This window comes from Nocardioides sp. SYSU D00038 (genome assembly GCF_016924665.1).
Taxonomy (GTDB): domain Bacteria; phylum Actinomycetota; class Actinomycetes; order Propionibacteriales; family Nocardioidaceae; genus Nocardioides.
Genome location: NZ_JAFFJT010000010.1, coordinates 167,337 through 211,046 on the forward strand (window position 1 = coordinate 167,337; position 43,710 = coordinate 211,046).

Annotated in this window: 44 protein-coding genes (1 of these 44 cut by a window edge); 23 read left to right on the plus strand and 21 right to left on the minus strand. The window is 73.9% G+C overall.

Translation table 11 applies throughout. The features are described 5' to 3' along the window. On the plus strand, positions 1-1,053 hold the 3' portion of the coding sequence (locus tag JT721_RS06075; protein WP_205472039.1) for a GNAT family N-acetyltransferase. It extends 54 nt beyond the left edge of the window; 1,053 of the gene's 1,107 nt are visible here — the last part of the coding sequence; its start codon lies off the left edge, out of view; its stop codon occupies positions 1,051-1,053. A 168-nt stretch (positions 1,054-1,221) separates the two neighbouring features. On the opposite strand, the gene JT721_RS06080 is transcribed toward JT721_RS06075, so the two are convergent. From JT721_RS06080 to JT721_RS06100, 5 genes are all read right to left on the minus strand, one after another. After that, the gene (locus tag JT721_RS06080) at positions 1,222-2,199 is read right to left on the minus strand and encodes an ATP-binding cassette domain-containing protein (RefSeq protein WP_205472040.1); all 978 of its coding nucleotides are present in this window, start codon (positions 2,197-2,199) and stop codon (positions 1,222-1,224) included. Positions 2,200-2,213: 14 nt separating this feature from the next. Beyond that, positions 2,214-3,173 (minus strand): ABC transporter substrate-binding protein, encoded by a 960-nt coding sequence (locus JT721_RS06085; RefSeq protein ID WP_205472041.1) that lies wholly within the window; start codon positions 3,171-3,173, stop codon positions 2,214-2,216. Positions 3,174-3,319: 146 nt separating this feature from the next. Next, positions 3,320-4,036, minus strand: a complete 717-nt coding sequence (locus JT721_RS06090; protein ID WP_205472042.1) for an ABC transporter permease — start codon at positions 4,034-4,036, stop codon at positions 3,320-3,322. Next, entirely contained in the window at positions 4,026-4,709 is a 684-nt protein-coding gene (locus JT721_RS06095) for an ABC transporter permease (protein ID WP_205472102.1), read from the minus strand. Before JT721_RS06095 ends, JT721_RS06090 begins: the two co-directional genes overlap by 11 nt. A gap of 716 nt (positions 4,710-5,425) precedes the next feature. Then, positions 5,426-6,529, minus strand: coding sequence for a glycosyltransferase family 2 protein (locus tag JT721_RS06100; protein ID WP_205472043.1), 1,104 nt, complete (start codon positions 6,527-6,529; stop codon positions 5,426-5,428). Between the two features lie 61 nt (positions 6,530-6,590). On the opposite strand from JT721_RS06100, the gene JT721_RS06105 reads away from it, so the two are divergent. The 11 genes from JT721_RS06105 to JT721_RS06155 all read left to right on the plus strand — a co-directional run bounded on the left by JT721_RS06105 (position 6,591) and on the right by JT721_RS06155 (position 18,227). After that, the gene (locus JT721_RS06105) at positions 6,591-7,658 is read left to right on the plus strand and encodes a sulfotransferase family protein (RefSeq protein ID WP_205472044.1); all 1,068 of its coding nucleotides are present in this window, start codon (positions 6,591-6,593) and stop codon (positions 7,656-7,658) included. Beyond that, complete coding sequence (locus JT721_RS06110; protein ID WP_205472045.1) at positions 7,655-8,578, plus strand: hypothetical protein; 924 nt, start codon at positions 7,655-7,657, stop codon at positions 8,576-8,578. The genes JT721_RS06105 and JT721_RS06110 overlap by 4 nt, the downstream gene beginning before the upstream one ends. Before the next feature lie 159 nt (positions 8,579-8,737). Then, on the plus strand, positions 8,738-9,640 hold the full coding sequence (locus JT721_RS06115) for a Rossmann-like and DUF2520 domain-containing protein (RefSeq protein ID WP_205472046.1): 903 nt from the start codon (positions 8,738-8,740) through the stop codon (positions 9,638-9,640). Next, a complete protein-coding gene (gene panC, locus JT721_RS06120) occupies positions 9,637-10,527 on the plus strand; it encodes a pantoate--beta-alanine ligase (RefSeq protein WP_205472047.1) in 891 nt (296 codons plus the stop codon). Before JT721_RS06115 ends, panC begins: the two co-directional genes overlap by 4 nt. After that, entirely contained in the window at positions 10,527-10,946 is a 420-nt protein-coding gene (gene panD, locus JT721_RS06125) for an aspartate 1-decarboxylase (RefSeq protein ID WP_205472048.1), read from the plus strand. Before panC ends, panD begins: the two co-directional genes overlap by 1 nt. A gap of 9 nt (positions 10,947-10,955) precedes the next feature. Next, a complete protein-coding gene (locus JT721_RS06130) occupies positions 10,956-12,641 on the plus strand; it encodes an L-aspartate oxidase (protein ID WP_205472049.1) in 1,686 nt (561 codons plus the stop codon). Next, positions 12,638-13,552 (plus strand): carboxylating nicotinate-nucleotide diphosphorylase, encoded by a 915-nt coding sequence (gene nadC / locus JT721_RS06135; protein WP_307827912.1) that lies wholly within the window; start codon positions 12,638-12,640, stop codon positions 13,550-13,552. The genes JT721_RS06130 and nadC overlap by 4 nt, the downstream gene beginning before the upstream one ends. Then, positions 13,549-14,322 (plus strand): type III pantothenate kinase, encoded by a 774-nt coding sequence (locus JT721_RS06140; protein WP_205472050.1) that lies wholly within the window; start codon positions 13,549-13,551, stop codon positions 14,320-14,322. The genes nadC and JT721_RS06140 overlap by 4 nt, the downstream gene beginning before the upstream one ends. Before the next feature lie 154 nt (positions 14,323-14,476). After that, positions 14,477-14,821, plus strand: a complete 345-nt coding sequence (locus tag JT721_RS06145; RefSeq protein ID WP_205472051.1) for an Lsr2 family protein — start codon at positions 14,477-14,479, stop codon at positions 14,819-14,821. 198 nt (positions 14,822-15,019) lie between these two features. Continuing rightward, entirely contained in the window at positions 15,020-15,505 is a 486-nt protein-coding gene (locus JT721_RS06150) for a peptidase inhibitor family I36 protein (protein WP_205472052.1), read from the plus strand. A 136-nt stretch (positions 15,506-15,641) separates the two neighbouring features. Beyond that, positions 15,642-18,227, plus strand: coding sequence for an ATP-dependent Clp protease ATP-binding subunit (locus tag JT721_RS06155; protein ID WP_205472053.1), 2,586 nt, complete (start codon positions 15,642-15,644; stop codon positions 18,225-18,227). Between the two features lie 67 nt (positions 18,228-18,294). Here the strand turns inward: JT721_RS06155 and JT721_RS06160 are convergent, their stop codons facing one another. Continuing rightward, on the minus strand, positions 18,295-19,167 hold the full coding sequence (locus JT721_RS06160; RefSeq protein ID WP_240340213.1) for an A/G-specific adenine glycosylase: 873 nt from the start codon (positions 19,165-19,167) through the stop codon (positions 18,295-18,297). Positions 19,168-19,228: 61 nt separating this feature from the next. On the opposite strand from JT721_RS06160, the gene JT721_RS06165 reads away from it, so the two are divergent. Further along, complete coding sequence (locus JT721_RS06165) at positions 19,229-20,077, plus strand: hypothetical protein (protein WP_205472055.1); 849 nt, start codon at positions 19,229-19,231, stop codon at positions 20,075-20,077. A gap of 143 nt (positions 20,078-20,220) precedes the next feature. Here the strand turns inward: JT721_RS06165 and disA are convergent, their stop codons facing one another. Then, positions 20,221-21,303: a DNA integrity scanning diadenylate cyclase DisA gene (gene disA / locus JT721_RS06170; protein ID WP_307827913.1), complete on the minus strand. Its 1,083-nt coding sequence runs from the start codon at positions 21,301-21,303 to the stop codon at positions 20,221-20,223. A gap of 98 nt (positions 21,304-21,401) precedes the next feature. Continuing rightward, positions 21,402-22,817 carry a DNA repair protein RadA gene (radA, locus tag JT721_RS06175; protein ID WP_205472057.1) on the minus strand — a complete coding sequence of 472 codons (1,416 nt, stop codon included), beginning with the start codon at positions 22,815-22,817 and terminating at the stop codon, positions 21,402-21,404. A 138-nt stretch (positions 22,818-22,955) separates the two neighbouring features. Between radA and JT721_RS06180 the strand changes: the two genes are divergently transcribed. Continuing rightward, positions 22,956-23,990 (plus strand): LacI family DNA-binding transcriptional regulator, encoded by a 1,035-nt coding sequence (locus tag JT721_RS06180; RefSeq protein ID WP_205472058.1) that lies wholly within the window; start codon positions 22,956-22,958, stop codon positions 23,988-23,990. A 110-nt stretch (positions 23,991-24,100) separates the two neighbouring features. On the opposite strand, the gene JT721_RS06185 is transcribed toward JT721_RS06180, so the two are convergent. The 3 genes from JT721_RS06185 to JT721_RS06195 all read right to left on the minus strand — a co-directional run bounded on the left by JT721_RS06185 (position 24,101) and on the right by JT721_RS06195 (position 26,310). Continuing rightward, positions 24,101-24,868 (minus strand): class I SAM-dependent methyltransferase, encoded by a 768-nt coding sequence (locus JT721_RS06185; RefSeq protein ID WP_307827914.1) that lies wholly within the window; start codon positions 24,866-24,868, stop codon positions 24,101-24,103. Then, the gene (locus JT721_RS06190; RefSeq protein ID WP_205472059.1) at positions 24,793-25,431 is read right to left on the minus strand and encodes a VOC family protein; all 639 of its coding nucleotides are present in this window, start codon (positions 25,429-25,431) and stop codon (positions 24,793-24,795) included. Before JT721_RS06190 ends, JT721_RS06185 begins: the two co-directional genes overlap by 76 nt. 102 nt (positions 25,432-25,533) lie before the next feature. Further along, entirely contained in the window at positions 25,534-26,310 is a 777-nt protein-coding gene (locus tag JT721_RS06195) for a hypothetical protein (RefSeq protein ID WP_205472060.1), read from the minus strand. A 40-nt stretch (positions 26,311-26,350) separates the two neighbouring features. On the opposite strand from JT721_RS06195, the gene JT721_RS06200 reads away from it, so the two are divergent. Together JT721_RS06200 and JT721_RS06205 are read left to right on the plus strand one after the other, a co-directional pair. Further along, positions 26,351-27,292 carry a Ppx/GppA phosphatase family protein gene (locus JT721_RS06200; RefSeq protein WP_205472061.1) on the plus strand — a complete coding sequence of 314 codons (942 nt, stop codon included), beginning with the start codon at positions 26,351-26,353 and terminating at the stop codon, positions 27,290-27,292. After that, positions 27,289-28,077, plus strand: coding sequence for a sugar phosphate isomerase/epimerase (locus JT721_RS06205; RefSeq protein ID WP_205472062.1), 789 nt, complete (start codon positions 27,289-27,291; stop codon positions 28,075-28,077). Before JT721_RS06200 ends, JT721_RS06205 begins: the two co-directional genes overlap by 4 nt. Before the next feature lie 95 nt (positions 28,078-28,172). Here JT721_RS06205 and tsaD read toward each other — a convergent pair whose 3' ends face one another. Continuing rightward, entirely contained in the window at positions 28,173-29,252 is a 1,080-nt protein-coding gene (tsaD, locus tag JT721_RS06210) for a tRNA (adenosine(37)-N6)-threonylcarbamoyltransferase complex transferase subunit TsaD (protein ID WP_205472063.1), read from the minus strand. A gap of 10 nt (positions 29,253-29,262) precedes the next feature. On the opposite strand from tsaD, the gene proC reads away from it, so the two are divergent. Further along, positions 29,263-30,060 carry a pyrroline-5-carboxylate reductase gene (proC, locus tag JT721_RS06215; RefSeq protein WP_205472064.1) on the plus strand — a complete coding sequence of 266 codons (798 nt, stop codon included), beginning with the start codon at positions 29,263-29,265 and terminating at the stop codon, positions 30,058-30,060. A 13-nt stretch (positions 30,061-30,073) separates the two neighbouring features. Here the strand turns inward: proC and JT721_RS06220 are convergent, their stop codons facing one another. Genes JT721_RS06220 through JT721_RS06230 form a run of 3 tightly spaced genes read right to left on the minus strand, consistent with a single transcriptional unit; the run spans position 30,074 to position 31,561 of the window. Beyond that, positions 30,074-30,751, minus strand: coding sequence for a TetR family transcriptional regulator (locus JT721_RS06220; RefSeq protein ID WP_307827915.1), 678 nt, complete (start codon positions 30,749-30,751; stop codon positions 30,074-30,076). Continuing rightward, positions 30,717-31,130 (minus strand): DCC1-like thiol-disulfide oxidoreductase family protein, encoded by a 414-nt coding sequence (locus JT721_RS06225; RefSeq protein WP_205472065.1) that lies wholly within the window; start codon positions 31,128-31,130, stop codon positions 30,717-30,719. Before JT721_RS06225 ends, JT721_RS06220 begins: the two co-directional genes overlap by 35 nt. Positions 31,131-31,138: 8 nt before the next feature. Then, entirely contained in the window at positions 31,139-31,561 is a 423-nt protein-coding gene (locus JT721_RS06230) for a hypothetical protein (protein ID WP_205472066.1), read from the minus strand. A 128-nt stretch (positions 31,562-31,689) separates the two neighbouring features. Here JT721_RS06230 and JT721_RS06235 point away from each other — a divergent pair, with 128 nt between their 5' ends. Then, positions 31,690-32,205, plus strand: coding sequence for a SigE family RNA polymerase sigma factor (locus JT721_RS06235; protein WP_205472067.1), 516 nt, complete (start codon positions 31,690-31,692; stop codon positions 32,203-32,205). Then, positions 32,202-33,488 carry a hypothetical protein gene (locus JT721_RS06240; RefSeq protein ID WP_205472068.1) on the plus strand — a complete coding sequence of 429 codons (1,287 nt, stop codon included), beginning with the start codon at positions 32,202-32,204 and terminating at the stop codon, positions 33,486-33,488. The genes JT721_RS06235 and JT721_RS06240 overlap by 4 nt, the downstream gene beginning before the upstream one ends. Position 33,489: 1 nt before the next feature. On the opposite strand, the gene JT721_RS06245 is transcribed toward JT721_RS06240, so the two are convergent. The 3 genes from JT721_RS06245 to trpS all read right to left on the minus strand — a co-directional run bounded on the left by JT721_RS06245 (position 33,490) and on the right by trpS (position 37,309). After that, the gene (locus tag JT721_RS06245; RefSeq protein WP_205472069.1) at positions 33,490-34,977 is read right to left on the minus strand and encodes a hypothetical protein; all 1,488 of its coding nucleotides are present in this window, start codon (positions 34,975-34,977) and stop codon (positions 33,490-33,492) included. After that, a complete protein-coding gene (locus JT721_RS06250) occupies positions 34,974-36,221 on the minus strand; it encodes a metallophosphoesterase (protein WP_205472070.1) in 1,248 nt (415 codons plus the stop codon). The genes JT721_RS06245 and JT721_RS06250 overlap by 4 nt, the downstream gene beginning before the upstream one ends. An 89-nt stretch (positions 36,222-36,310) precedes the next feature. Next, positions 36,311-37,309 (minus strand): tryptophan--tRNA ligase, encoded by a 999-nt coding sequence (gene trpS, locus JT721_RS06255; protein ID WP_205472071.1) that lies wholly within the window; start codon positions 37,307-37,309, stop codon positions 36,311-36,313. A 379-nt stretch (positions 37,310-37,688) separates the two neighbouring features. Here trpS and JT721_RS06260 point away from each other — a divergent pair, with 379 nt between their 5' ends. The 4 genes from JT721_RS06260 (at position 37,689) to JT721_RS06275 (ending at position 40,482) form a co-directional block, all read left to right on the plus strand. Next, on the plus strand, positions 37,689-37,898 hold the full coding sequence (locus JT721_RS06260; RefSeq protein WP_205472072.1) for a helix-turn-helix domain-containing protein: 210 nt from the start codon (positions 37,689-37,691) through the stop codon (positions 37,896-37,898). A gap of 183 nt (positions 37,899-38,081) precedes the next feature. After that, complete coding sequence (locus JT721_RS06265) at positions 38,082-38,183, plus strand: 30S ribosomal protein bS22 (protein ID WP_008356322.1); 102 nt, start codon at positions 38,082-38,084, stop codon at positions 38,181-38,183. 39 nt (positions 38,184-38,222) lie between these two features. Next, a complete protein-coding gene (locus JT721_RS06270; RefSeq protein ID WP_205472073.1) occupies positions 38,223-39,263 on the plus strand; it encodes an NAD-dependent epimerase/dehydratase family protein in 1,041 nt (346 codons plus the stop codon). Further along, a complete protein-coding gene (locus tag JT721_RS06275) occupies positions 39,256-40,482 on the plus strand; it encodes a 1-acyl-sn-glycerol-3-phosphate acyltransferase (protein WP_205472074.1) in 1,227 nt (408 codons plus the stop codon). The genes JT721_RS06270 and JT721_RS06275 overlap by 8 nt, the downstream gene beginning before the upstream one ends. A 44-nt stretch (positions 40,483-40,526) precedes the next feature. Here the strand turns inward: JT721_RS06275 and JT721_RS06280 are convergent, their stop codons facing one another. The 3 genes from JT721_RS06280 to JT721_RS06290 all read right to left on the minus strand — a co-directional run bounded on the left by JT721_RS06280 (position 40,527) and on the right by JT721_RS06290 (position 43,642). Then, positions 40,527-41,723: a DUF5667 domain-containing protein gene (locus tag JT721_RS06280; protein ID WP_205472075.1), complete on the minus strand. Its 1,197-nt coding sequence runs from the start codon at positions 41,721-41,723 to the stop codon at positions 40,527-40,529. A 73-nt stretch (positions 41,724-41,796) separates the two neighbouring features. Further along, positions 41,797-42,591, minus strand: coding sequence for a sigma-70 family RNA polymerase sigma factor (locus JT721_RS06285; RefSeq protein WP_205472076.1), 795 nt, complete (start codon positions 42,589-42,591; stop codon positions 41,797-41,799). Between the two features lie 175 nt (positions 42,592-42,766). Continuing rightward, positions 42,767-43,642 (minus strand): HAD family phosphatase, encoded by an 876-nt coding sequence (locus JT721_RS06290; RefSeq protein WP_205472077.1) that lies wholly within the window; start codon positions 43,640-43,642, stop codon positions 42,767-42,769. Positions 43,643-43,710 lie beyond the last annotated feature (68 nt).

The following is a 43,710-nucleotide window of genomic DNA, read 5'->3' on the forward strand; positions in this document are numbered from 1 at the left end:
CCCGCGGTGCTGCCCGCGGGGTGGGGCGTCGGCACGCCCGACCCGGCCGACCGGTTCCAGGTCGCCCGGCTGACCCGGCTGCTGCGCGAGCACGAGCGGCACGGCCGTGGCTGGCCCGGCGCCGGCGTCGAGGACGTGCTGGTCGAGGTCTCCGAGGCCGGGCTGCGCACCCGCGAGAACGTCGTCGTGCTCGACGCCGAGGGCGAGATCCGCGCCTGGGGCAGCGTCCACGACCGCGCCGGCGGGCGGATGCTGTTCGTCCACGTCGTCGAGCGCGGCCTCGCCGACGAGACGGCTCGGGCCTGCTCCGACGTGCTGTTCGAGTGGGCGGAGGGCCAGGCTCGCGCGGTGGGCGCGGCCCGGGGGCTCGACGTGCAGCAGATCGACACCGGCGCCTTCGCCGGCGACGAGCGCCAGCACGCCTGGCTCGCCGCGGCGGGCTTCGAACGGGTGCGGACCTGGTGGCAGATGAGCCGCCCGGTGAGCGCCGACGAGGCTGCGCTGGTGCCCGACCCGCGGCACTGGACCCGCGACGGCGTGGTCTTCCGGCTGGTCGAGCACGACGGCCACGGGCTGCCCGACACCGACGACCTGCGCGAGGTCCACGAGGTACTCGAGGACGCCTTCGTCGACCACTTCAACCACTTCGAGGAGACCTTCGAGGAGTTCCTCCACCGGCTGCGCGAGACCCCCGGTCACCGCTGGGACCACTGGTGGCTGGCCGAGCTGGTCGAGGACGAGCACCGCCGTGCGGTCGGCTGCCTGGTCGGCGAGGCCGTCGAGAGCACGACCGGGCCCGACGGCAGCTACGTCGCCTACCTCGGCGTGCTCGAGGCGGCGCGGGGCCGCGGCGTCGCCAAGGGACTGCTCAGCACGGTCATCGCCGACGCGGCGGCCCGGGGCCGCGACCGGGTGGGTCTCGAGGTCGACGCCGACTCCTCCACCGGCGCCGACGGGCTGTACACGTCGATGGGCTGGGAGACGAGGTACGTCACCGAGTCGTGGCACCGCGACGTGCCGGTGCCGCCGGGTGCGGCGGCCGGCGACGGGTGAATCGACCAGAACCACGCGATTGAGCTGTTCGGGACCTTTGCCAGCGCGGGCACGGCCGCCCGAATCGACCACAACTACGCAATTGCGTGGTTACGGCACATTCACCCGCCCCGCACACCCGGCAATCGACCAGAACTACGCAATTGCGTGGTTCTGGCACAAACCGCGTCACCCCCCCAGCGAGGCACGCAGCGCATGGTGGATCCCGTTGGGGGTCAGCACGCCGACGAACCGGGCGCCGTCGGTGACCCCCACGACCGCACGATCGTCGCGCAGCAGCACGGTGAGCGCCTCCTCGAGCGTGGCCGAGACGTCCACGGTGGCGGCGAGGTCGCCGGTGGCGATCCCGTCGAGCGGCTCGAGGTGGGCGGGGTCGATCCGGGTCACGGTGAGCCGGCGCAGCCCGCGGGTCGAGCCGACGAAGTCGGCCACGAACTCGTCGGCCGGGTGCGCCAGGATCTCGGCCGGGGTGCCGTACTGAGCCAGCCGGCCGCCGGTGGCGAACACCGCCACCCGGTCGCCCATCCGCACCGCCTCGTCGATGTCGTGGGTCACCAGCACCACCGTCTTGCCGAGCTCGCGCTGCAGCCGCAGGAACTCGTCCTGCAGCCGCACCCGCACCACCGGGTCGACGGCGCCGAACGGCTCGTCCATCAGCAGCACCGGCGGGTTCGCCGCCAGCGCCCGCGCCACGCCCACCCGCTGCCGCTGGCCGCCCGAGAGCTGGTGGGGGTAGCGGTCGCCGAACGTCGCCGGGTCGAGCCCCACCAGGTCGAGCAGCTCGTGGGCCCGGGCCCGGGCGGTGGCCCTCGACTCGCCGTAGAGCAGCGGCACCGTCATCACGTTGGTGGTGATCCGCTGGTGGGGGAAGAGACCGACCTGCTGGATGACGTAGCCGATGCCTCGCCGCAGCGAGTTGGGATCCTGGGTCGTCACGTCGACACCGTCGATCTCGATCGTGCCGGTGGTGGGCTCGATCAGGCGGTTGATCATCTTCAGGGTCGTGGACTTGCCGCAGCCCGACGGCCCGACCAGGCAGACCAGCTCGCCGGGGCCGACGTCGAGGTCGAGCGCGCGTACGGCGACCGTGCCGTCGTCGTAGGTCTTGCCGACCCCCGCGAGCCGGATCATCGAGGTCGTCGCCATGGCGGGAGGCCTCCTCAGAGGAGGCCCTTGTCCTCCAGGAACGCCGCCGCGACGTCGGCCGGCTTCTTGCGCTCGAGGTCGACCTGGAGGTTCATGTCGGCCAGGTCCTCGGTGGTGAGCGCCTCGGAGAGCTCGTTGAACAGGTCCTCGAGGTCGGGGTTGTCGGCCAGGAACTCCGCGTTGATCGCCGGGGTGAGGTTCTGGGCGGGCTGGATGCCCTTGTCGTCCTCGAGCAGCACCAGGCCGAGCTGCTCCAGGCTGGCGTCGGTGGTGCCGGTCTCGCCGAGCTGGACCTCGCCGTTGGCGACGGCGTCCTTGACCTGGCTGCTGCCGAAGTCGAGCGGCACGATCTCGGTGATGTCGAGCCCGTAGACGTTGGTCAGCCCGCCCTCGCAGTCGGATCGACCCTCGCAGTCCTCGGGGGCGCCCAGCTTGATCGGCTGCCCGAGGGCGGCCAGGTCGGACAGCGTCTCGAGGTCGTTCTGGTCGGCGTACTCCTGGGTGACGAAGAAGGCGTTCTGGTCGGTGGCGTCCGACGGCGGGAGGATCGCGATGCCCTCCTCCTCGGCCAGCGGCTCCAGCGCGGCCAGGGTGGCGTCGGGGTCGTTGCTCGACACCGGCTCGGCGTCGGGACCGTTCTTGGCGGTGTGGAGGAAGTCGGTGAGCCCCGCGAGGTAGTCGGGCACGATGTCGACGCCGCCGCTCGCCAGCTCGGGCAGGTAGACGTCGCGGGTCGTGACGAGCTTGGTCTCGACGGTGTAACCGTCGTCCTCGAGCAGCTGCTCGTAGATCGCGGCCATCACCTGCATCTCGGTGAAGTCCTGGCCGCCGACCACGACCGTGCCCTTGTCGTCACTGCCCGAGCCGCCCGAGCCGCCGTCGCCGCCCGACTCGAGGTCGTCGCCGCCGCAGCCGGCCGCGGCGAGGAGGACGGCGGCGGCCGCCGTCGTGGTGAGGGTGCGCAGGATCCGCATGAGCAACCACCTTCTGTGTCCCGCGGCGCCGAGGCTCCGCGCGTGTCCGATGGGTACCCCGTGGCACCCGCAGTCGTCACCCTAACCACCTCCACCGACACCGTGTTCCCGCAAAGATGACGAAGCGGTGACGTGCGGGTCGGCGGTCAGGCGGTCGGCAGCGGACGGCCCCGGGTCGCGCGACCGGCGCGCCGCATCGGGTCGACCGCCCGCTCCACCAGCACGGCGAGCCCCTCGAGCACGAGGGCGCCGGCGGCGACCAGCACCGCACCGGACACCACCTCGGCCGTGCTCTGGTTGGCGAAGCCCCGGGTGATCACGCGGCCCAGGCCGGGCCCGGCGACCAGCGCGGCGATCGTCGCCGTCGCCCACACCTGCACCAGCGCGAGGCGCACGCCGGTCATCACCACCGGGATCGCCAGCGGCAGCTCCACGGTGGTGAAGACCTTCCGGCCGCTCATCCCCATCCCGCGTGCGGCCTCGACCACGTCGCGGTCGACCTCGGTCATGCCGACGTAGGCGTTCGTGATCAGCGGCGGCAGGGCGAAGAGCACCAGCGCCACCAGCGTCGCGAGCCCGGCGCGGCCGTACGGCCCGAGCTCGCCGGACCCGACCGGGCCCAGCGAGAGCACCAGCAGCACGGCGAAGACCGGCACCGCACGCCCGATGTTGGAGACGTTGACCGCGAGGAAGCCGCCGCGGCGCAGGTGTCCCAGCCACAGCGCGATCGGCAGGCCCAGCAGCATCGCCGCGGCCAGCGCGGTCACGGTCAGCAGCAGCTGCTGGACGGCGAACGCGCCGATGCCGGTCTCCCCCGACCAGTTCGCCCCGTCGGTGAGGTAGTCGAGGACGTCACCCAGCACGGCGCGTCCAGGGGGTGAGGAACCGCTGGGCGACGACCAGCACCACGTCGAGCACGAGCGCCAGTGCCACGCACAGCAGGCTGGCGGCGAGGATCTGCGCCTTGAACTGGTTGCCGACCGCGCGCAGCAGCAGGTTGCCCAGGCCGCCGTACGACACGATCGAGCCGACGGTCACCAGTGCCACCGTCGAGACCGTGGCGACCCGCAGCCCGGCCCAGATCACCGGCAGCGCCAGCGGGAGCTCGACCCGCGTGAGCAGCCGGAGCGGTGCGTAGCCCATGCCGACCGCCGACTCGCGCACCTCGTCCGGCACCGCGCGCAGGCCAGCCAGCACGTTGCGCACCAGGATCGTCAGGGAGTACAGCGCCAGCCCGATCACCACGGTGGTCGGCGACAGCCCCGTGAACGGCAGCAGCAGCGAGAACAGCGCCAGCGACGGGATCGTGTAGATGATCGTGGTGCCGCCGACCACGAGCGACTCCAGCCGCGGGCTGCGGCGCGCGAGCAGCGCCAGCGGTACGGCGACCGCCAGCCCGGCCAGCACCGAGACGACCGTGATCCACAGGTGCTGCACGGTGGCGTCGACCAGCTCGGGCCGGTAGTCGCTCCAGTAGCGCCCGCACAGCCAGCTGTTGTCGACGTAGCACTGCGCCACCTCGTCGGCCCGGGGCATCACGGTCGTGACGCTACCGCGCAGGCCGCTGGTCGAGCAGCGAGCACCAGCGAGCGTCGTCGAGACCGGGTGAGCCGACCCCCCGCCGTCGGTGGCGACTCCGGGGACGGGGCTCGGGCGGGGGCTGACTGTGGGTGGGGTGATCCGCGGGGGTGGGTGACTGTGGTGTGGACGGGTGCGGGGTGCCGCGCGTGGTGGGCACTGCGGCTGCTGGGCGCCGGACGTCGTTCGGCACTCGTTGCCGTGTCGCCGGACGCTGCCCTGCCGTCCCCCGGCCACCGCTTCGGCGCCACGCCGCCGTCTACGTGCCGAACGCCGCTCGTCGCTCCGCCGCCTCCGTGCCCTGTGGCGCGGCAGCCCGGCTGGCGCTGGTCGAGGTGCGAAGGCCGCCAGGCCTGAGCCTCGAGACCCGGTGAGACGGAAGCCCTCCCGTCCCTAGCGCAGGGCATTCGGCCGGCGGGGGTTTCGAGGCTCGCTTCGCTCGCACCTCAACCAGCGGTGGGTGGCGTTGGTCGAGGTGCGAAGGCCGCTTAGGCCTGAGCCTCGAGACCCGGTGAGCCGGGAGCCCTCCCGTCCCCACCGGAGGGCGTTCGGCCGGCGGGGGTTTCGAGGCTCGCTCCGCTCGCACCTCAACCAGCGCGGGGCACCGGAGGGCGCTCGGCCGGCGGGGGTTTCGAGACAGTTGCTAGCGCAACTTCCTCAACCAGCGCAGCGGGTCAGCGCTCGTCGTCGCGGAGCAGGAGGGCCGCGGGGTCGATGGTGCGGACGTCGAGGCCGGGGACGTCGACGCGGCGGCCCGCCGGGGTGTCGACGCGGGGGAGGCCGCCGAGCTCGTGCAGCCGCTCGACGACGAGGGTGGCCTCGGGCCGGCGGTCGTGCTCGACCAGCCAGCCGACCAGCCGGTGTGCCGGCACCAGGCCGGAGCGGACCAGGCCGCGGCCGGCCCACAGCTCGCGCACGCCGGCGACCAGGAGCTCCCACCACGCGTCGTCGCAGCCGGGGATCTCGTCGAAGTAGCGGTGCAGGTCGCCGGCGAGCACCCGGTCCCGGAAGACCGCGGTGACCTTGGCGGAGCCGTAGTCGAGCACCGAGGCGAGGGCCATCCGCTTGGTCTCCCAGCGGTCCTCGAGGTCGCGCAGCGAGGAGCGCTGCTGGGTGATCGAGCTGCCGTCGTCGCGGATCCGCCAGTGGTAGACGACCTCCGGCGCGACCGTGAACCGCCGGGCGCGGAGGTAGGCGCGGGTCGTGGTCGGCTGGTCCTCGTAGCGGACCCCCTCCGGCCAGGCCAGCCCCGCGCCGCGCCAGAAGTCGGTGACGAACAGCTTGTTCCACGCGAACACGTCGCCGAGCAGCTCGGGCTCGGTGTCGATCACGACGTCGATACGGGTGCGGTGCAGCCGCCGCATCCAGCGCGGCTCCTCGAGGTCGCCGCCGACCAGCCGGGCGATCGAGCCGACGACGAAGTCCGACCCGGCGCGGCGCTGGTGGCCCACCAGCGTGGCGTAGGCGTCGGGCGGCACCACGTCGTCGGAGTCGGCGAACGTCACCAGGTCGCCGGTGACGTGCCGCAGCCCCTCGTTGCGGGCCGCCCCGAGGCCGCGGTTGCCGGTGTGGACGACGCGCACCCGCGGGTCGCGTGCGGCGTACGCCTCCGCGATCGCGCCGGAGTCGTCGGGGCTGCCGTCGTCGACCACCACGACCTCGAGCCGGTCGTGGGTCTGGCCGAGGATGCTGTCGAGGCAGGCGGGCAGGTACGCCGCGACGTCGTACGCCGGCACCACGACGCTCACGAGCGGGGCGCGGCGGCGGGCCAACCTCATGCGCAGACCGTAGCGAGCGCGATGCGGGGCCGCGGCCCCGCCACCGTTAGTCTGTCGAGTCGTGAGCGAGCGCCCCAGCGACCCCAACGCGTCCGACTATCCCCGTCGGGTGCTGTTCGTCGCCGGCGCCGGGCGCAGCGGCACCAGCACCCTGGCCGGTCTGATGCAGATCCTCGGCCTGCACGTGCCGCGACCCGAGGTCGTGGCCGACGAGACCAACCCCAAGGGCTTCGGCGAGCCCCGCTGGGTGGTCGACAACCACGACCGGCTGCTCAAGGAGGCCGGCGTCCAGGTCAGCGACTCGCGGCCCGAGGCGTGGTTCGAGACCGGCCGGGTCTCGACCCGCGAGCCCGAGCGGATCCGCGCGGCGGAGTGGCTCGACGGCCACTTCGAGGTCTCCCGCGAGCTGGTGGTCAAGGACCCTCGGTTGAGCTGGTTCCTGGGCCTGTGGCGGGTCGCCGCGGTACGCACCGGCGCCACCCCGGTCTTCGCGACCATGCTCCGACCGCCCGCCGAGGTGGTGGGCAGCAAGCAGACCTACTACGCCAACAAGCTCGGCGCCGCCCACCTCACCGCCTCGTGGCTCAACATGCTGCTGCACACCGAGCGGGCCACCCGGGAGTCGGTGGCCGACGGCGGCCGGGTCTTCGTGCGCTACGGCGACCTGCTCACCGACTGGACGCGCACCACGATGCACGTCGGCGAGACGCTCCAGCTCCAGCACGTGCTGCACGCCGACTCCGAGGCGATCCGCGACGGCCACCGGTTCGTCGACCCCAGCCTGCGCCGGATGAGCCAGTCGCTCGACGACCTCGGGCTGCCGCGCCGGCTGCACGAACTCACCGCCCAGACCTGGGCCGAGCTCAACCGGCTCGCCGACCCCGGCGGCGACGTCCCCGAGGTGCACGCGACCCTCGACCAGCTCCGCGAGGCCTACGTCGACCTCTACGAGGAGTCGGCCGCGATCTCGCGCTCGTCGGTCGTCGCGGTGGAGCAGCAGCTGAAGAAGGCCCAGCGGGCAGCCCTCCCGCAGCGGCGCGGCGCCGACCGGGTGCCGCACGGGCTGCGGGCGATGGTGCCGGGCCCGGTGCGGCGCGGCCTGCGCCGCCTGGCCGGGCGCACCCGGTGAGCGCCCCCGGGCAGCGCGCCGCCGGGTTGACCAACCTCGAGGGGCACACCGAGTTCGACATCACCTGGCCCTGGACCCGCGCCGAGGGGCTGCGCCCGGGCACCACCGCGGTGCTACGGGTCAAGGACGAGGCCCGGTCGCTGCCGTTCGTGCTGCCGCCGCTGCTGCGCGCCTGCGACCACGTGCTGGTCGTCGACAACGGCTCGACCGACGGCACCCCGGAGGTCGCCGCCGACGCCGCCGCCCGGGCCGGGCTCGCCGACAAGCTGCAGCAGGCGTCGTACCCCTTCAAGGTCGCGCGCGCCGGCGCCGAGCACCTCGCGACCGACGAGCTGAGCGTCCACTCGCTGCCGTACTTTTACAACTGGTGCTTCAGCCAGGTCACCACCCGCTACTCCTGGAAGTGGGACGGCGACATGGTGCTCACCACCGAGGGGGAGGTCTCGATCCAGGACCTCGGTTGGCAGGTCGGCGACGTGCAGTCGATCATCCGGGTGCCGCGGCACGGGCTCTACCTCGAGTCCGACACCAAGGGCTACCTCGACCTCGGCCTGCGCAACGCCGAGGAGTGGGGCTTCCCGGTCGGCCCGGACTTCGTGTTCACCAAGGCCTACGAGTGGGAGATCCGCACGACGCCGGAGCCGGTGCGCTCGATCGGGCTGCCGCACGGGCTGTGCGTGGAGCTGAAGTACCTCGACGGCGACGAGTTCGCCCACTGGACCGATCCGTCGTCGTTCGCGACGTCGTTCCGCAACAAGCGCAAGCGCCGCGAGTGGGCGGTCTACAACGCGCTGCTCGAGGGCCGGGTGCCCGAGGGCGTCCACGAGATCACCGCCCCGCCCGGGGTCCACGTCGTCGACCACGTCACCCACGACTGGCTGCCCCGCGCCCCGCGCCCGCTCCAGGTGGGACTGCCCTAGCCACCCGCCGGTGTCGGGTACGTCACGTGGCGAACCACTGACGCGACGGGAAGGGCCCGGCGTAGGGTCGGTGTTGCACGGATGTCACAACCAGGCCGTCTGGTACCCACACCGGCCCCGCGAGGGGTGGTCGGAGGGACTGGAACGAAAGGTTCGAGCATGTCCCACCGCCCTGCCCTGCGGGTCGGCGTCATCGGCGCCGGTCGCGTCGGCGCCGTCCTCTCCGCCGCCCTCCGCACCGCCGGCCACGAGGTCGTCGCCGCCGCCGGTGAGTCCGACGCCTCCCGGGGCCGGATCGCCGCCCTGCTGCCCGGCGTCGCCCACGACAAGCCCACCGCGGTGGCCCGGGCCAGCGAGCTGCTGCTGCTCACGGTGCCCGACGACATGCTGCCCAACGTCGTCTCGATGCTCGCCGCCAGCGGCGCGCTCCACGACGGCCAGTACGTCGTGCACACCTCCGGGAGGCACGGCCTGGCCGTCCTGGCGCCCGCCGTCGAGGTGGGCGCCCGGGTGGTCGCCCTGCACCCCGCGATGACCTTCACCGGCACCGCCACCGACCTCGAGCGGCTGTCCGGCTGCGTCTTCGGGCTGACCGCGGGCGAGGGCGAGCGCGCGCTGGCCGAGGGCCTGGTCGCCGACCTCGGCGGTCGCCCGATGTGGGTGCCCGAGGAGATGCGCACGCTCTACCACGCCGGGCTGGCCCACGGTGCCAACCACCTCGTCACGCTGGTGACCGAGGCGATGGAGATCCTCTCCGCCGCCGGTGCGGACGACCCCGCTGGCACCCTGCGCCCGCTGCTGACGGCCGCCCTCGACAACGCCCTCGAGCAGGGTGACGCGGCGCTGACCGGCCCGATCGTGCGCGGCGACGTCGGCACGGTGGCGGCCCACCTCGACGACGTGCGCGCCAACGCGCCGCAGACGCTGGCGTCGTACGTGCAGATGGCCCGGGCCACCCTCGATCGCGCGGTCACCGACGGCCGGCTGCTGCCGATCCGGGCGCTCCGGATCGTGGCGCTGCTCGACGCCGCGGTCGCCCCCGAGGTCTCCCAGCCCCGATGACCACCCCACCGGTCCTCGTGCACAGCCGCGAGGAGCTCTCACACCTGCTCGCGCCGGCCCGCGCTGCCGGCCGCCGGGTCGGCCTGGTGCCGACCATGGGCGCGCTCCACGAGGGGCACGCCAGCCTGATGGCCCTCGCGCGCAAGCACGTCGACGACGGGCCGGTCGTGGTGTCGGTGTTCGTCAACCCGCTCCAGTTCGGCGCGGGGGAGGACCTCGACCGCTACCCCCGCACCCTGGCCGCCGACCTGGAGGTCTGCGCCGCCGAGGGCGTCGACGTGGTCTTCGCGCCGTCGGTAGACGAGGTCTACCCCGGCGGCGACCCCCAGGTGACCGTCGAGCCCGGACCGCTCGCCACCGAGCTCGAGGGTCGCACCCGCCCGGGCCACTTCCGCGGCGTGCTGACCGTGGTGGCCAAGCTGTTCGGCCTGGTCCGCCCCGACGTCGCGGTCTTCGGCGAGAAGGACTACCAGCAGCTGGTGCTGATCCGGCGGATGGTCGCCGACCTGTGCCAGGGCGTCGAGGTCGTCGGCGCGGAGACCCGGCGCGAGGACGACGGCCTGGCGCTCTCGAGCCGCAACCGCTACCTCGAGGCCGAGCAGCGCCACGAGGCCACCGTGCTGAGCCGGGCGCTGCGGGCCGCCCGCGAGGAGGCGAGGTACGGCGCCGCCGCGGCCCTCGACGCCGCGCGTGCCGAGCTCCGCACCGCCGGGGAGGTCGACCTCGACTACCTCGAGCTCCGCACGCCCGACCTCGAGCAGCTGCCCGCCGACGTGCCGCCCGGCACCGAGGCCCGGATCCTCGTCGCCGCCCGGCTCGGCGCCACCCGCCTGATCGACAACCTGCCGCTCGTGCTCTCCGCCCCTACCACCGAAGTGAGTCAGTGATGCTGCGCACCATGATGAAGAGCAAGATCCACCGGGCCACCGTGACCCAGGCGGACCTGCACTACGTGGGCTCGGTCACCGTCGACGAGGACCTCCTCGACGCCGCCGACCTGCTGCCCGGCGAGCTCGTCCACATCGTCGACGTCACCAACGGCGCCCGCCTGGAGACCTACACGATCGCGGGCGAGCGCGGGTCCGGCGTGATCGGCATCAACGGCGCCGCGGCCCGGCTGGTCCACCCCGGCGACGTCGTCATCCTCATCGGCTACGGCCAGATGGAGACCGCCGAGGCCCGCGAGCACCAGCCGCACGTGGTGTTCGTCGACGCCGACAACAGGATCCTCGCGACCGGGTTCGACCCCGCCGAGACCTTCGACGGCCACGGACTGGTCCGCGGCGACACCACCGCGGCCCGCTAGCCTGCTCGGATGCCGTTCCCGCCCGCACCACGGGTGCCCGGTCGCCTCAGCGCGTCGGACCCCGGCTGGACCACGCGCGCCGACGTCGTCGTGATCGGCTCCGGCATCGCCGGGCTGACCGCGGCCCTGCGGCTGCGCGACGCCCCCGACGTCGGCACCGTCCTGGTCGTCACCAAGGACGTGCTCAACGCCGGGTCGACCCAGTGGGCGCAGGGCGGGATCGCCGCCGCGCTGGGGCCGGGCGACACGCCGGCCGAGCACGAGGTCGACACCCTGGTGGCCGGCGCCGGTGCCTGCGATCTCGAGGCGGTGCGGGTGCTGGTCACCGAGGGCCCCGACGCCGTGCGCGAGCTGATCGCGCTCGGCACCAACTTCGACCACAGCCCCGACGGCGAGCTGTCGCTCACCCGCGAGGGGGGCCACCACCGCGACCGGATCGCCCACGCCGGCGGCGACGCCACCGGCGCCGAGATCCAGCGGGCGTTGATCGCCGCGATCGAGGTCTCGCCCGAGATCGAGGTCGTGCAGCACGCGCTGGCCGTCGACCTGCTGCTCGACGCCGGCGGCGGGGTCGCCGGCGTCACCCTCCACGTGATGGGCGAGGGGCAGCGCGACGGCGTCGGCGCCGTCCACTGCCGCGCCGTCGTCCTGGCCTCGGGCGGCCTCGGGCAGGTCTTCTCCCAGACCACCAACCCCGCCGTCGCGACCGGCGACGGCATGGCGCTGGCGCTGCGGGCCGGTGCGACGCTGCGCGACCTGGAGTTCGTGCAGTTCCACCCCACGGTGATGTACCTCGGCCCGGAGTCGCGGGGCCAGCAGCCGCTGATCTCCGAGGCCGTCCGCGGCGAGGGCGCGTTCCTCGTCGACTCCGACGGTCGGCGGTTCATGCAGGGCGAGCACCCGCTGGCCGACCTCGCCCCCCGCGACGTCGTGGCCAAGGCGATCATGCGCCGGATGCTCGAGACCGGCGAGCCGCACATGTGGCTCGACGCACGGCACCTGGGCGCGGCGTTCTGGGAGCGTCGGTTCCCCACCATCCTGGCGACCTGCCGATCCCACGGCGTCGACCCGGTCACCGAGCTGATCCCGGTCGCGCCGGCCTGCCACTACGCCTCGGGCGGGGTGCGCACCGACCTGTGGGGACGCTCCGACGTCCCCGGCCTCTACGCCACCGGCGAGGCCGCCTGCTCGGGCGTCCACGGGGCCAACCGGCTGGCCTCCAACTCGCTGCTCGAGGGCCTGGTGTTCTCCCGGCGGATCGCCGCGGTGCTGCCCGGTGAGCTGCGGCCCTGGTCGGAGCCGGTCGCCGACCGGCGCCGCGCCGGCCTGGTGCCGGGTTCGGCCCGACGCGAGCTGCAGGAGGTGATGACCGGCAAGGTCGGCGTGCTGCGCACCGCCACCGGGCTCGCCGAGGCCGTCGAGGAGCTGACCGCGCTGGCCGGCCGGACCGCCGACGTGGTCGACCTGGAGTCGTGGGAGACCACCAACCTGCTCACCGTGGCCTCGGCGCTGGCGCGGGCCGCCGCGCTGCGCGAGGAGACCCGCGGGTCGCACTGGCGCGAGGACTTCCCCGAGCGCGACGACGTCCGGTTCGCCGGTCACGTCGACGTGGTCTCCGACGACGGCGCCCCGACCCTCCGGCTGGTGCCGGCCCCGGCGACCGACCCCTCCTACCCCACGGTGGTGCCGACGTGATCGCCCGTGTCGCCCACGACGACCTGCCGGTGACGCTCACCGCCGAGCTGACCGCGGCCGGTCTCGACACCGAGCGGGTGCACGCGATGGTGGCCGACGCCTTCGCCGAGGACCTGCCCGGCGACGGCGTCGACGTCACGAGCGCCGCGGTGCCGACCACCGGTCGCGGCGCCGGCGGTTTCGTCGCGCGCGAGCCCGGCGTGGTGGCCGGCCTGGCGATCGCCGAGCTCGCCTTCGTCTACGCCCTCGACGACGACGTCGAGGTCACCGCGCGGGTGCCCGACGGCACCCGGGTCGCCGCCGGCGACACCGTGCTGCGCGTCGAGGGGCCGCTCGAGGGGCTGCTCACTGCCGAGCGCACCGCGCTCAACTTCGCCTCCCACCTCTCCGGCGTCGCCACCGCCACCTCCCACTGGGTCGCCGCGCTCGAGGGCACCCGGGCCCGGGTGCTCGACACCCGCAAGACGCTGCCGGGCTGGCGCGCGCTGCAGAAGTACGCCGTGCGCTGCGGCGGCGGGGTGAACCACCGGTTCAGCCTGGCGGACCGGGCGATGGTCAAGGACAACCACGTGGTCGCGGCCGGCGGCGTGGTGCCGGCGTTCGAGGCGGTGCGGGCGGCGTACCCCGACCTGCGGGTGGAGGTCGAGGTCACCGACCTCGACCAGCTCCGCGAGCTGCTCGAGGCGGGCTGCACCGAGATCCTGCTCGACAACATGCCGAGCGCGACGATGGCCGAGGCGGTCGAGATCACCGCCGGCCGCGCCACCCTCGAGGCGTCGGGCGGCCTCACCCTGGAGCGGGCCCGCGAGGTGGCCGCCACCGGCGTCGACTTCATCTCCGTGGGTGCACTGACCCACTCGGTCACGGTCTTCGACCTCGGGTTCGACCTCGACGAGGACCCCCGGCCGTGACGCTCCTCGCCGCCGACATCGGCAACAGCCACACGATCCTCGGCCTGGTGGCCGACGGCGAAATGGGCGCCGACTGGCGGGTGGCGACCGACGAGCGACGCACCTCCGACGACTGGCTGGTGCTGCTCCGCGGCCTGCTCGGACCGGCCCTCGACGACGTCACCGGTGTCGCGGTCTGCGCGACGGTGCCGGCGGTGCTGCAGGAGTGGCGCGACATGCTGACCCGCCACTTCGGGGAGGTGCCCCACCTCGTGGTCGAGCCGGGCATCCGCACCGGCGTCCCGGTGCTGATGGACAACCCCCGCGAGGTTGGCTCCGACCGGATCATCAACGCCCTGGCCGCGGCCACCCTGCACGGCGGTCCGGCGGTGGTGGTCGACTTCGGCGGCACCGCCACCACGTACGACGTGGTGAGCGCGCAGGGCCAGTACGTCGGCGGCGCGATCACGCCCGGCATCGAGATCTCGCTCGAGGCGCTCGGCCGCCGCGGCGCCCAGCTGCGCAAGGTCGAGCTGGCCAGGCCGCGCTCGGTGATCGCCAAGAACACCGTCGAGGCGCTCCAGTCCGGCGTCCTCTTCGGCGTCGCGGCCCAGGTCGAGGGCATGGTCGCCCGGATGGTCGCCGAGCTGGGCGTGCCGGCCGAGGAGGTCGCGGTGATCTCCACCGGCTACCTCGCGCCGCTGGTCGCCGGCGAGTGCACCTGCTTCACCGTCGACGCACCGTGGCTGACCCTGCAGGGGCTCGAGCTGGTATTCCGGCGCAACACCTGACCACAATTCCCTTTTTGGGCACGGATGTTTAGCAGGTCGATATCGTGGCCGTTTCCGGCCGGTTATCGCGAATTGGCGTGCGGCACCCTTTGTCGGCGATAATCTCCGGCAGTCAGCAATTCGTCTCCCGACGCCAGAAAAGAGATCGCTCCCCATGGCACAGAAGGTGCACATCGTCCTCGAGGACGACATCGACGGCTCCGACGCCAGCGAGACCGTGACGTTCGCGCTGGACGGCACGACCTACGAGATCGACCTCAACGACAAGAACGCCGCGGCCCTGCGCGACGCGCTCGCCCTCTACGTCTCCCACGGCCGCAAGGTCACCGGGGGCGGCCGCCGCGGCGGTGGCCGCCGGTCGTCGGGCTCGAGCGCCGGCGCCTCCGGCGGGGCCAGCCCCAAGGAGATCCGCGAGTGGGCCCGCGAGAACGGCTTCGAGGTCCCCGACCGCGGCCGGGTCTCCGCCGAGGTCCGGCAGGCCTACGAGGCCGCGCACTGATCGCGACTCCCCTGACTCACGCCCGCTGACCCGCGCCGGCTGACCCACGCCCGCCGGGCCGCCCCGCACCAGGGGCGGCCCGGCGTCGTCGTACCGGGGGGATGTCGGTGGCACGGGCACGGGCATGGACGGGGACCGTGCGGGGTAGGAGGTCGCAGACCGGCCCGTCGTCGCGGGCCCCCGAGCCGGAGGTTCCCCATGATCCCTACGTCCGCCCGCGCGGTGCTGGTCGCATCCGCGACCGCGCTCGTCGCGTCCCTGACCGTCGCCACCCCCGCCAGCGCCAAGATCGACGAGGGCCGCAAGGGCTACTTCACGATGTGGCAGGACGACGGCTACGAGGGGCACTCGGAGGCGCGCAAGGGCTACGACACGAACCTCCACAACGACTCCTGCGCCGGCTGCGACTTCGGCCCCGGCGGCGACTTCGGCGACGACATGTCGAGCTTCGTCAACAAGACGCCGTACTGGGTCAAGATCTACGTCAACAAGGAGTACGACTGGGACGACCACGCGCCGTACTACAGCTGGTACTGCGTGCGTCCCTACAGCCACGACGCCGACCTGGGCAACAACAAGGTCAAGGGTCAGCTCGAGGACGAGATCTCGAGCATCGACGTCACCCCCGAGAAGACCAAGCCGATCCTGTGCCGCGACTACCAGGTGATCGGCCACAAGAACTAACGGCCCGGGCCCCGGCCGGAGCCGGTCGGGGTCGTGTTCGCTCTCAGCGGACCACCCTGGCCGGGGTGGGGGGAACGCGTAGGCTGTTCGTGGGGTTGGACTACCCGTACCCCCTGAAGTCTGAGGAGCCTTGCCCATGTTCGAGCGGTTCACCGACCGAGCCCGACGCGTCGTCGTGCTGGCCCAGGAAGAGGCCCGCATGCTGTCGCACAACTACATCGGCACCGAGCACATCCTGCTCGGTCTCATCCACGAGGGTGAGGGCGTGGCGGCCAAGGCGCTCGAGAGCCTCGACATCTCGCTCGAGGCCGTGCGCGCCCAGGTCGAGGAGATCATCGGCCAGGGCCAGCAGGCCCCCAGCGGCCACATCCCCTTCACGCCGCGCGCCAAGAAGGTGCTCGAGCTGTCCCTGCGCGAGGCGCTCCAGCTCGGCCACTCCTACATCGGCACCGAGCACATCCTGCTCGGCCTGATCCGCGAGGGCGAGGGCGTCGCCGCCCAGGTGCTGCAGAAGCTCGGCGCCGACCTCAACCGGGTCCGCCAGCAGGTCATCCAGCTGCTCTCCGGGTTCCAGGGCAAGGAGTCCTCGGCGGCCGCCGCGGCCCAGTCCGGAGCCTCCGGCGACACCCCGTCGTCGTCGCTGGTGCTCGACCAGTTCGGCCGCAACCTGACCCAGGACGCCCGCGAGGGCAAGCTCGACCCGGTCATCGGCCGCGAGCAGGAGATCGAGCGGGTCATGCAGATCCTCTCGCGCCGCACGAAGAACAACCCCGTCCTCATCGGCGAGCCCGGCGTCGGCAAGACCACGATCGTCGAGGGCCTGGCCCAGGACATCGTCAAGGGCAACGTGCCCGAGACGCTCAAGGACAAGCAGATCTACACGCTCGACCTCGGGGCGCTGGTCGCCGGTTCGCGCTACCGCGGTGACTTCGAGGAGCGCCTGAAGAAGGTGCTCAAGGAGATCCGCACCCGCGGCGACATCGTGCTCTTCATCGACGAGATCCACACCCTCGTCGGTGCGGGCGCGGCCGAGGGCGCGATCGACGCCGCCAGCATCCTCAAGCCGATGCTGGCCCGCGGCGAGCTGCAGACCATCGGCGCGACCACCCTCGACGAGTACCGCAAGTACCTCGAGAAGGACGCCGCGCTCGAGCGCCGGTTCCAGCCGATCCAGGTCGCCGAGCCGTCGATCGCCCACACCATCGAGATGCTCAAGGGCCTGCGCGACCGCTACGAAGCCCACCACCGGGTGACGATCACCGACGAGGCACTGGTCTCGGCGGCGACGCTGGCCGACCGCTACATCTCCGACCGGTTCCTGCCCGACAAGGCCATCGACCTGATCGACGAGGCCGGTTCGCGGCTGCGGATCCGCCGGATGACGGCGCCCGCCGACCTGCGCGAGTACGACGAGAAGATCGCCGAGGTGCGGCAGCGCAAGGAGGCCGCGATCGACGGCCAGGACTTCGAGGCCGCCGCGCGCCTGCGCGACGAGGAGAAGCAGCTGATCCTCAAGAAGTCCGACCGCGAGAAGCAGTGGCGGGCGGGCGACATGGACGAGGTCGCGGAGGTCGACGAGGAGCTGATCGCCGAGGTCCTGGCGGTCGCGACCGGCATCCCGATCGTCAAGCTGTCCGAGGAGGAGTCGACCCGGCTGCTCAAGATGGAGGACGAGCTCCACAAGCGCGTCATCGGCCAGGACGAGGCGGTCAAGGCGCTGTCGCGGGCCATCCGCCGTACCCGCGCCGGGCTCAAGGACCCCAAGCGCCCCGGCGGGTCGTTCATCTTCGCCGGCCCCTCGGGCGTCGGCAAGACCTGGCTGTCGAAGACGCTGGCGGAGTTCCTCTTCGGCGACGAGGACGCGCTCATCCAGCTCGACATGTCGGAGTTCGGCGAGAAGCACACCGTCTCGCGGCTGTTCGGCTCGCCTCCCGGCTACGTCGGCTACGAGGAGGGCGGCCAGCTCACCGAGAAGGTGCGGCGCAAGCCGTTCTCGGTGGTGCTCTTCGACGAGGTCGAGAAGGCGCACCCCGACATCTTCAACAGCCTGCTGCAGATCCTCGAGGAGGGTCGTCTCACCGACTCGCAGGGCCGGGTGGTCGACTTCAAGAACACCGTCATCATCATGACCACCAACCTCGGCACCCGCGACATCGCCAAGGGCATCAACCTCGGCTTCCAGCAGTCCGGTGACGCGGCCGGCTCCTACGAGCGGATGAAGGGCAAGGTGTCGGAGGAGCTCAAGCAGCACTTCCGGCCCGAGTTCCTCAACCGCGTCGACGAGGTCATCGTCTTCCCGCCGCTCTCGCAGGAGCAGATCGTGGCCATGGTCGACAACATGGTCGCCGCGGTCGAGGTCCGGCTGCGCGACCGCGACATGCAGCTCGAGCTGACCCAGCGGGCCAAGAACCTGCTGGCGGAGCGGGGCTTCGACCCGGTGCTGGGGGCGCGGCCGCTGCGCCGCACGATCCAGCGCGAGATCGAGGACGTGCTGGCCGAGAAGATGCTGTTCGGCGAGGTCGGCCCGGGCCAGATCGTGCTGGTCGACGTCGAGGGCGAGGGCCCGACGGCGACGTTCAGCTTCTCGGGCCAGAAGGTCGCGGCGCTGCCCGACCTGCCGCCGTTCGAGCCGGCCGGCGTCGAGCTCGGCGAGACCCTGCCCGAGGGCCCGGACGACTCCGAGGACCCGGTCGACGTCCCGCGCTCGGGTACCGACGACTGACGCTCCCAGCCAGCACCGACCCCCGGTGACCCCGTGCAAGCACGGGGGTCACCGGGGGTCGGTGCGTCTAGGGCAGGGCGTACGTCGTCGGGCCGGTCGCGACCGCCAACCCGTCGGCGACCAGCGAGGCCAGGCACCGCTCCCGCTGCCCGGCGTCGGGCCAGGTGGCGTCGAGCCGGCGCTTGTCGACCGCTCCCTCGGCCTCGCGCAGCACCGCCATCAGCCGGCCACGGCACTGCCGGTCGGTGCCCTGCCAGGCCTGGCCCCGGCGGGGCGGGCCGTCGTGGGCGGGGTGGCCGGCCAGCCGCCAGGCGCACCGGTCACGCAGCGGGCAGGTCTCGCACGCCGGCCGGGCGGCCGTGCAGACCAGCGCGCCGAGCTCCATCACCGCGACCGCCCAGGTCGCCGCGGTGGGCGCGTCGTCGGGGAGCAGGCCGGCGGCGAGGTCGCGCTCGGCCCGGGTGACCGAGACCGGCGCCAGCTCGGTGCCGGAGACCGCTCGGGCCAGCACCCGGCGCACGTTGGTGTCGAGCACGACGTGGCGCTGGCCGAAGGCGAAGCTGGCGACGGCGGCCGCGGTGTAGTCGCCGACGCCCGGCAGCGCGAGCAGGTCGGCGTGGTCGTCGGGCACCTCGCCGCCGTGCCGGTCCACGATGGCGACCGCCGCGGCGTGCAGCCGCAGCGCCCGGCGGGGGTAGCCCAGCCGACCCCAGGCGCGCACCGCCTCGCCGACCGGCTCGGCCGCCAGGTCGGCTGGGGTCGGCCACCGCTCCAGCCAGGCGGCGTGCACCGGCAGCACGCGGGTCACCGGCGTCTGCTGGAGCATCAGCTCCGAGACCAGCACCGACCACGGCGAGGCCTCGGGCCGCCGCCACGGCAGGTCGCGGGCGTGCGCGTCGTACCAGTGGAGCACGGGCCCGTGCAGGTCGGTCGCGGTCATCGCCGCCATTCTCCCGGCGTGGGTACGACGCCGGGCCGCCCCCGGTGCCTACGGTGTCCCCATGCCGCGGACCGTTCGGGGATCACTGCCGCCGCAGGTGTACTGGCGGCGTCGGATGGTCGTGCTCGGCGCGGCCCTGGTGCTCGTGTTCGGCATCGCCAAGGTGCTCGGCAACGGCAGCGACGGAGCCGACGACCAGGCCGTCGACGACGCCCGGGCCAGCCAGGCGGCCGCCGACGCGTCGCCCGAGGCGGACTCCGGGTCGGACGACCCGACGCCGAGCGCGGACCCGACCCCCTCGCAGCCCACGCTGCCCGAGCCCACGGGACCCTGCGACGCCGCCGACCTGACCGTCACCCCGGTGGTGAAGAAGCCGGTGGCCGGCCGCACGGTCAAGATCGTGCTCAACGTGCAGTCGATGGAGGCCGAGGCGTGCACCTGGTCGGTCTCGTCGGAGACGCTGACCATGAAGATCACCTCGGGCTCCGACGACATCTGGTCGAGCCAGGAGTGCCCGGCCTCGATCAAGCCGCGCGAGGTCGTCGTCCGCAAGGTGCTGCCCGGCAAGACCAAGGTGTGGTGGAACGCCCGCCGCTCCGACGAGGAGTGCACCAACCGCACCGCCTGGGCGCTGCCCGGCTACTACATCGTCCAGGCTGCCGCGCTGGGCGGCGAGCCGCTCGACACCCAGTTCCGCCTGACCGCGCCGGTCGCCGACACGGTCACCCAGTCGCCCGACCCGCAGGGCGGCAAGCAGACCAAGGGGCCTAGGCCCGGCAACGGCCAGGCTGGCGATCAGACCGGCAATCAGGCCGGTCAGCAGGGCGGCAACCAGGGCGGCAACCAGGGCGGTCAGCAGGGTGGCCGGCCCAGCGGGTCGCCGTCGGGTGCGGTCGAGCCGAACGGCTGAACCTCCCCGCGCGGGCGGCGGTCCCGAGCGCACCCATGGCGCACAGGCGTGGTTCGTGCGGCCGCCCGGGGTGACCCGGGCGCACCAACGGCGCACAGGCGCGGTTCGGGCGGTCGTCGAACGATCCCGACCCGCGCCGACCCTCAGACGTACCGCTCGAGGATCGTCGACTCGGCCAGTCGGCTGAGCCCCTCGCGCACCGACTTCGCGCGCAGCTCGCCGACGCCCTCGACCAGCTGGAGGTCCTCGATGCTGGCGGCCAGCAGCTTCTGCAGGGTGCCGAAGTGCTCGACCAGCCGGTCGACCACCGACGACGGCAGCCGCGGCACCTTGGCGAGCAGCCGGTAGCCGCGGGGGGTGACGGCGCCGTCGAGGTGCTCGCCGTTCCCGAGCCCCAGGACGCGGGCGGCCGACGCGGGGTCGACCAGCTCGGTGGGGGAGAGGGCGCCGAGCCGCTCGAGCAGCTGCTCGGGGCTCTTGGTGCGGCGGCCGCTGGGCAGGTAGTCGCGGATCACCAGCTCGCGCTCGGCGTCGACGCCGGTGACGAGCTCCTCGAGCTGGAGCGAGAGCAGCCGGCCGTCGGTGCCGAGCTCGAGCACGTAGTCCTCGATCTCGCTGGCGATCCGGGTGACCATCTCGAGCCGCTGGGCGACCACGGCGACGTCGCGCACGGTGACCAGGTCCTCGATCTCGAGCGCCGACAGGGTGCTGGACACCTCGTCGAGGCGGAGCTTGTAGCGCTCCAGGGTGGCCAGCGCCTGGTTGGCGCGCGACAGGATCTGACCGGCCTCCTCCAGCACGTGCCGGGTCTCGCCGACGTACGCCGCGATGATCTGCATCGACTGCGACACCGAGATCACCGGGAAGCCGGTCTGCCGGGCCACGCGGTCGGCGGTGCGGTGTCGGGTGCCGGTCTCGTCGGAGGGGATCGTGTGGTCGGGCATCAGGTGCACCGCGGCCTTGAGGATGCGGGTGACGTCCTTGTCGATGATGATCGCGCCGTCCATCTTGGCCAGCTCGCGCAGCCCGGTGGCGGTGAACGGGACGTCGAGGTCGAACCCGCCCGTCGCGATCGACTCCACGACGCGGTCGGTGCCGAGCACGATCAACGCGCCGGTGCGCCCGCGCAGGATCCGCTCGAGCCCGTCGCGCAGCGGGGTGCCGGGTGCGATCGAGGCGAGGGTCGCCCTCAGGCGCAGCGTGTCGTCGTCGCGGTCGACCGCCACGGAAGCCCTCCCCATGCAGCGGCGCCGAGTCGGCGGCACCTGTCGTCGTGTGTCGGCAGTCTAGACGGTGCGGGGGCTGCGGTCGGGGGGAACGGGGTTCAGCTGTCGGCGATGGGCCGCAGCGGACGGGGCCGGTCGCCGGTGAGCCGCAGCAGGCGGAGCGCGGAGGCGATGTCGGGTACGTCGAGCACCCGCATGCCGTCGACCGTCCACGACTCGGGCGCCCGGGGCCCGCTGGCGGAGCGGTCGCTCGGCACGACCGCGACGCCGAAGCCGAGCCGGGCGGCCTCGGCCAGGCGCTGCGGCAGGTCGCGCACCCGGCGCAGCTCGCCGGCGAGTCCCAGCTCGCCCATGGCGACCACGCCGGCCGGCGGGGCGGTGCCGGAGCAGGCCGAGGCGATCGCGATCGCCAGCGCGAGGTCGCTGGCCGGCTCGCCGAGCCGGGCGCCGCCGACCGTGGAGGCGAACACGTCGTAGTTGTGCAACCGGACGCCGACGTGCTGCTGGAGGACGGCGAGCACCATGGCGACCCGCGAGGAGTCGAGGCCCGAGGTGGCCCGCCGCGGGCGCTCGGCCGGGCTGGGCGTGACCAGCGCCTGCACCTCGGCCAGCATCGGCCGGCGTCCCTCCATCATCACCGCCACGCACGAGCCCGGCACCCGGCCGGTCTGGTGCTCGACGAAGAGCCCGGTGGGGTCGGCGACGGCGGTGATGCCCTCCGAGGAGAGGTCGAAGCAGCCGACCTCGTCGACCGGGCCGAACCGGTTCTTCATCGCGCGCACCATGCGGAACCGGGAGTTGCGGTCGCCCTCGAAGTGGAGGACCACGTCGACGAGGTGCTCGAGCACGCGCGGCCCGGCGATGGACCCCTCCTTGGTGACGTGGCCGACCAGCACGGTGGTGATGTTGTGGGTCTTGGCGGTGCGCACCAGGGCCGCGGAGACCTCCTTCACCTGGGTGACGCCGCCGGGCACGCCCTCGACGCCGGACGCGCCGATCGTCTGCACCGAGTCGATGACCAAGAGCTCGGGACGGACCTGCTCCACGTGGGTGAGCACGGCGCCGAGGTCGGTCTCGGCGGCGAGGTAGAGCTCGTCGTGGACGCCGCCGGTGCGGTCGGCGCGCAGCCGCACCTGGGAGGCAGACTCCTCGCCGCTGACGTAGAGGGTGCGGCGCTGGTAGCGGGCGGTCTGCGCGGCGACCTCGAGCAGCAGCGTGCTCTTGCCGACGCCGGGCTCGCCGGCGAGGAGGATCACCGCGCCCGGCACCAGCCCGCCGCCGAGCACCCGGTCGAGCTCGGGGACCCCGCTGGTGCGCGACTGCGACTGCTCCACCGACACCTGGCCGATGGGCACGGCCGGCGTGGAGACGGGGCCGGCGGCGGCGCGGACGGCGGGCGCGGCGGCCTCGGCAACCGACCCCCAGGTCTGGCACTCGCCGCAGCGGCCGACCCACTTGCCGGTCTCCCAGCCGCACTCGGTGCAGCGGTAGGCAGGGCGGGGTGTCTTCGGCATGCCGGGAACGCTAGACGTGGGGGCCGACAGCCGGTCCCGCGACTCGCACCCCCACGGGTGAGCCCGCGGCTATCCTGCCTTGGAACGATCCAGCCCATGACCGCGCCCGGGACGGCCAGCACGCGAAGGAGGCCCGCGATGACGCCGAGCCTCGGCCGGTCCGCCAACGGCTCACCGCCCACGCTCGCCGACGTCGCGGAACGGGCCGGCGTCTCCCGGCAGACGGTCTCGAACGCCGTCAACAACCCCGACCTGCTGCGCGCCGACACCCTGGCCCGCGTGCAGCTCGCGATCGACGAGCTGGGCTACCTGCCCAACCGGGCGGCCCGCAACCTGCGCACCCGCGCCTCCCACCTGATCGGCCTGCGGATCCTGCCCGCCCAGGAGGGCACGGCGAACGCGACCATGGACCGCTTCGTGCACTCGCTGGTCGAGGCGTCCCGCGAGGCCGGCTACCACGTGCTGCTGTTCACAGGCGACCCCACCGACCCCGTCGCCGGCTACGACGACCTGCTGCGCTCCACGGCCGTCGACGCCTTCGTCGTCACCGACACCTACCTCGGCAACCCGCAGGCGGCGTGGCTGGCCGGCCGGCGGGCGCCGTTCGTCGCCTTCGGCCGCCCCTGGGACGACCCGGGAGCCGACCACCCGTGGGTCGACGTCGACGGTGCGGCCGGCGCCGAGCTGGCCACCAAGCACCTCATCGGGCGCGGCCACGAGCGGATCGCCTGGCTGGGCTGGCGCAAGGACTCCTTCATCGGCGAGGACCGGCGCTCGGGCTGGACCCGCGCGATGCGCGCCCACGGCTTCGCCACCACCGGGCTCGCCTCCCGCACCGAGGACACCGTGGCCTCCGGCCGGGAGGCGAGCGCGGTGCTGCTCGACGAGGCGGTGCCCTCGGCGTTCGTGTGCGCCTCCGACACCCTGGCGATGGGCGTGCTGCACACCCTCGCCGAGCGCGGCCTCCACCCCGGGCGGGACGTGGCGGTGGTGGGCTTCGACGACTCGATGGTCGCCCAGCTGGTGCCGCCGGGCCTGACGTCGGTGCGCCAGCCGCTGGAGGAGGTCGCGGTGATGGTGGTCCGCGCCCTCGAGGGCCTGCTGTCCCACCCGCCCCGCCGCGCCGACGACGTGCTGCTCACCCCGGCGCTGACGGTGCGCGGGTCGAGCTGAGGTGCGGCTGCGGGTGGTTTCCCCGGTGAACCGGGGAAACCCTCACTTCTCGGCCAGAACTCTGGCCGAGAAGTCGCGGTTCTGGCCGAGAAGTCCCGACCGGGCCGGCGTCACCAGCGCCGCGACCACACGTTGACGGCGTAGTCGACCTCGAGCCCCTCGTGCTCGGCCAGGACCTGCTCCGCGACGTCCCCCGGCAGCTCGATCCGGACGACGGCCTCCAGGTCGGCCCGCGACGGGAACGACCACCCCATGTCGACCGGGGTGCGGGTCCAGCCGTGGGTCGACCACCACCGCTCGACAACCGCGGGGTCGACCTCGGGGTAGCCGCGGCGGAACCAGCCGCCGAACGTCGAGCGCGTCGGGTCGTTGTCGACCACCACTGCGACGCCGCCGCGCCGGACCACCCGGTCGAGCTCGCGCAGCCCCGGCTCGGCGCCCGGACCGAAGAAGTACGCCCACCGCGCGTGCACGACGTCGACCGACGCGTCCGGCAGCGGCAGCGCCTGGGCCAGCCCCTGCTCGACCCGCACGTTGGCGAGGCGGCGGGTGCGGCGACGGGCGATCGCGACCAGGTCGCCGTGCGGCTCGACGCCGGTCACCGACCGCGCGTCGGCGGCGAAGAACGGCAGGTGGAAGCCGGTGCCGCAACCCAGGTCGAGCACGTCGCGGCCGGTCCAGTCGGCGGTCGCGCGCAGCGTGGCGGCGAGGTGGCCGTGCGGGTCGACCGCGCGGTTCTCGATCTCGTACGTCGCGGTGTGGTGCCAGATGTTGGGGCTCGGCCGGGCCCCGTCGGTGACGCTCAGATCCGGACGAGACCGGCGGGCGTCTGCACCTGCACGGCGATGATGCCGGGCGTGCCGTGCGGCGCGGCCCACTCGACCTTGACGTCCTCCAGCGGCGCCTCGACGGTCTCGCCGAGCCACTCGCTGACCCGGTGGGGGTCGCCGGCGATCTCCAGGCAGGCCAGGAAGACCTCGGGGTCGGCGCCGGTGCTCGGGTGGAGCTCGGCCGGCGACTCCCACTGCACGAAGAACGGCAGCTGGGGGTCGGCGATCAGGCCGTTGACGCCGATCTGCTTCCAGCGCAGCTCGGTGCCGTCGGGGCGGTGCCGGTTGCCGTTGACCGCACCGCGGCCGAGGCGCTCCTCGACGGTGGCGATGTCGTCGACGGCGACGACCCAGCCGAGCCAGCCGCCGCCCGCGGCCGAGCGGGCCCGCACGGCCTGGCCGAAGGGCGCCTTGTCGGACGCGGGGTGGTCGAGGACCTCGACGACCTCGAGGTAGGTGCCGCCACCCATGGGCAGCGTCATGTTGCGGGTGCCGAAGCGCGGGTGCACGCCGCCGTCGACGAACTCACGGCCGAGCAGCGCGCCGATCCGGGCGGCCGTGCCGGCCAGTCCGTCGGGTCCGGCGGCGTAGGAGAGGTGATCCAGGCGCATGCAGAGATTGTGCGCAACGTCGTCGCGGAGCGCCGCATCGGGGTCGGGGTCTCTCGACGTCGAGAAGTCAAGGACTGGACGAGCGGCGGGTCGGCTGTCGCGTCAGCGCGGGTCCGCAGGGTGCAGCGCCAGCTGCGAGCGCGAGGCGAGGTGGGCCTCGCAGTGCCGCACCAGCTCGGCGTACGCCGCCGCGCCGATCAGCTCGCTCAGCTCGGGGGCGTGGGTGACGTAGACGGGGTCGGGGGCGGTGTGGGCCTCGGTGTTGCCCGAGCAGTACCAGTCGAGGTCGTGCCCGCCCGGTCCCCAGCCGCGGCGGTCGTACTCGCCGATCGAGACCTCGGTGTAGGACGTGCCGTCCTGACGCTCCACCTCGCGGAAGGTGCGTCGCATCGGCAGCTGCCAGCAGACGTCGGGCTTGGTCTCCAGCGGGTTGCGGCCCTGCAGCAGTGCGAGCCCGTGCAGCGCGCAGCCGGCGCCGCCCCGCCCGGTGAGCGGCGCGAAGTCGCTGCGGTTGTGGAAGACGCACGCCTGCTGGCCGTCGACCTCCACCGCCAGCGTCTTGCGCTCGCCGTCCTCGTCGACCTCGATCCAGTCGCGCTTCCTGACCTTGCGCCCGGGGTGCAGCTGCCACTGGTCGGGGGTCAGCTGGGCCACGAACGCCGCGACCCGCTGCTCGTCCTCGTCGTCGGCGAAGTGGGCGCCGAGGGTGCAGCAGCCGACGTCGGGGGCGTCGGCGTAGATGCCCTGGCAGCCCTGCCCGAAGATGCACTGGTAGCGCGAGGTGAGCCAGGTGAGGTCGCAGCGCAGCACCTCGGAGGGGTCTGCGGGGTTCTGGAACTCGACCCAGGCGCGGGGGAACACGAGGTCGACTTCGGGCACCGGACAACCCTACGTGTGCCGGCCGAGTAGCGTGGGATCCATGCGCGTGGGCGTCCTGGACATCGGGTCCAACACCGGGCACCTGCTGGTCGTCGACGCCCACGGCGGCGCGGCTCCGCTGCCGGCGTTCTCGTTCAAGCAGCCGCTGCGGCTGGCCGAGCACCTCGACGCCGGCGGCGCCGTCACCCAGACCGGGATCGACGCCCTGGCGTCGTTCACGGCCGAGTCGACGACGGTGGCCGAGGACAAGGGCTGCGAGGACATGCTGGCGTTCGCCACGTCGGCGGTCCGCGACGCGGTGAACTCCGAGGACGTCCTCGACCAGGTGCACGAGCGCACCGGCGTGCGGATCGAGGTGCTCTCGGGCGAGGACGAGGCCCGGTTGACCTTCCTCGCCGTGCGCCGCTGGTTCGGCTGGTCGGCCGGGCGGCTGGCGGTCTTCGACATCGGTGGTGGCTCCCTCGAGATCGCGGCCGGCGGCGACGAGGCCCCCGACGTGGCGTGGTCGCTGCCGCTCGGCGCGGCCCGGTTGGCGCGCCAGTTCTTCGGCGGTCGCGCACCGGGCGAGGACGACATCCGGGCGCTGCGCCGCCAGATCCGCGGTGAGATCGCCCGCGACGCCGGCCACCTGCTGCGCGCCGGCGCGCCCGACCGGGCCGCGGCGACGTCGAAGACCTTCCGGTCGCTGGCCCGGATCTGCGGCGCCGCGCCGTCGGGCGACGGCGCGCTGGTGCCCAGGGTGCTGGCGCTCGATGCGCTGGCCGACTGGATCCCCAAGCTGGTCACGATGTCGCCCGACGAGCTGGCCGCACTGCCGGGGGTGTCGCCGAGCCGCACCCACCAGATCGTGCCCGGCGCGCTGGTCGCCGAGGCCTGCATGGACATCTTCGACCTGGCTGAGCTCGAGGTGTGCCCGTGGGCCCTGCGGGAGGGCGTGATCCTCGAGCGCCTCGACCAGCTCTCGGTCCTGGGTCGGCCGTGACCCGGGTCGGCCTCTCGACGTCGTCGGTCTACCCCGAGTCGTCCGCCCACGCCTTCGCCTACGCCGCCACCCTCGGCTACGACGCGGTGGAGGTGATGGTGGGCATCGACGCGCTCAGCCAGCAGACCTCCGCGGTCAAGCAGCTCTCCGACCACCACGACATCCCGGTCTCGGCGGTGCACGCCCCCTGCCTGCTGTTCACCCAGCGGGTCTGGGGCACCGAGCCCTGGGGCAAGCTCGAGCGCTCGGCCGAGATGGCCGCCGAGGTCGGCGCCGAGGTGGTGGTCGTGCACCCGCCGTTCCGCTGGCAGAGGGAGTACGCCGCCGGCTTCGTCGACGGCATCGCCGCGCTGGAGGAGTCGACCGGGATCGCGTTCGCGGTCGAGAACATGTACCCGTGGCGGGCCTCGCAGCGGCGCGGGATGGAGATGTACCTCCCGGGCTGGGACCCCTCCGCGGAGCCGTACGCCAACACCACCATCGACCTCTCCCACGCCGCGATCGCCCGCTCCGACGTGATCGCGATGGCCGACCGCCTCGGCCCGCGGCTGCGCCACGTCCACCTGACCGACGGCACCGGGTCGGCCAAGGACGAGCACCTGGTGCCCGGGCGCGGCACCACCGGCGCCGCGGAGTTCCTGCGCCACCTCGCCACCACGGGGTTCGCGGGCGAGATCGTGGTCGAGATCAACACCCGCAAGGCCGGCACCCGCGAGGCCCGGGAGGCCGACCTCCGTGCGTCGCTGGAGTTCGCCCGCGAGCACTTCTTCGCGACGAGTCCCTGAGCGGGTTCGCGCTTGTAACGCGGGGTTATCCGAGCTGGTGCGCCCCTACAAGGGCGCACCAGTTCTGATAAACGGGCGTTACAAGGGGCCCGCCGTCAGCCGGCCAGCTGCGCGAGCCGCAGCTCCACGGTGGAGCGCGCGGCGAGGTCGAGGGGGGACGGCGTCGCGCCGTCGCGCACCAGCAGGTCGCCGATGGCCGCGATCATCGCGCCGTTGTCGGTGCACAGCCGCGGCGGGGGCACCCGCAGCTCGATGCCGGCGGCGTCGCAGCGCTCCTGGGCCAGCGCCCGGATCCGGCTGTTGGCGGCGACCCCACCCACCATGACCAGCGTCGTCACGTCGTGCAGCTGGCAGGCGCGCACCGCCTTGCGGGTCAGGGTGTCGGCCACGGCCTCCTGGAACGACGCCGCGATGTCGGCGGTGGTCACGCCCGGGTCGGGCTTGGCGACGTAGCGGGCCACCGCGGTCTTCAGCCCCGAGAACGAGAACCCCAGCTCGGGGTCGCGCTGCCCGGTGAGCGGTCGCGGGAACCGCACCGCGGCCCGGTCGCCGTCGACGGCGGCTCGGTCGATCGACGGACCGCCGGGGTAGGGCAGCCCGATCAGCCGCGCCACCTTGTCGAACGCCTCGCCCGCGGCGTCGTCGAGGGTGTCGGAGAGGTGCACGATCGGGGTGCGCACCAGGTCCTCCACGAGCAGCAGCGAGGTGTGCCCGCCCGACACGATCAGGCAGATGCTGCGCTCGGGCAGCGGCCCGTGCACGAGGGTGTCGGCCGCCGCGTGCCCGGCGAGGTGGTGGACGCCGTAGAGCGGTACGCCGAGCGCCAGCGCCGACGCCTTCGCCGCGGCCACCCCGACGTGCAGGGCGGTGACCAGGCCGGGCCCGGCGGTCACCGCGACCGCGCCCACCTGGTGCCACTCGATCCCGGCGCGCTCGCGGGCCTCCTCCATGGTGGGCGTGATCGCGTGCACGTGGGCGCGGGCCGCGATCTCGGGCACCACGCCGCCGAACCGGACGTGCTCGTCGATGCTCGAGGCCAGCGCGTCGCCGAGCAGCTCGCCGTCACGCACGAAGCCGACCCCGGTCTCGTCGCACGAGGTCTCGATGCCCATCACGATCGTCACGGGGTCGATCCTCTCAGGGCGGCGGGTGACCCTCGAGCCGCGACCTGACATCGTTGGCCGCATGTCCCAGATCGCGATCCTCGGCGGCGGTGTCATGGGCGAGGCCGTCCTCGCCGGTCTGCTGCGCTCCGGCCGTGCCGCCGACACCGTCCTGGTGGGCGAGAAGCGCGCCGAGCGGGCCGCCGAGCTCGCCGAGCGGCACGGCGTCCGCGTGGTCGACAACGTCGAGGCGGCCGTCGCCGACACGGTGGTGCTGGTGGTCAAGCCGCAGGACGTGCCGGGGGTGCTCGACGAGATCGCCCCCGCGCTCCGCGACGGTCAGCTGGTCGTCTCGCTCGCAGCGGGCGTCACCACGGACGCGATCGAGGCGCGGGTGCCGTCCGGCGTCGCGGTCGCCCGGGTGATGCCCAACACCCCGGCCCTGCTCGGCGAGGGGATGGCCGCGGTCTCGCCCGGCTCGACGTGCTCGGAGGGGCAGCTCGCGGTCGCCGAGGAGCTGATGGCCGTCGTCGGCCGCGTGGCCCGGGTGCCCGAGGCGCAGCAGGACGCCGTGACCGCGGTGAGCGGCTCCGGCCCGGCGTACGTCTTCCTGGTCGCCGAGGCGATGATCGAGGCCGGCGTCCACCTCGGCCTGCCGCGGGCCACCGCCCACGAGCTGGCGGTGCAGACGATCGTCGGCGCCGCCACCATGCTGCGCGACGGCGAGACCCACCCCACGGTCCTCCGCGAGCAGGTCACCTCGCCCGGGGGTACGACGGCCGCGGCGCTCGGCCGCCTCGAGCACCACGGCGTGCGCGCGGCGTTCCTCGACGCCCTCGCTGCCGCCCGCGACCGCTCCCGCGAGCTCGCCGACGACTGAGCCGGGCCCGGACTCAGGTCGAGCGCAGCGCGGCCAGCAGCCCGACCAGGTCGTCGACCACCCCGCGCACCACCGGCAGCCGGGAGAGCCGGGCCATCCGGTCGACGATCGGCACGGCGTGCTCGACCAGCGCGTGGCTGCGTACCTGGCCCGGGCTGGCGTCGTAGACCCAGAACAGCACCAGCCCCATCTGCAGCAGCCAGAGCAGGCCGGGCAGCTCCTCGCGCAGCGCGGGCGCGAGCTTGAGGTCGGAACCCTCGACGCAGCTGCGGTGGATGGCGATGCTCGCCTCGCGGGCCGGCAGCGACTCCGCGCTGAAGGGCGACAGCGGACTCGACGGGTCGGCGGCGTTGCGGAAGAACTGGCCGGCGAACTCGTGGTTGGGCGCCGCCACCTCGAGCCACGACTCCAGCACCGCGCGCAGCCGCACCGGGAACGAGCGCTCGCCGGCCATCGCGCGCTCGGCCGCTGCCGCGTGCTCGGCCTGGAGGGTGTCGTAGAACGCCTGGACCAGGTGCTCCTTGGAGCCGAAGTAGTAGTAGGCGTTGCCGACCGAGACCCCGGCCTCGCGGGCGATCGCGCGCATCGTGGTGCGGTCGTAGCCGTCGCGGCGGAACAGCCCCATCGCCGCGTCGACGATCGTGCGGCGGGTCTGCTCAGCCTTGGGGGAGCGGGCGGCAGGTTCCGGCACAGCGCTCAGGGTAGTCACCTCCTCCGGCGGCTCCCGGCCGCGCGAGCAGGTGCCGCAGGCCGGCGGCCGACGCGGCGACGCCGCGGGCGAGCGGGAGGTACGCCGGCCGGGCGAGCCGCTCGGCCAGCGCCCGGTGCCGGTGGGTGGCCCACAGGCACATCACCCAGGCGTGCTCGCGGGTCCAGACCTCGCCGGTGTCGCCGACGACGGTGACGTCGACGAGCGTCTGCGCGTGGTCGAGCGTCGGGAACCGCCGCCTCGCCTCCGCCGAGCCGGCCGCGACCGGCTCGAGCGACACCAGCAGCGGCTGCCCGACGAGCCAGTCGCGGAACCGGGAGCAGAGCGGACACCCGGCGTCGTAGAGCAGCGTGAGCGACACGGGTCGGCTCAGCGACCGGGCGCGGGGAACGGCGGCGCGTAGGGCAGGTGGGCCTGCGGCGGCACCGGCGCGGTGCGCAGCTGCTCGAGCCGGTGCCGGCGCCGGATGGCGTTGAAGACGTAGACGTTGCAGAAGTGCACGATGCCCAGCACCAGCGTGACGACGCCGATCTTGACACTCAGCTCCTCGAAGAGGCCGCGCAGGTCGAGCACCTCGGTGCCGATCCGCAGGTAGAGGCTGACGAAGCCCAGGTTGAGCAGGTAGAAGCCGACCACCAGCAGGCGGTTGACCGCGCCGGCGAGCGCGTCGTTGCCGGAGAACACGTCCTCGAGGAACAGCCGCCCGTTGCGCGACAGCGTGGTGGCGACCCAGACGGTGAGCGGTACGGCGATGAGCAGGTAGACCACGTAGGTCCCGACGGTCCAGTCCATGACGACTCCTCTGTTTGAACGTGTTCAAAACCGACGGAGCCGACGCTACGCCGACTTTTGAACATGTTCAAGTCGGGCCCTGCGCCGCATCACCGAACCGGACCCGCCCCCGTCGGCATCATGGGGGTGTGACCGTCGACTTCGCGGGCTTCTACACGGCCCACTGGCCGCGACTGCTCCGCACGACGTACGCCGTCACCCAGGACCGTCAGCTCGCGGAGGACGCGCTGCAGACCGCGTTCGCCCGTGCCCACGCCCGCTGGCCCCGGGTGAGCCGGGCCGACGACCCCGTCGCCTACGTGCGCCGGATCGCGGTGAACGCTGCCCTGGCCCAGCACCGGAAGGCCCACCGCCGCCACGAGACGGTCGCCGACCGGCTCCCCGAGCCGGCGTCGTCGGGGACGACCGACGCCGCGGACGACCGGCTGGCGGTGCGCGACGAGGTGTGGACGGCGGTCGCGGCGCTGCCGCCGGCCCAGCGCGCGGTGGTGGTGCTGCGCTACTACGAGGACCTCTCGGAGCGGCAGATCGCCGAGGTGCTGCGCTGCCGGCCCGGCACCGTGAAGTCGCGGGCCGCGACGGCGCTGGCCACGCTGCGGGGCTCGCTCACCGAGGCGCCCACGACCCGAGGGGAGCTGCGATGACCGCCGACGACGCGCTGGGGGGTCGCCTGGCCGACTCCCTCGACCGGGCCCTCACCGACCTCGACCCGGGCCCGGGCGACCTGGCCGGCGCGGTCGAGCAGGGGCAGCGGCTGCGTCGCCGTCGGCGCACCGCCGTGGTGGCCGGTGTCGCCGCGGGGGTGGTCGCGGCCGCCGGGGTGGGTGCCGGGGTGCGCGCCCTGGCCGGCGACGAGCGGCCCGAGCCTGCTCCATCCGTCCCGGCCGAGGGCTGGGAGCGCGGGGCCGACGGCCCGCTGTCGGCCCGCCACTCCCCCCTGGTGGTGTGGACGGGGGAGGAGGTCGTCGTCCTGGGCGGGCACTCCGGCGTCCCGTGCCCGCCGAACGCCGACTGCGCCGTGCCGGACGACTGGGAGCAGGGCGGGGCCGCCTGGGACCCGGCGACCGACCGGTGGCGAGCGGTCACCACGCTCTCGCCGACCCAGGTGGATGCCACGACCCCGCACGCGGTCGTCGACGGCGAGGTGATGCTCCAGGTCCGTCCCCGCGAGTGGTGGATGACCGGGGGCAACGTCAAGGCGTGGGGCCGGCTGCCCAGGGCGCCGTTGCCGACCCACGCGCTACCGACCGTGCACGACGGCGAGGTGGCGGTCGTCGCCGACGACGGTCGGGTGATGACGTTCACGCTTGCGGCGGGCTGGCGCATCCTGCCCGACGATCCCGGCACCCCTCGACTCGAGGACGGCCGGGTCTTCGCGACCGAGCTGGGCCTGCTGCGCACCGGCTTCGACTACGACGCGGCGGCCCCCGACGAGCCGACCACCGTGCAGGTCGACCGGCTGCGCCCCGACGACACCTGGGAGCGGCTGCCCGCACCCGACCAGCTGGGCGACTTCACCACCTGGACCGGCACCCACCTGGTCAGCGCCGCGACCGGTGGGGCCGACGGCGGCGAGGTCAACGGCTGGGACCGGTGGGTCCCCGACGGCGGCCGCTACGACCCGCGCACCGGGCGGTGGAGGCCGCTGCCCGACGTGCCCGATCGGCCGGCGTCCAGCCCCGACTGGGGGTGGACGGCCGAGGCCGCCGAAGGTCCGCTCGTGGTCTCGGGTGGTCGTCTCTACGACGACCGCACCGGCACCTGGACCGACCTGGGGTCCCACCCGTCCCGTCACGGCTACGCCACGGGAGCCGCGCTGGCCGACGGGCGCCTGGTGACGTTCGGCGGCTTTGACGCCTCCGGCCCGGACTGGGACGACGGCGAGGTCGGCGACCAGCTGTGGGTGTGGACGCCGCCGGACGGGTGAGTCAGCAGGTGGCCGGATCGGCGGGCAGCGGTCGGCCCGCCCGGTCGCGGGCCACCAGCGCGTAGCGATCGGCGACCCGCACGTCCGCACCCAGCGTGGAGGGACGCACGAGCACCCGCCACGGTCCCACCCAGCCCGGGACGAACCCGGCGGCCGTCAACCGGTCCGCGAGCCCGACGGCCACGGGCCCGCGACTGCCCCGGAGCACCACCACGTCGGCGGTCGCGGCGACCCGGCGGGCCCACTCGTCCACGCCCCCAGCCACCCGGTCGGCGCGCCAGCCGCCGGCACCGGAGCTGAGCAGCACGTGCCGGTCGGGGTTGGCCCGCCCGGTCAGCACCAGAGGGCTCGGGTCGCCGAGCGTCCACAGCCGGCCGGTGTCGCCGAGCAGCCGCTCCACGCCGCACGCCGCGCGCAGCTGACGCACCAGCTCGTGGCGACCCTCGGCCGTCCGGGCGGTGGCCACGGCCGTGCCGAGCAGCACCAGGGCCAGGCCGCCGGCAACGACCCGCCGGCGGTCGCGGACCAGCAGGCCGAGACCCAGGGCGGCGTGGGGCAGCAACGGGAGCAGGTCGGGATAGCCCTGGAGGTCGAGGCAGAGGTACGCCGACGTCACGAGCAGCACCGGCGCGACGGTGTGCACGAGCGGGTCGGTGCGCCACCTCCGTCGGGCGCAGAAGGCCGCGACCAGGACGACCAGCAGGCCGACGGCGAGCCCGACGGCCCCGGCGCCGTACCCGCGCTCGGCGGCGCGGCCCGCGCGACCCAGGGTGGCGGCGAGGCCGGGCTCGCCGTGCCGGATGCCGAACAGCGGGTAGGCGACCGCGGCGTCGACCGCCTCCGCGAGCGACCCGGCCGCCCACAGCCCGGCCACGGTGAGCGAGCCGACGACGGCGGCTCCGACGACGGCGCGGGCCAGCACTCGCCGTCGCTCGTCTACGCGGAGCAGCGTGACCACCAGGAGCGCGACCAGGGGCAGGGCGAGCGGCTGCCAGGTGAGGCAGGCGAGACCGGCCGCGACCCCGGCGGCCAGCCACCGCTCGCGCACCACGAGCAGCAGCACCAGCGCGACCAGGAGGACCGCCGGCGTCTTGGCGTCCGGGCCGCCGACGGCGTCGCGGGCCAGCCCCGCGGAGGTCACCAGCGCCACCCCGGCCACCACCGCGGCCGGGCGCGAGCCCCACAGCGCGTGGGCCAGCAGCGCGACCACCACCCCGGCCGCGAGCGTGGTGGCGAGGAACGCCGCGCGCACCCCGACCAGGTCGCCGAACCCTGCCAACCGCGCGACCACGACCCCGAGCGAGGCCAGCACCGTCGCCACCGGACCCTTGGGGTCGGCGATCGAGGCGTACGGCGGCACCCCGTCGGCGAGCCGCTGCCCGGCGTAGGCGTAGACCGCCTCGTCGCGGGTCAGTCCGTCGGTCGGGCCCCAGGCCAGTGCCGCCAGCAAGCCGGCGGCCGGGGGCAGCGCGAGCCACCAGCGGCTCACCGGCGGGCGGGGTCGAGGGGGAGGAGGAGCCCGGTGCGGTCGGTCAGGGTGCCGTCGGGCAGCAGGGTCATCGCGCCCACCGACACCGACCGCTCGGCCAGCCGCACCCGGCGCTGCACCGGCCCGCGGGTCTGCCACAGGCCGGGCAGCGCGTCGCGCCCCGACGCGTGGTCGTGGAGGCGTCGGGCGTCGAGCTCGATCCGGCCGTCCGCGTGCACCCGCCCCACGACGAAGTCGACATCACCCCAGGCGAACAGCCCGCCGTGCGCCAGCTGCACCACGTCGCCGGGTGCGCGCTGGGTCGCGGTGAGGGCGTGCACCTCGCCGGCGAGGTAGAGGTCGACGTCGTGGCGCTGGAGGGTGCGCCAGAGCGCGCTGTGCTCGCCGCCCGCCACCGACAGCGCCGAGGAGCCCAGCCTCCGCACCGGCCCCAGCACCGGCGTGTGCCCCTGCACCACGATCGTCGCGTCGTCCGGGGCGGCGGCCAGCACCCGGTCGAGCCAGGCCAGCTGGCCGCCGCGCACCGTGACCTCCACCCGGCCCCGGTGACGGGAGAAGACGTCGACGGTCACCAGCAGCAGCCCGGGCGCGAGCCAGGTGGCGTACGCCGTCCGGTCGGCCCCGGTGCCGCGGGGGTGCTCGCGGTAGCGCCGGCCATTGGCGGTGAGCGCGCGCGCCCAGGTCTCCTTGAACACCGGCACCGCACCGACCGCGCCCGAGCCCCGCGGCCACGGGTCGTCGCCGATGTCGTGGTCGCCGACCGCGGCGTGCACCCGCGACCGCGGGAAGCCGTTGCGGGTCCAGCGCTTCACCCACTCGCCGTAGTAGAAGCGGCCGGCCGCGCGGATCGCCCGGTGCCGCTCGACCACCGTGCGCACCGGTCCGAACACGCGCACCCCGCCGAGGTCCTGGTCCCAGTGACCGCGCACCAGGTCGCCGGCGACGAGCACGCTGTCGGGCCCGAACGAGAGCATCTCGTCCACCGCCCGCTCCAGGCTGACCCGGTGGGCCGGGCTCCACGACTGCGCCGGCCCGGGCCGCCGCTGGCGCCGCAGCGGGCCCCGGACCAGCCGGGTGTCGCCGATGTCTGCGTTGAGGAAGTCGGGCGCAGACACGAAGACGTGCACCGGCCGCTCGCCGTCCTTCTCCGGGGCGTCCGCGGCGGGCGGGCGGCTGGCCGCGGGCGGGCCGGCGCCGGCGAGCAGCAGGAGCGCCGCGGTGGCGGTGAGGACGCTGGTGCGCATGGGGAGGTCCTGTCGGGTCGACTCGGGGTGTCGAGTCCTCTGATGCCGGCCCGGCCCCCCTGGTTCGCCGCGGGACGAGCGGTCGTCCCTCAGCCCGCGGCCGGCAGGCTCCCCAGCCCCGCCGCCGCCTCGGCCGCCGACAGCACCGGTGCGGTGACCTCGCGGCAGCGCTGCGCACCGGCGGCGAACACCGCGTCGACGTACGCCGGGTCGGCCGCGAGCTCGGCGTGGCGCCGCTGCAGCGGCTCGAGCACCGAGACCACCGCGTCGGTGACGGCCCGCTTGAGCGCGCCGTAGGTCGTGATGCCGTCGGCGGAGCCGCCGCAGGCAACCAGGATCTCGAGCAGGTTGGTGATCCCGGGCTTCTCGTCCCGGTCCGCGCGCACGGCGCCGGGTCCGGTCTCGGAGTCGGTCACGGCCCGGGCGACCACCCGTCGCACCTGCTCGGGCGGGTCCAGCAGCCGGATCACGCCGGCCGCACCCTCGCTCCCGCTCTTGCCCATCTTGGTGCTCGGGTCGGCGAGGTCCATCACCCGGGCCGCGACTGGCGGGGTGGTGATCTCGGGGACGACGAAGACCTCGCCGTAGGTGCGGTTGAACCGCAGGGCCAGGTCGCGGGCCAGCTCGACGTGCTGGCGCTGGTCGTCACCCACCGGCACCCGGTGGGTGCGGTAGAGCAGGATGTCGGCCGCCATCAGCGCCGGGTAGGTGAGCAGCGAGGTACGGGTCGTGCCGGCCCGGTCGCCGGCCCGCTTTCCCTTGAACTGGATCATCCGGCTCAGCTCCCCCACCGACGCCACGCACTCCAGCAGGTAGGAGAGCTGGGCGTGCGCCGGCACCCGGCTCTGCACGAACAGCGTGCTCCGGTCGAGCCCCGCCGCGAGCATCAGCGTCGCGAGCTCCCGGGTCGCCGTGCGCAACCGGGCGGGGTCGTGGGGGATCGTGAGGGCGTGCAGGTCGGCGACGCCGTAGAAGCAGTCGGCGTCGTCCTGGCCGGCGGCCATCGGGCGCAGCGCGCCCAGCAGGTTGCCCAGCGTGGGGCTCCCGGTCGGCTTGAGCAGCGACAGTCGTCGGTCGGTGGTGGTCATCGGTTCTCCTCGGGGCGGGTCGGCGCCGCCAGGGGCGCCCGACGCCGGACGAGGAGTCCGGGAACGACGACGGCCGCCCGTGGGCGGCCGTGTGTGGGGTGTGCTGGGTCGGTGGGCCGCCGTCAGGCGGGCCACCACTGCGTGGAGCGGGTCGTGAGCACGGCGCCACGCTAGCACCGGTACGCCGTCCTCCGCTGGTCGAGCTGAGCGGGGGCGGACCTGTCAAGAAGCAAGCCGACACGCCGTAGACCAGTACGGCGAGATCGGGGAAGGTCTTCCCCACGAGTCACACGAGGCCCTATATTCACGAGGGTCGCGGTGCGTTGCGATATCAGGTGGGGAAGCCTGGTGGCGCGCTGCAAGGAAGTTACGGTGCACGATGGCTACCAACTCCTCCTCCGGGGACATCTCCGAGGCGAAGTTCCTGACCGTTGCCGAGGTCGCCGCGATGATGCGGGTCTCGAAGATGACGGTCTACCGCCTGGTCCACAACGGCGAGCTGCCCGCGGTGCGGGTCGGCCGCTCGTTCCGGGTCGTGGAGGAAGACGTGAACGAGTACCTCCGCAACTCCTTCTACGACGCGGGCTGAACCCGCGACCGCAGCCGCCGGCGTCCGCTCGTGCGGACCGCCGGCCGCTGCCGCGCCCCCGCCCCGCCCCGGCCCCGGTCCGGCCCCGGCACTCGATTCTGACCGGAGGCCCCCGGCGGATAGGCTGTGCCGGTCCCGCGGACTGATCCGCGGGCCGCACACGCTGTTGGAAAGGGTTCCCCTGTGGGTTCGGTCATCAAGAAGCGCCGCAAGCGCATGGCGAAGAAGAAGCACCGCAAGCTGCTGAAGAAGACGCGCGTCCAGCGTCGCAAGCTCGGCAAGTAGTCGTCCCGGCCCTCGGGGCCGTGACGGATCGGGGCAACCATGGCTGACGGCAGGGTGGTGCTGGTCACCGGGGTCTCTCGCGACCTCGGTCGCCGCTTCGCGCGCCGGATCGCTGAGGACCCGTCCGTCGCCCGGGTGATCGGCGTCGACGTCGTACCTCCGCAGGAGGACATCGGCGACGTCTCGTTCGTGCGCGCCGACATCCGCAACCCGGTGATCGCCAAGGTGATCGCCAAGGAGGACGTCGACACCGTCGTCCACATGTCCGTCATCTCGACGCCGGGCAGCGCCGGCGGCCGCGTCACGATGAAGGAGCTCAACGTCATCGGGACGATGCAGCTCCTGGCGGCCTGCCAGAAGGCGCCGTCGGTGCGCCAGCTCGTGGTCAAGTCGACCACCACGGTCTACGGCGCCAGCAGCCGCGACCCCGCCATGTTCACCGAGGACATGGAGCCGCGCCGGGCGCCCCGGTCGGGCTACGCCAAGGACGTCGCGGAGATCGAGGGCTACGTGCGCGGCTTCGCGCGGCGCCGCTCCGACGTCCGGGTCACCATGCTGCGCTGCGCCAACGTGATCGGCCCCCACGTGCAGAGCCCGATCACCTCCTACTTCCGGCTGCCGGTGGTGCCCACGGTCCTCGGCCACGACCCGCGGCTGCAGTTCCTCCACGAGTGCGACCTGCTCGACGTGCTCGGCCACGCCGTCGCGACCGGCGTCCACGGCACCTTCAACGTCGCCGGAGACGGCATCCTGATGCTCTCCCAGGCGCTGCGCCGGCTCGAGCGCCCGTCGGTGCCGATGCCCGGGCCGCTCGTGGGCCGGGTCGGCTCCACCCTGCGGTCGGCCCGGATCGCGGACTTCTCGCCCGAGCAGCTGACCTTCCTCACCTACGGCCGCGGCGTCGACACGACGCGGATGCGCGAGGTGCTCGACTTCCACCCGCGCTACACCACCGCCGCCGCGTTCCGCGACTTCGCCTCGTCGCTGACGCCCACGGGCGGTCGCACCGACCGGGTGCTCGGCACGATCGCCGCCACCCTGCCGCCGGTCGAGCCCACCCGGGAGGCGCTGCATGGGTGACGCCGAGATCATCCCGATCGGCACCCGCGGCCGACCCGGCCGCGGCACCGGCAAGCAGCCGTCGTCGGCGGCCCGCCAGCTCGCCCCCGGCGCCCGCAAGCCGCGCAAGGTCGCCGACCCCGAGGACTCCACGGCCCACGACGCCGGCGCCCAGGACGCCGGCGCCCACGACACGGGCGCCGAGGACACCGGCCCCGAGCCGGTCGAGACCCCGGTAGAGGTCGCTCCTGCCGAGTCTCCCGACCCGGCCGCCCAGCCCACCCAGCCCGTCACCCGGCCCGTCAGCCAGCCCCGTGCCGTCGTCCGCGACCGCCTCCCCGCCGGCGGCATCCCGGCCGCCGACCTGCTGGCCGCCTTCCAGACCGCCTCGCGGGAGATCTTCGGCGACGACTGGGAGCTCCAGCTGGCCCGGCTGCTCGCCTTCCTGCGCCGCCGGGTGACCGGCGACTACGAGGTCGACGAGTACGGCTTCGACGCCGAGATCACCGAGCGGTTCTTCATGGCCGCGCTGCGGCCGATCGCCCAGCGCTGGTTCCGCATCGAGGTCCGGGGCCTGGAGAACATCCCCGCCGAGGGCGGCGCGCTGGTCGTGTCCAACCACTCCGGCACCGTCCCGGTCGACGGCCTGATGACGATGGTGACGATCCACGACCACACCGGCCGGTTCCTGCGCCCGCTCGGCGCCGACCTGGTCTTCCGGATGCCGGTCGTCAGCACCCTGGCCCGCAAGGGCGGCACCACCCTGGCCTGCAGCGAGGACGCCGAGCGGATGCTCCGCCAGGGCGAGCTGGTGGGCGTGTGGCCGGAGGGTTTCAAGGGGATCGGCAAGCCCTACAAGGAGCGCTACAAGCTCCAGCGCTTCGGCAGGGGCGGCTTCGTCTCCGCCGCGCTGCGCACCGGGGTGCCGATCGTCCCGCTGTCGGTGGTCGGCGCCGAGGAGATCTACCCGCTCGTGGGCAACCTGCCCTCGCTGGCCCGCCTGCTCGGCGTCCCCTACATCCCGATCACGCCGCTCTTCCCGCTGCTCGGCCCGCTCGGCCTGGTGCCGCTGCCGTCGAAGTGGCTGCTGGAGTTCGGCGAGCCGATCCGCACCGACGAGTACGACGAGGGCGCGGCCGACGACCCGATGCTGGTCTTCAACGTCACCGACCAGGTGCGCGAGACCATCCAGCAGACGCTCTACTCGCTGCTCATGCAGCGGCAGTCGGTCTTCCGCTAGCCGACCCGTCCGGGTCGGCCGCGCGACCGAACGCGGCCGTGGGGCTACTCGCCCTGCTGCTGACCCTGGGGGTTGAGCAGGCTGCCGGTGAGGCCGCCGAGGAGCTGGCCGAGGCCGCCCACGACGCCGCCGACCGTGCCGCCGAGGGTGTCGACGGTGTCGCCGAGCGAGTCGGTGAGCTGGTCGACCGGCTTGGTGGGCTTGGTCGGCTTGGCGTTGCCCCCGCCGGTGCCGCCGGTGCTGCCACCCGTGGTGCCACCGCTGGGCTGCTGGACCGGGGTGGTGCCCGGCTGCGGGGCGGCGGGCCTGCCCTCGTCGGTCGAGGGGTCGGTCGCGTGGCCCGGGCCCTTGACCGGCTCGACCGGCCGCTCGTCGGCGGGGCCCTCGGGCGTCGGCGGCTTCAGGGTCTGGCCCAGGTCGGTGACCGCGGTGCTGGCGCTGGCCAGCAGGCTCGGCGGGATCTCCTGGATGCCGTCACCGGTGCACGCCGGGCACGCCTGGGCGGCGGCCTGGTCGATGGTGAAGAGCACCTCGGCGGCGTTGAGCAGCGCCTCGCGGGCGCCGTCGGGCACGTCGGTCTCGAGCTCGCTCAGCGCGTCGATGCTGCTGGAGGTGAACGACCGGAGCTGGGCGACGCCCTTCTCGCGCCCGGTCCGCTCGTACTCGGTGAGCAGCAGGTCGGAGGCGGCGGTGGCCTGGTCGGAGAAGTCGTCGAGGGTGTCGGCGACGACGCCGGCGTCCGCGCCGTCACGGGACAGCTCGCGGACCTCCTCGAGGCGGCCACGGGCGTTGGCCAGCAGCGCGGCGCCCTTGTCACCGTCGTCGGAGCGGACGTTGGTCTGGACGTTCTCGATCGCGCGCTTGAGGGGGTAGAGCGTGTCGCCCGGCAGCGCGCCCTGGGCGGCCACCGCCATCGACGTGGTCGCGCCGACGAGCGCGAAGCCGCCGAGGGCGACCGCGATCCGGCGGTCGCGCGCCCGCTGGCCGGTGCTGCGCGGGGGCAGCGTCAGCCGGGCCTCGGTGACGGCCTGCGGGCTGAGCTCGGTCGCGGCGGCGGTCATCAGCCGCTCGCGGAGGTCGGCCACGAACTCGGGACGCGGCTGCGGCTCGGGCACCGCGCGCAGTGCACCCACCAGCTCGAGGAGCTCCTGCGTGCGTGCGTCGACCGCCCGGGTCGAGTCTCCCTCGACCAGGCCGTCGAAGCGCTCGGCGCGTCGGCGCGCCGGGTGCACGGGGCTCATCGGATCCGTCCTGTCGTGTGGTGGTACATCCGGCCCAACGAGCGCCGGATGGAAGAAGTTACGGAGACGCGCATCACCCGCGCACCCCCTCGGGCATCAGCTTCGCGAGGTTGCGCACGCCGCGCAGCTGCAGCTGCTTGACCGCGCCCTCGCTGCGACCGAGCACGTCGGCGGTCTCGGCGATGCTCATCCCCTGGAGGAAACGCATCACCAGGCAGTCCTTCTGCTCCGCGGGCAGCTGGGTGAGCGCCTCGAGCAGCATCTCGTTGGTCAGGCTCGCGAGCACCGCGGTCTCCGGACCCTCGGTGGCGTTGTCGTGCTGCCCCATGTCCTCGGTGGTGAGCTCGAGGCGGGTGCGGCCGGCCTTGAAGTGGTCGGTGGCGAGGTTGCGCGCGATGGTCATCAGCCAGGCGCCGAAGTCCTTGCCCTGCCAACGGAAGCCGGTCATGCTCCGCAGCGCCCGGAAGAAGGTCTCGGAGGTGAGGTCCTCGGCCAGCTGCACCGAGCGGGTGCGGTAGAAGAGGAAGCGGTAGACCGAGCCCTGGTAGTGGTCGTAGAGCAGGCCGAACGCGTCGGAGTCGCCCTGCCGGGCCAGCTCGACGAGCGCGATCAGCCGGGTGCGCTCCTCCTCGGACTCCTCCGAGGACGTCGCCAGGTCGCCGTCGCCGTAGCCGTCACGGCCGCCGTCGGTGGTCGCCGCCTCGCTCAGCAGCCAGGGCGTGGTCGCCTGGGCTGACCCCTGCGGCTGCGCGCCTGGACCCGCTGCGGCCAGGGCCGGCACGGCTCCGGACGGGGGGTCGAGGAGGTGCGCGACGACGGCACGCAGGGCGTCCAGCCCGCGCGCCAGGTCAGCGCTGTTCCACGGCATCGCCGGGTTCCCTCCCCTTAGTGCTCCCGAAAGCCTTGGCCATGGTAAGCACGGCCGAGGGGCTTGTGAACGCGAAACGGACAAAAAGGTGACGTCCGTTCACGTTCTTCGTGACGCCGGACCAGACCACCGGTCGCTCGGCAGCGCGGCGGGGCGCCGCTCCGAGGAGCCCCTGTCAGCGCCGGCGCCCCCGCAGGGCCAGCCCCGCGGCCACCGCGCCGCTCACCGCCCCGGCCGCGCCGCCGACCACGATGCCGGCCCGGGCGGCCTTGCGGCCGGTGCGGTAGTCGCGGATCCGCCAGCCCTGCTCGCGGGCGTGGGCCCGCAGCTTGGCGTCGGGGTTGACCGCGCACGGATCGCCGACCAGCCCCAGCATCGGCAGGTCGTTGACCGAGTCGGAGTACGCCGAGCAGCGGGCCAGGTCGAGCCCCTCGCGGGCGGCCAGGGCCAGCACCGCCTCGGCCTTGGCCGGACCGTGGAGCAGGTCCCCGACCAGACGACCGGTGTAGACGCCGTCGACGTGCTCGGAGACCGTGCCCATCGCGCCGGTGAGCCCGAGCCGACGAGCGATGATCTGGGCGATCTCGATCGGCGCGGCGGTCACCAGCCAGACCCGCTGGCCCTGGTCGAGGTGCATCTGCGCCAGCGCCCGGGTGCCGGGCCAGATCCGGTGGGCCATCGCCTCGTCGAAGATCTCCTCGCCGAGCTCCTCGAGCTCGCGCACGGTGTGGCCCTCGATGAAGCCGAGCGCGGAGTTGCGGGCGTCGGCGACGTGCTCGGGGTCCTCGACCCCGACCACCCGGAAGTAGGCCTGCTTCCAGGCCGCGCCCAGGATCTCGCGAGTGGTGAAGAACTTGCGCCGGTGCAGCCCGCGGGCGAGGTGGTAGATGCTCGCCCCCTGCATCACGGTGTTGTCGACGTCGAAGAACGCCGCCGCCGTCGGGTCGGTGGGGTGGCTGAGCGCGGTCTCGACCTCGGCCGCCGCCGCGGCGGCCTCGCCGGCCAGCGTGGAGCGCAGCTGGAGGTCGGGACGGCGGCGCGGCTCGGGCACGCCCCCACCCTAGGCCCGCCGGTCCGTCGGTTAGAGGGAGCAGTTACCACCGCGCGGGGCGGGGGGGG

Excerpts from the sequence above, each read along its gene's own strand:
- radA (WP_205472057.1), bottom strand. The coding sequence starts at position 22,817 with ATGCCGAAGACACCCCGCCCTGCCTACCGCTGCACCGAGTGCGGCTGG.
- JT721_RS06180 (WP_205472058.1), top strand. The coding sequence starts at position 22,956 with ATGACGCCGAGCCTCGGCCGGTCCGCCAACGGCTCACCGCCCACGCTC.
- JT721_RS06115 (WP_205472046.1), top strand. The coding sequence starts at position 8,738 with ATGTCCCACCGCCCTGCCCTGCGGGTCGGCGTCATCGGCGCCGGTCGC.
- tsaD (WP_205472063.1), bottom strand. The coding sequence starts at position 29,252 with ATGTCAGGTCGCGGCTCGAGGGTCACCCGCCGCCCTGAGAGGATCGAC.
- JT721_RS06200 (WP_205472061.1), top strand. The coding sequence starts at position 26,351 with ATGCGCGTGGGCGTCCTGGACATCGGGTCCAACACCGGGCACCTGCTG.
- JT721_RS06260 (WP_205472072.1), top strand. The coding sequence starts at position 37,689 with ATGGCTACCAACTCCTCCTCCGGGGACATCTCCGAGGCGAAGTTCCTG.
- trpS (WP_205472071.1), bottom strand. The coding sequence starts at position 37,309 with ATGACCACCACCGACCGACGACTGTCGCTGCTCAAGCCGACCGGGAGC.
- panC (WP_205472047.1), top strand. The coding sequence starts at position 9,637 with ATGACCACCCCACCGGTCCTCGTGCACAGCCGCGAGGAGCTCTCACAC.
- JT721_RS06240 (WP_205472068.1), top strand. The coding sequence starts at position 32,202 with ATGACCGCCGACGACGCGCTGGGGGGTCGCCTGGCCGACTCCCTCGAC.
- JT721_RS06280 (WP_205472075.1), bottom strand. The coding sequence starts at position 41,723 with ATGAGCCCCGTGCACCCGGCGCGCCGACGCGCCGAGCGCTTCGACGGC.
- JT721_RS06155 (WP_205472053.1), top strand. The coding sequence starts at position 15,642 with ATGTTCGAGCGGTTCACCGACCGAGCCCGACGCGTCGTCGTGCTGGCC.
- JT721_RS06250 (WP_205472070.1), bottom strand. The coding sequence starts at position 36,221 with ATGCGCACCAGCGTCCTCACCGCCACCGCGGCGCTCCTGCTGCTCGCC.
- JT721_RS06080 (WP_205472040.1), bottom strand. The coding sequence starts at position 2,199 with ATGGCGACGACCTCGATGATCCGGCTCGCGGGGGTCGGCAAGACCTAC.
- panD (WP_205472048.1), top strand. The coding sequence starts at position 10,527 with ATGCTGCGCACCATGATGAAGAGCAAGATCCACCGGGCCACCGTGACC.
- JT721_RS06095 (WP_205472102.1), bottom strand. The coding sequence starts at position 4,709 with ATGCCCCGGGCCGACGAGGTGGCGCAGTGCTACGTCGACAACAGCTGG.
- proC (WP_205472064.1), top strand. The coding sequence starts at position 29,263 with ATGTCCCAGATCGCGATCCTCGGCGGCGGTGTCATGGGCGAGGCCGTC.
- JT721_RS06160 (WP_240340213.1), bottom strand. The coding sequence starts at position 19,167 with ATGACCGCGACCGACCTGCACGGGCCCGTGCTCCACTGGTACGACGCG.
- JT721_RS06150 (WP_205472052.1), top strand. The coding sequence starts at position 15,020 with ATGATCCCTACGTCCGCCCGCGCGGTGCTGGTCGCATCCGCGACCGCG.
- JT721_RS06165 (WP_205472055.1), top strand. The coding sequence starts at position 19,229 with ATGCCGCGGACCGTTCGGGGATCACTGCCGCCGCAGGTGTACTGGCGG.
- JT721_RS06230 (WP_205472066.1), bottom strand. The coding sequence starts at position 31,561 with ATGGACTGGACCGTCGGGACCTACGTGGTCTACCTGCTCATCGCCGTA.
- JT721_RS06275 (WP_205472074.1), top strand. The coding sequence starts at position 39,256 with ATGGGTGACGCCGAGATCATCCCGATCGGCACCCGCGGCCGACCCGGC.
- JT721_RS06285 (WP_205472076.1), bottom strand. The coding sequence starts at position 42,591 with ATGCCGTGGAACAGCGCTGACCTGGCGCGCGGGCTGGACGCCCTGCGT.
- JT721_RS06190 (WP_205472059.1), bottom strand. The coding sequence starts at position 25,431 with ATGCGCCTGGATCACCTCTCCTACGCCGCCGGACCCGACGGACTGGCC.
- JT721_RS06145 (WP_205472051.1), top strand. The coding sequence starts at position 14,477 with ATGGCACAGAAGGTGCACATCGTCCTCGAGGACGACATCGACGGCTCC.
- JT721_RS06270 (WP_205472073.1), top strand. The coding sequence starts at position 38,223 with ATGGCTGACGGCAGGGTGGTGCTGGTCACCGGGGTCTCTCGCGACCTC.
- JT721_RS06085 (WP_205472041.1), bottom strand. The coding sequence starts at position 3,173 with ATGCGGATCCTGCGCACCCTCACCACGACGGCGGCCGCCGCCGTCCTC.
- JT721_RS06130 (WP_205472049.1), top strand. The coding sequence starts at position 10,956 with ATGCCGTTCCCGCCCGCACCACGGGTGCCCGGTCGCCTCAGCGCGTCG.
- JT721_RS06100 (WP_205472043.1), bottom strand. The coding sequence starts at position 6,529 with ATGAGGTTGGCCCGCCGCCGCGCCCCGCTCGTGAGCGTCGTGGTGCCG.